Here is a 57,671-nt window from a genome sequence, read left to right on the forward strand (position 1 = left end):
CCTCTGTCAAGCACTCGAACACAGCGAATAACGGGACTAGCATCCGGTTTCGCGCCCCTAACTTAGGCGTCAGACGAGCTTCGGCCACCAAGCTTGCCTTTACGCTCCGAAGTACTGGAGTTCCTTGGAGGAACGGGGTCTATCCCGCCAGGGTGAAACGGATGACAGCGGGCAATCCGCTTGGCTGCGAGCCAAGACCCTTTTACCGCGCCGTGTACTTCAATCGCTTCCAAGGCGTATGCGGAGCAAGTCGGGTAAAACCTGCAGGTCGGCGGTTTCAACGGAGAGATATACTTCCGGTAGAAAATGATCGGGCCTTTGACTGTTTTGCGTACGATGCCCATCTTCAGGAAGTCCCGCTGTGCTGCGGCAGCCGCTTGCCGTCCAGCTCAGGCCGGCAGTCTTTGCAATAGCCGAAGACCTCGAATTTATGCTTCACGACCTGAAATTGCTCAGGCGCGTCCGTCAAAGGCATGGGGCAGAAATGGATCGGATACGTCCGCTCGCATTGCAGGCAAATCATGTGGTGATGATGATGTCCCTCGCTGCAGCTGGCCCGGAACTTCAGTCCGTCCTCGAACATAATCTGCTCCAGCACGCCCAGCTCCTCCATCACCCGCAAATTGCGGTACACAGTATCGAAGCTGAGGCCGCTGTATATTTTCTCCATATATTCATAAACGTCTTTCGGCGTTAAATATCCGTCACGCTCTGCGAACAGCTTGGCCAGCGTTCTGCGCTGATCCGTAATCCGCAGCCCTCGGGCGGACATGATCGCGATGATTTGTTCACTCGACAGCATGTGCATACCTCCCGTCTGAACTTGCGTTATGCATGCGTCTCTCATAATAATGCCCGAAAAAAACTGCAGCGTCAATGAAGGTGCTCCCAGCGCTTTCACTCCCTATCTCTCAACAGAGCAACAAAAAAGGCAGGCCCGACCTTGTTTGGTCTCGGCCTGCCCTGAACGGTCAGAATACAGAATGATTAACGTTTGATTTCAGGTAATGGCTGGAACAGCAGATTGACGGACAAGCTGCTGCCCGGCGCGGCAGTGAACAGCATTTCCACCGTCTCCTCGTGGTCGCCTGTCCGGTACAGCACGGCTGCCTCATGCGGAGCCTTCAAGCCGCTCGTATCGGGAAGCTGGACGTTCCGGCCGTTCACCATGATCACTCCGTCGTACTGTCCGCCCCGTGGGTTGAACGTAATCAGCGTACGCGGGGCAACCCGGTGCAGCTTGATCCGATACAGTACCCCGAAGTTGCCTGCGTTCATTTGGTACGTCCCCGTCGCGCCGTCTCTGCCGACAAGATAAGGGTCCTGAGAGTTGTCGCCGATCATCAGGCGGGCAGGCGTAAGGCCAAGAAGTTCGCCATACTGGATGTTTCTTGTCGCATCGTAGTAAGTTCCCCGATTGTGGTTATCCATAGGAAGTACCGACAAATTCTGCAGGGCGTTAATCGGATCTCTAGTAGTCGATAGCATGATGATGTGATATTGAATCGTTTGATCGCTGTATAAGTCCGCAAACAGGGATACAACATCCCCCTGTCTTATCACGCTGGAGCTGAGTTCTGTGAAAATAACTTTGCTTTGTCCGGGGGACAGCCAGACATCCTTATACTTATTGCCGTACTGCATCGATTCGAAATAGCGCTGAACCGACATTTTTCCGGAAGCCGTCGCGTATTTCGTAGGTCCCCCCATTCCCAGACTCGTCTGGGTCAGGCGCGCGGTTTCCGAGCCACGATTTGTGGCAACGACGTACATTTTGACGTTCTTCCTCGTTGAATTTACATGATGCAGCATGAATCTCGTATTTCCAATCGCCGATTCCCGATAGAGGATGCCTTCGGAATAGACAGTCTCCGGGCTGTTGCTGCGGATCAGCGTTACGGGCTCCGTATCGTATTGATAAGGAACCTTATTCCAACTGGGAACCTTTGTACCGTCAAACGAGTATTTGCTGCCGACCGGCGTATAAATCTTATAGAATTCGTCCCTCGTATACAATATCTCGTCCGTGATCGTGATCGTCTTCTCGACCGTCGAGGACAGACCGTACTTATTCTTTACGGTCAAGCGGATTGTCTTCGGCCCCGGCACGAAGAAGGCCATTTCATTGTTGAGCCATTCCCGCGACACGATCGCATTGTTCTCGTCCGTACTATAATCCGTGTATGAAACGAATTCCCCGATCTTATACGTATCCTTATTGGTAGTAAAATCGGCGACCGGAGGCGTATGCGGCTTGTTCACCGTCACGGTTAACCAGAAGGTATCGCTCCACTGGCCGCTGGAATCCTTGACACGGTAACTGACAACGAATCTGCCCGGATACATGAAAATGTCCTCGCGCCCCTCCCACTGCTCCTCCACGATGGGCAGCCCTTTTGGAGAATATGCGCTAGGGATATATTGCACTAAAGTCTCGCCTGCGAAAACTTCCGGATTGCCGATGCTGAAAGAGGCGACCGGCTTCGTCGACAGGTTGAGAATGACCTTCTTCTCCTGCTGATTGACCGTGTAGGGAATGCTAAGAGCTTGCGTAATGGAGGTTAACGGGACCATAAACACGTCGTTAGAGGAATATGAGGGCCCTTTCATTTGCTTGACGGCTCCGTTTACTTTGTAGGTCTTGCTGTTCAGCTTAAAGCGCAGCTCGTCTCCGCCCCGCCGGATGACCGTCTCTTTGGTTTTATTGTCGAAAGATAATTTCAATCCTGTCCGCTCCACGATGGCTCGGATAGAGATGTAGGAAACCCCGTCCTTCACAGTCATCGGATGCGGAGCTAAGTATTGCTTGCCGTTCTGATACATCTTGTTGCTGTTCATCATCAGAACCAGTTGGCTGGCATCGGAATCTGCTGCCGCATTCCCCGTCCCCGCCGCAACAAGCCCAGGCTGGCTGTCGGCCGCGGTCCTGGTTTCCGGCGGTTGTGCCGTACCGTTTATAGTGAATTCTTCCTTATCTGTTATGCTCGTCCGAGCATCTTGCAATTCGGTTGCGATGCTGTTTTGTTCTGCCGCGATATCTTCCGTGCTTAGGATACTTCCAGGTACGGTCTCTGCCGCACTAACAGGTAGAACCATGGTCACTAATGAAGCAATCGATACAGTGGTGAGGACCATTTTTTTCAAATTCATTGCTAGACTCCTTCTGCTCCCATTGATACGGTCACTTATATACTTATTATTTAACGCGATTTCAAATGAAAAGTTGCTGCTTATTACACGGACGCGCAAAAACCGGTAAAATCCGTCATGTAATACGGACTTATACCGGTTCAATAGGTAATTAGTGCCATATTAAAATGATGTCGCTCACCAGGGTCACAGGCCGTGTCCAATCGGAAATTGAGGATTGAGGCCTACCGGAAGCTTGCCCTGCGGGCGAAACTGCCCGAACAGCACTTTGGCAAGCGCGTCAAGCGAATACTGCCGGTTCTCGTAAAGGCACAAATAGGTTCCGATTTCAGGAAAAGAATTGATATCATATGGATTCCGCGTGGATACAACTATAATACTAGAACCATGAATTTCATTCAATCCCTGAATTAAGGAAACTTGGCCTTCAGATATCTCTTCTTCCGCAGTATAAGTAACTACGATAATTTGCTTAAAATTCCTGCTCTGTTCTATCGCATCGTGAATCTCGCCGCTGTCGGGAAACGTCCCTACGGTAACCAGCGTCACTTGTTCCGCGTAAGGAGCGATCGCATCGGCCAGCGTATAACGATGCACGGCTGGCTCATCCACCTCGGTCCGGCGGCGCAGCTCCGGCCAGACGACGAGCACAGGCTCCGCTCCGTCTAAAGGCAAATTGCTGCTTGCATCGCTTACGAGCGTCACGCTGTGCTCTGCAATCCGCCGCAGCAGCGGCTCGCTCTTCTCCTTGGGTGTCAGCGGGTTGCCGCAGGAATCCGGCTGTACAGTGCTGATACGCTTCTGTTTCAATGACAGAATACGGCTAACGGATTCATCTATCCGCTCCTCGGTCAACCGCCCGCTTTGCACGGCAGCGCGCACGGCTTGAATGGCTCCCACCTGCTCCTCCAGCGTGTGGCTGACCAGAACGATGTCCGCCCCTGCCTCGATGGCACGGATGGCGCCTTCGGCGATGCCGCAGCTTTTGGATATGGCATGCATCTCCAGACAGTCCGTGATAATGACGCCTTCAAAGCCAAGCTCGGTGCGCAGCAAGTCGGTTAGTACGCGCCGCGACAGTGTCGCTGGAATCGCCTCCGGCTCGAATGCCGGAAATATGACATGCGCCGTCATGATCATGTCGACTCCCGCCTCAATCGCTTTGCGAAACGGGGGCAGCTCCACGCGGTACAGCCGCTCTCGGCTATGCGGCACACTCGCCAGACTGTGGTGCGAATCGACAGTTGTATCGCCATGTCCCGGAAAATGCTTGGCCGTGGCGCTGACTCCCTGGTTCTGATATCCCCGGATCGCTGCCACGCCATGTTCGGCTACCCGCAGCGGATCCTCGCCGAACGAGCGAACGCCAATCACCGGATTAGCCGGATTGTTGTTGACATCCACGCATGGCGCAAAGTTTAGGTTGATGCCAAGGGCGGTCAATTCCTTAGCCGCCAGCATAGCGGCCTCTTCGGTCAGCGATAGATCGTTGGCGGCTCCCAGTGCCATATTGCCCTGAATTCGGCTTACACCATCATGGTCCAGCCTCGCTACCATCCCGCCTTCCTGATCCATGGAGATGAACAGGGGGATATCCGGCGTACTGCGAGGCAACTGCTGCAAGCCTCGGGACAGCATGGACAGCTGTTCCACGCTATCGATGTTCCGGCGAAAATAAATGACACCGCCCAGATGATGCTCCGCGATTAACGCTTTGATTCCTTCATCTGCCGCGGTTCCGGGAAAACCGCAAATAAACATTTGCCCGATTTTTTGCTCCAACGTTAAATTTGACAGTTCCAACCTTCAACACCTGCTTTCATATATTCAACTATCAAGTAAAACCGTATCTTGGAATGACGCATTGAATCATCGTACCTTGCCCGGGAGCCGAACAGATGAACAATCCGTATCTGCGGCCATACTTCAATCGCAACCGTTCATGAACGCTTCGCAGTCCCAGGCCCTGCCTCTCCGGACTCGGATATGGCTTCAGCGCATCGTACTGGACCTGCCCCAGCTCCGCATACTGGATGGAGGATAGCTGCTCTGAGGTCATGCCGATCCCGTTGTCCTGGATCCGCAGTATCATCCGGTCCTCCTCCAGGAATCCGGTAATCGCGATATGACCCGGATACTCAATGCCGTCGAACCCATGCTGGATGCTGTTCTCGACGAGCGGCTGAAGCGTTAATTTGAGCAGACGGCACGGCATCATTGCTTCCGGGATATCGATGGCGTACTCGAACAAATCGTCGAACCTTATCTTCTGGATCTCCAGATAGCTGTACAAATGCTCGATTTCGAGACTGAGCTTGATCTCCTCCTTCTCCTGGATGCTGATCCGCAAAATGCTGGCGAGACGCAGCACCATTTCGCTCACCTTCCGCCCTTCATTCTGAATCGCCAGAACGTTGATCGACTCCAGCGTATTAAAGAGAAAATGCGGCTTGATTTGCGCCTGCAATACCCGCAGCTCCGCGTTGGCCTTCTGCTCCTGCTCCGTCTTGACCTGCTCGAACAGCTCGTTGATTTTATTCATTTGATTGTTAAAGCCCTTTTGCAGCAAAAAGAGCTCGTCATCACCCTTTTCTTCCACTCTGGCCTGCAGATCTCCCGCCTCGACCTTGCGCATAAACCGGACGATCTTGCCGATATTGCCAGTGATCCGGTTCATGAACAGCACGTTGAACAGTGTGGCCGTGATCAAGCAAATGAGCAGAATGGCGATAAACCATTTGGCGAAGGTCGTAATTTCCTGCGACAAATAGCTCCAAGAGGTTACAGACACCAGGCTCCAAGGATAACCTTGCAAATTGTATATGGAAACGATGCTCTCCTGCCCATTGAACTTTCCTTTGAAGCTCTGATAGGTATCATTCGGGAGGAACGCCTTGTTGATATGCTCTTGGATACGCTGTCCGTCGAACTCAGACTGGTGATCGTATAAGATCAGGCCATCGTCATTGACGAGCATGAAGCGGGTATCCTTCATTTCGCTGCCGAGCTTCAAGTTCTGGAAAATCCGCTCAAACTCCCAGTTCTTGATCTGCACCGCCAAAATGCCAAGCGGCTTCATCGTATTCTTGTCCTTGATCAGCCGGATTTGTGTGAATACGTTTTCAGAACCCGTAAGCTCGGGATACTCATAAGGTGCAATCCACTTGGATTGACCCTTGAGCGCCTTCACTTCATCATACAAGGGATGCAGCTTAAACTTCTCGTACGGAAGAGTCTGAAAACTTTCCTTATTAAACAAAGTCACCACGTTCGTGGTTTCGCCATTTCCGCGCTCGCTATAGAGGAAGGCGTAATCGATGGCGGGGTGGTTATACAGCAGGGAGCGGAAATTTTTCTGGTTCTCGTTCAATTGGATTTGGCTGACCAGGTTCTGGGATTCGGGATCATCGGCCATGAGCGCCATTTTGAATATTTCGTTGGAGATCCCGTTATCCGTTACATTGTCCATCTCTTGAAACACTTTTTTGATGCTGTAGCTGATGGCCTTGAGCGAGTACTCGGCCTGCTGGCTGTGCTTCGTCTCGATCGATTGGAAGGTGACGAAGAACGTAACGATGCCTAGAATGAATAGGGGGACGATGACAAGGCCTAGAAAAGCCGTCAGCAATTTGATCCTCAAGTTCATTGGTTGTCTCCTAATGGATTTAGTCCTTACGGAAGCTCCGTGTTTGCTGCATCCTGCGTCCGCTGCAGTGCTTCGAGCATCGCTCTCGGCTCCGCCGCTCCGCTGAGCACTTGCTGGAATCCGAGCCCCAGGGCTTCATTTACCGGCGTCTGGACAAGCGCGTCATAAGCAGGATATGAAATATCAATTTGTTCTACGGCGTTAAAAATGTCCTGCAGCAAGGGATCGCTCACCTTATCCGCGAGGCGTCCGACATCGATGACCAGAGCGGGAAGCACCCCGTCCTCCTTCAGCCCTCGCAGCTGCATTTCTTCCGTCCAGAAATTTATTATGAACTGCTTCACCGTCTGCAGTTTCCGTGGATCGTCCGCCATCGAGCTCGAAAATCCGTACCCGTTGTTGAAATCGTTCATGACGATATAAGGTTCGCCGGCAGATTCGGGCGGCATGTTGAAATAACCGATTTTGCCAATTAAATCGCCAGCCTGATCGGGGTCTCTAAAGACGGAGTTCGCCCAAGATCCGTCCATCATCATAATCGCTTCACCGCTAATGATTTGATTCCTCATTTCGGTATATTCGGCGGCCAGCTCGCCAGGCCTGTAATACCCTTTATCGACCCATTCCTGATGCTTCTTGAAGGCCCTTACGACGTCCGGATCGGTCCACTTAGCGATGCCTGACCTGAAGCCGTACGTAATTTCGGGACCGGCGAAATACGACCATAAATTGTTCGTCGTCATTAACGGCACCCAAGCTTCCTTGGATGCCTGGGCAAAAGGAATTTTTCCGTCCGCCTTAATAAATTCCGCCAGCTGCTCTAGTTCACCAAGGGTCCGTGGTACGTGCAGCCCCTTCTCTTCGAAATATGCTTTATTATAAAAAAAGCCCTCGATCGACGCTCCGGCCGGCAAGCCGTAGATTTTCCCATCATGCGTATACGGCTCAAGGCCCCTGATTTTATCTTTGAGCCCCAGCTCATCCAAAATCGGGGTCAAGTCGAGCATCAGCCCTTCCCGCGCATAGATCCCGGAATCCGGGCTGCCAAATACGTCGAAGATATCCGGCGGCTTGCCCGCAGCCATCTCGCCGCGCAGCTTCTCCTTGCGGTTCACCTCGGAATCAACCGCGTCCAGCCGAATTTTCAAACCGGGAATATCCGCTTCGGTCTGCTGAACGACATCTTTAAGAATCGCTAGCCGGAATTTCTTCGATTCCCCGACCTGCGTATGCCGAATCGTCACTTCAAAAGGCTCGTCATTAATTTCTTCCTGCCCAGGGATGGAAGAACCATCCTCCCCTGCAGGGCCGCCGCCAGCGCCTTTGCCGCATCCGGACGCCAACATAGCCGCAGCGATGAAGAGCAGAAGCAGGCTAAACATGAAACGATTTCTCATTGAACGCAAAGCCCCCTAGTTTATATGAAGCTATCTCTATTATAGTCCGGACAGCTCTCTTTCGTAAGGGAATAAATCTATGGAACAGGGGGAGGATTAAACGAAAAAAGAGCCGTTCCGATTAGCCACCTGCCAATCGAAACGACCCGTCTCTATCAATATGATGTTATGAAATTGCGGATAGTGTCTGCTTTTTGCCTTCTTCAATCAGATCATATGCCCGCTGAACCTCTGCCTCCGTCGGCGAAGGCACGCCTTCCAATGGATAACTCCAGCCTAGCTCCTGCCATTTGTATATGCCCATCTGATGATAGGGAAGTATTTCGAACTTCTCTACGGCGCTCAGTTCACCGATAAATCGTCCGAGATTCAGCAAATCCTGCTCATCATCGGTAAGGCCTGGAACAAGCACGTATCTGATCCACATGCTGCGACCTTCAGCAGACAGCCATTTCGCCATGTTCAGCATGCGTTCATTCGGCTTCCCAGTCAGCTTGATATGCTTCTCGTTGTCGATATGCTTCAAGTCGAGCATGACCAGGTCGGTGACATCTAATAGCTCGATGATTTTCGGTCCTTCATTATAACCGTTCGTGTCGAGCGTCGTATGCAGATTCCAGCGCTTCTTCACTTCACGGAACAATTCCGTTACGAACGGCGCCTGCAGCGTTGCCTCTCCACCGGAGACCGTCAACCCGCCGCCTGACGAACGATAGTAGTTAAGGTACGGCTCGATTTCAGCAAGCACCTCTTCCAAGGACATTTCCTTCCCGTCCGTCAGGCTCCATGTATCGGGATTGTGGCAGTATTGACATTTCAGCAAGCAGCCCTGCATGAAGAGGACGAAGCGAATGCCCGGGCCATCGACCGTTCCGAATGTCTCCAATGAATGTATGCGACCTTTAAGCATGTTTCGTCACCCTTTCTGTAATTGGCTGCATGTATTGCACTTCATACCCTATATTAATTACATCGAACCATGGAATGTGCGGTTAATGACATCGAGCTGCTGCTCACGAGTCAGCTTGATGAAGTTAACGGCATAACCAGATACGCGAATCGTCAGCTGCGGATAATTCTCTGGATGCTCCATCGCATCCATCAATTGCTCGCGGTCAAAGACGTTGACGTTCAGGTGATGCGCGTTGCTGCCGAAATATCCGTCCATCATGGCGACCAGATTATTCTTGCGAATTTCTTCTTCCTTACCGAGTGCTTTCGGTACGATCGAGAATGTGTTCGAGATACCGTCCAGGCTGTGCTCGTAAGGCAGTTTAGCAACAGAGCTCAGGGATGCGAGCGCGCCCTTCTTGTCACGTCCGTGCATTGGGTTAGCCCCTGGCGCAAACGGCTCGCCTGCTTTACGTCCATCTGGCGTTGTACCTGTCTTCTGACCATATACCACGTTGGAAGTAATGGTCAATACGGATTGCGTAGGCATTGCGTTGCGGTACGTTTTGTGCTTGCGAATCATGCCCATGAAGCTTTCAACGAGTTCAACAGCAATTTGGTCGACCTTGTCGTCGTTGTTGCCGTAGCAAGGGAAGTCGCCTTCGATTTCAAAATCTACGGCAATGCCATTCTCGTTGCGGATCGGTTTAACTTTCGCATATTTAATGGCGCTAAGCGAGTCAGCAGCTACGGATAGACCGGCGATACCGCAAGCCATCGTACGGAGAATGTCACGGTCATGCAGGGCCATTTCAATCCGCTCGTAGCAGTATTTATCGTGCATATAGTGAATGACATTCAATGTATTTACATACAATTTAGCAAGCCATTCCATCATCGGTTTGAAGCGTTTCATCACTTCATCGTAATCGAGATACTCAGAGGTGATTACCGGATATTCAGGAGCAACCTGTGCTCCGGATTTCTCGTCCTTACCGCCGTTGATCGCGTACAGCAGCGCTTTGGCCAAGTTCGCACGAGCGCCGAAGAATTGCATTTGTTTCCCGATTTCCATCGCGGATACGCAGCAAGCGATACCGTAGTCGTCGCCATAGATCGGACGCATCAAATCATCGTTCTCATATTGGATCGAACTTGTCTCGATAGATACTTTGGCGCAATATTTCTTGAACGCTTCCGGCAATTGCTCAGACCAGAGCACGGTCAAGTTCGGCTCAGGCGCAGGCCCCAGATTATAAAGGGTGTGCAGGAATCGGAAGCTGTTCTTGGTGACGCGAGTAGTGCCTTGTACAGTCATCCCGCCGATTGATTCAGTTACCCAAGTAGGATCTCCGCTGAACAGATCGTTGTATTCTGGCGTACGCAGGAATTTTACAATGCGCAGCTTCATCACGAAATGGTCAACTAGTTCTTGCGCTTCTACTTCGGTAATCGCTCCTTCCGCTATATCACGTTCGATGTAGGCATCGAGGAAGGAAGATACGCGTCCAAGGGACATTGCCGCGCCGTCCTGCTCCTTAACAGCGGCCAGATAAGCGAAATAGAGCCATTGGAATGCTTCTTTTGCTGTCGTTGCAGGTCTGGAAATATCGAAGCCGTGCATTTCGCCAAGCTGTTTCAATTCGCCGAGTGCGCGGACTTGCTCGGACAGCTCTTCGCGCAGCCGGATCACATCCTCGTCGATCACATCGACTTCAAGACTGTTTAATTCACTGTGTTTTTGTTTGATCAAGAAGTCTACGCCATAAAGGGCAACCCGGCGATAGTCGCCGATGATCCGGCCGCGCCCGTAAGCATCTGGCAGACCTGTAATGATACCGGCCTTGCGAGCCGCTCTCATCTCTGAAGTATATGCATCAAAAACGCCTTGGTTATGCGTCTTGCGAATTGTCGTAAACATATCTACAATGCTTTCTGGCAAATCAAATCCATAAGCTTTGCAGGAATTGAACACCATGTTAATGCCGCCAAATGGATGGATCGTGCGTTGGAAAGGAGCGCTGCCTTGCACGCCAACGATTTGTTCCTTGCCCTTATCCAAGTAGCCTGGAGCATGAGATACAATCGTGGATGGGGTATTCACGTCAACATCAAGGACCCCTCCTGCTTCCCGTTCTTTCTTGGTTAGGTCGGAAACGATGTCCCACAGGGCAACTGTGTTGTCCGTAGGTCCTGCCAGGAATGCTTCGTTACCGTGATAAGGAGCAATGTTATTGTCGATAAAATCGCGTACATTGACTTCCTTCATCCATTTTCCTTTTTTAAAACCTCTCCATGCGGACTGAACTTCTTGTACTTCTCTTTCAATCACCGACATCTTTATTCCCTCCATTTATATAGTGTATGCGGGGTTGAAGGTTACATCCCGCTTGGATCCCTTAAATTTGTGATAATTTTCACAATTCCGACACTGATAAGCCCATTTTTACCATTTATACGAATCCACTAAACTCATCAATGTATGAGGGATCTTTATACTGTTATGATATACCAGATTGGACAAAGGGATTGTGACAAATATCACATTTCGAGTGATATTTGTCACTATTTATTGAACACCTTATATTTTTATTTCTAAAATTTTAAATGGTATGGTTTTCTACTCTTCGAAGCGGCCATAGAACGCGTCGCGATACACTTCTGCCAGCTCGCTTACGAGCGGCAGCTTCGGATTCGCCGTCGTACATTGGTCCTCAAATGCACGGTCAGCCAAGTAATCAACACGCGATTCGAAATCCTTCGCATCGAAGCCGAGTTCCTGGAAGCTCGCCGGAATGCCAAGCTTCTTGTTCAGCTCGCGGATCGCTTTAATGAGGCTCTTGACGCCTTCTTCCGTCGTACGGGCAGGCAATCCCAGAATGCGGGCGATTTCTGCATAACGCTCATCAGCTACGAAGCTAGTATATTTAGGCCAAGCTGCGAATTTCGTAGGCTTTTTCGCGTTGTAGCGGATAACGTGCGGCATCAGTATCGCGTTAGTACGACCATGCGCCGTATGGTACTGACCGCCCCATTTATGCGCTAAGCTATGGTTGATGCCCAGGAACGCATTGGCAAAAGCCATACCTGCCAGCGTCGAAGCGTTGTGCATTTTTTCGCGGGCCAGCTTGTCGCCGGTTAACGCCGATTGCTCCAAGTACTGGAATACTAGTTGAATCGCTTTGATTGCAAGACCATCCGTATAATCATTCGCCATGACCGATACATATGCTTCGATCGCATGTGTCAGAACGTCCATGCCCGTGTCGGCTACAGCTACTTTAGGCAAGCTGTATACAAATTCAGGATCGATGATCGCTACGTCCGGAGTCAGCTCATAATCCGCCAAAGGATATTTCGTGTTGCCGTTGATTTTATCCGTAATAACTGCGAACGAGGTTACTTCCGAGCCTGTACCCGAGGTTGTAGGAATCGCTACGAATTTTGCCTTTTGGCCGAGACGCGGGTATTTGTAAATCCGTTTACGGATATCCATGAATTTTTGCTTCAGGTTGTGGAAGTCGGTATCCGGATATTCGTAGAACAGCCACATTCCTTTTGCAGCATCCATTGGCGAACCGCCGCCGAGTGCGATAATGCAGTCCGGCTGGAATTTAGCCATCAGCTCGGCACCACGTTCTACCGTCGTTGTCGATGGATCCGGCTCAACATCCGAGAACACTTCGATCGCAACCGGAGTTTGGCGCTGACGCAGATAGTGCTCTACTCTTTCCACATATCCGAGTTTGACCATCATCGGGTCGGTTACGATCAGTACGCGGCTGATGTCCGGCATTTTGGCAAGATATTGCGTCGAGTTTTTCTCGAAATAGATTTTGCTTGGTACTTTGAACCACTGCATATTCACGGTACGACGATTCACCCTTTTCACGTTGATCAAATTGACAGCCGTTACATTCGACGAAGTCGAGTTGCGTCCGTAAGATCCACACCCCAGCGTAAGCGATGGCAGATTCGTATTATAGATGTCACCGATACCACCCTGCGAAGACGGTTGATTGACCAGGATCCGGCAGGTTGGCATGCGGTCCGAGAACTTTTGAATCATTTCTTCATTATTGGAATGGATGACTGACGAGTGTCCCATGCCTCCGAATTGAACGATTTCCAGCGCGCGGTCGATGCCTTGTTCAGCTGTTTTTACTTTATAGCAGGCCAGTACTGGGCTCAATTTTTCAGCGGATAGCGGGAATTTAGGGCCTACACCTTCGATTTCGGCTACCAGGATTTTCGTTCCAGCAGGTACCTCGATGCCGCACAGCTCAGCAATCTTCGTTGCCGGTTGACCTACGATCGTAGGGTTCACCGCACATTTATCCGCAATGATCGCGCCAGCCGTCAACTTAGCAGCTTCCTCTTTGTTGACAAAATAACAGCCGTTCGCAATCATTTTCTTCTTCACTTGATCGAAGATCGGTTCTTCGATGATGACCGCTTGCTCGGAAGCACAGATCATACCGTTGTCAAATGTCTTGGATAAAATGAGGTCGTTGACGGCTTGATCCAGATCGGCACTCTTCTCAATGAAGCAAGGAACGTTACCAGGGCCAACGCCGAGCGCCGGTTTGCCGCAGCTGTATGCCGCTTTAACCATTGCAGAGCCGCCAGTTGCCAAGATGCATGCCACATCAGGATGATTCATCAAGGCGTTCGTCCGATCCATGGAAGGATCTTCGATCCATTGGATGCAGTCCACTGGTGCGCCATGCTTGACCGCAGCTTCCAGCAAAATCTTCGCAGCCTCTGTGCTGCAGCGCTGTGCGGATGGGTGGAAACCAAAGATGATCGGATTGCGGGTCTTGATGGCAATCATCGCTTTGAAGATCGTCGTGGAAGTCGGGTTCGTCACAGGCGTAATCCCCATGATAATGCCGACTGGCTCGGCGATTTTCTGGAAGTTGTCGTAAGGGTTATCCTCAATGACGCCTACCGTCTTGTCGTACTTGATGCTGTTGTGGATGTACTCCGTCGCGAACATGTTTTTGATGATTTTGTCTTCATATACTCCGCGTCCAGTTTCCTCCACCGCCATTTTCGCCAAATACATGTGTTTGTCCAGGCCTGCCAGAGCCATCGCTTGCACGATCTTGTCGATTAGCGCTTGATCCATGCCCATGAAAGCTTCAGTTGCCTTCTTGGCCTTGTCGATCAAGGATTGGATGTAATCCTCTGCAGCAGGCTGTTGTTTCGTCGTCACATTGTTCTTTACGGCCATTTCTCTCATCCTCCTAAATTCATATGGACCAACCAGTGAAGTCTCTCTAGGGCGTAATGTGAATTTTTTCACTTTCTGGCTTATCCATCGGAAGCTTTTGCTTCTCTTTTGTTACCTCGATCATAGCACAGCATTTTTGATTTGTATAGTGAATATTTTCACAATCTTTAAAGAAGTGAAAACCTTTCATGTTTATGGTTTGTTTTTCATTTGCACTTTCAACCACATTCAATAAATGAATTTCATAGACCGCCCTATTCTGCAATGAGTTTTTTGACGCCAAGATAGTGAAAATAGTCACAATGTTAGAATTTAGACACTTTTGAAGCCTTGCAAGCCGCCCCAAAGCCTTAACTTCGGTATATAATTAATTTAAATTAATTTAAAATTTTCAGAAAAATTTGGAGCATGAGGGGGATTTAAAAATGACTGGATTCGCAACGGCAACCCCGCCCCGTGGGAATACGAGCTGCTTTACAGAACAAAACTTCAACCGTCTTCTCGTAACTATGAAAGATAAGACGTATCCGGAAGGAACGCATCTGTTCTGGGAAGGAGACTTCTCCGACAAGCTGTTCTTCGTTAAGCGAGGGCGCATTAAATTGACCAAATCTACAGACGAAGGCAAGGAGCTTATTCTATATATGTACGGACGTGGAGATATGGTTGGCCAGGCCGATCCCTTCTTCAGCTCGAAACACAGCTTTACCGCCGAAGTCATCGAGGACAGTGAAATCGGCATTATAGAACAAAAAGAGCTCGAGATCATGATCTGCCAGCATTGCGACTTTGCCATTGACTTCATGAAGTGGATGGGCATCCATCACCGCCTGACGCAGACCAAGTTCCGTGACTTGATGATGTACGGCAAGCCGGGGGCGCTCTGCTCGACCCTGATTCGACTAAGCAATACTTATGGCGAGAAGCAAGGCGACAACATTCTGATCAACAAAAAAATTACGCATACGGATCTCTCCAACATGATCGGCGCTACCCGTGAAAGCGTCAACCGGATGCTCAGCGACTTGCGCAAGAAGGACGCGCTGGAATATGTAAATGGCATGATCCTTATTAAAGACCTCGTCATGCTGCAGGACATCTGTCACTGTGAGCTATGCCCAAACGAAATATGCCGGATATAATGATCTTAAGACGTAAGGAAGCAACCTCATCTCGGACCCGGAGGAGGTTGCTTTTTATTTTGCTGCCAGGCTGCCCTGTGCCATTTATGTTTGCTGCTGTTTTGTTTCCACGCGCGCAATATCCGATTCATCACCGCCTCCTTGCGGTTCTTCCTGTTCCCGGTATTCCGTTGGCGTAACGCCGGTATAGCGCTGGAACACCTTGGAGAAATAGCGCCGGTCGCTATAGCCGACCAGGACGCCAATTTCGGTTACGCTGCGGGAAGTCAGGCGCAGCATCGTCTTGGCAAGCTCCATGCGCTGTTTCCGCAAATGCTCAACGAATGTCTCCCCGTAATGGTTCTTAAACAAATGGCTAAAGTAGCTTGAGCTTATATTCAGGTGATTCGCAATATCGTCGACCCCAATATCCGTACTCAAATTGCGTTGAATATATTCCCCGGCCGAAATCATCAGCAGTTCGCTGGACTTCTTATTGATCTCAAGCTCTCTGATATGGCTCTCCAGCTCCGAGATCACGTTCAGCAAATCCTTCACATTCTGGCTGTGCTGCAAATGCCGCCATATTTCCCCCTCTTCCCGGGAGTTCATGAAATCCAGCTCGCGCATTTCCCGCAGCAGATGAATGATACTGTATTGCAAAAACTTCTCGATTCCCAGTGCCGAATGCTCGGAAATATGCGGCAAACTCGCTTTCAGCTGCTCAAGCCCCTGCTCGACCTTCGATTTATCGTACATTTTTAGACCCGAGGTGATTTCCTCAACGAGCTGCCATTCCGACACCGCCGCATCACGCGCCAGCGCATCTTCCGTCAATGGGAGCAACTGCTCATGGCTTGCCTGCAGCATCAAGCCGCGCTGCAGTTTCGTATACGTCTGGGACAGTACCCCTATCTCAAGCGGCCCTTGTTCCCAAGCCAGGCTGACCGTCAGCTTGATATGATCTTTGACCGCGCGCTGGATTTCCCGGGCCCATTCCTGCATCTGCGATGAGCTAGCGGCGTAGTGCGTACGCTCGAACTGCAGCAGTACACACCATTCCCCTTGCCGCATTTGGACCGCAATATAATGAGGCTCCTGGCCCGGGATCGCTTCCTGCAGCACATTGCGAACCGCGAAGTTCCACAGTTTGCGCTCCTGCTCCGTCCAAGACACAGTACGCTGCGCATAATCGTCCAAGTCTACTAGAAACAGAGCGTAAAGAAGCTCGCTGCCCTGCTCCTCCTCCGCACCCCAATACCGCGGCACGTCAGCCGCAAATCCCATCAGCACGTCGAACATCATTTTCTCGTGCGCCAGCCCAATCATTCTTTGCAGCTGCCGCTCCGCACTGCGCCTCTCCGACCTGCGGGAACGGACCTCGTTCGCAAGCTTGCCGATCGCCGATTCCAGCTCCGTATAATTGATCGGCTTCAGAATATAGTCTTTCACCCCGTGCTGCAGCGCAAGCCGGGCATATTCGAATTCCTGATACCCGGTCAGCATGATGACCTCGGTCTTATAGCCGAGCCTGCGGATCTCCCGGAGGAATTCCAGGCCGTCCATCAGCGGCATTCGAATATCGCACAGAATGATGTCCGGCTCGAATTCCACGACCAGCTCCAGCCCCTTGACACCATTGCGGGCCGTCCCGACAAGCTCAATTTGCAGTTCGTTCCAAGGAAGCGCATTCTTCAAGTGATTGAGTATAAGAGGCTCGTCATCAATGAGCAGCGCCTTGATATCCACAGAGCATTCCCCATTTCGTCATTACCGTTCTACTGTTAATCTATCCTTTTACGCCTCCGGCCGTCAAACCTTCAATGATCTTCTCTTGCAGTATCGCATAGATCACCATGACCGGAACGACGCTGTAGACGATTCCCGCGGACATTTGCGCATAGTTGATGCTGAATGCGTCACGAAAGCCTACCATCCCCACAGGGAGCGTCTTGAGCGAGTCCTCGGACAGAAAGTAATTGGCAAGCAAAAATTCATTCCAGTTGCCAAGGAAATTAACGATAAAGACGGTCACGAGCGCCGGAACAGTAAGCGGCATCACCACTCTGGCAAAGATGCCGGGAGATCTCAGCCCGTCCACGACGGCCGCCTCCTCGATCTCGCTAGGCAGCGATTTCATGAACGCCGTTAAAATCACGACCGAAAAAGGGATAGAATTCGCTGCGTAAGGAATGAGCAATGCCCAGTGTGTATCCAGCAGGTTCGTCGAGCGCATCAGGTTGTATACCGGCAGCAGCAAGGCGTTGCCCGGGATGAGTATGCCAAGAATGATAATCTGAAGCAGCATCGGGCTAAGCTTCGTGAACCTCATCCGGGTAAGCGCGAAGGAGGCCATGGAAGCCATGATAATCGTCGCTACGGCAGCGATGACGGCAATGTACAAGCTGTTCAGGAAGTAAGTGCTGATTTTCGCATTGACCCAGGCTTCCACGTAATTCGACCACTGAAATTCCTTCGGAAATCCGAACGGATTTTTGGCGATCGCCAGATTGTCAGTCTTGACCGACGAGAACAACACGAACAAGAACGGATACAATATGACCAGCAAATAAATCATCAATAGGATATGAGCCAGGCTGCCCTTGAGTTTTTTTGTCATCAATATTCGATCCTTTCCGTTCTTCTCACTACAAGGACTTGATAAAGCGCAGTAATAATAAGTGTAAAAATAAAAATCAAGACCGCGATGCTGTTCCCGTATCCATATTTAAAGCTGGTGATGGAGTGCTTCAGCATATAAGTGGCCATCACCTCAGTGGAGCCAGCTGGTCCGCCCTTGGTCATGACAATAATGATATCCGCCGCCTTCATGGCGCCGGCGATCGACAACATAATGACGACCGACACGATTGGCATGATAAGCGGCATCGTGATCCGCATGGCCCGCTGGAAGCCTGTCGCTCCGTCAATCATCGCCGCTTCATCCAGCTCCTTCGGAATGGAAATAATCGCGGCAAGCACCATGACGATATAGAACCCTGTCCATTGCCAAGCATTCGTGATCAGGATAGAGATCATGGCCCAACTCCGATCAGACAGCCAATAAACTTTTTCGATGCCGAACAGTCCGAGCACATTGTTGAACAGCCCGATATCCGGTTCATAAATGAATCCCCACAAAATGCCGATCACCGCCGTCGACATGACGGAAGGCATAAACACGGCCGTTTTATACAACCCCTTCAGCTTCTTGACGTTCGCGATTAAGAGCGAGAAGAGGATAATCAGCGGAACTTGGATGAAAACAGAAAACAGAATAAAGAAACCGTTATTTCGAACCGATACCCAAAACGCGCTTTGGCTCATGGCCTTCGTATAGTTTACGAACCCGGTGAAGTTGTACGTCTTGGCAATCCCGTTCCAGTCGGTAAAGCTGTAAAATGCGGCATTGATGACGGGATAAATGAAAAATAATAGGATACCGATAAAGGTAGGAATCAGAAACAACGCATACATCAGCGGATTTCTCATCGCCTTATTCATAAAAACCCTCCAGCTTCTTACTTAGTTGCAATGCGGCTATGCTGTGAAAAGGAGCACCACCTGGATTAGCCTGGGGTGCTCCACATGTCAATTTACGCCGTTATTCTCCGGCTGCATTCGCTTCGTCTTGTACTTTTTGCAAGGCGTCAAGCATGGCCTGCGGATCCTGCACGCCTTCGATGACGCGATGGATACCGCTGCTAAGCTCGGTATTAACCTCTGCCTGCACCAAGGCGTCGAACGCTGGCCATTTGTACTCTAGTTCATTCATGCGCAGAATGATTTCCTTAACCAGGTCATTAGCCGCATTGGCCGATAGATCTTCCTCGCTCAAAATCATGGAAGGCAGTAATCCGTCCTCTTTCAGACTTTGCAATTGAATTTCATCGCTGAAAAAGACCTTAATGAACGCTTTGACTGCTTCCAGCTTCTGTGGATCCTCCGCCACCTTCGCGGAGAAGCCATAGCCGTTGTTCGAGTCAACCATCGAGCTGAAGCCGTCTCCTTCATTCAGCGGAGGCATGACGAAGAAGCCAAACTTGCTCTTGCCGTCAGCGCCTACCTCATCGTTGAACACCGAGGAAGCCCAGGAACCGTCGTACATCATGACAGCTTCATCCGTTAGCAGCTGGTTGCGCTGGCTGTTGTAGTCGATGCCGAGCTCACCCTTCTTGAAATAACCCTTCTTCACCCATTCCTGATGCTTGCTCACGGCCTCAACCATTTTCGGATCGTTCCATTTCGATTCCCCGGTCTTGAATCCTGCCGTGAAATCAGCTCCCGCATAGTACGACCACAGATTATTCGTTGTCATGAGTGGTACCCATGCATCCTTAGAGCCTTGGGCGAAAGGAACCTTGCCGTCAGCCTTCACTTTATCGGCAAGCGCTTCCAATTCTGCTAGCGTTTTCGGGACTTCCAGCCCTTTCGCAGCAAAGTACTCTTTATTATAGAAATATCCTTCGATCGATCCGCCCTTTGGCAGGCCGTATATTTTACCATCGTATGTCCAAGGATCCAAGTTGATGAAGCGTTCCTTCAAATTCAACTCTTCCAGAATAGGACCGATGTCGAGAACCAAGCCTTCTTTGGCGTATACGCCGATATCCGGGCTGCCGAAGGCATCAAAAATATCCGGAGGATTGCCAGCGGCCATTTCACTTCTAAGCTTGTCTTTCCGGTTAACCTCGCTGTCCACGCCGTCCAGCTTGAGCGTCAAACCAGGAACCTGCTCTTCGGTCTTCTTCTTAACGGCCTCCAAGCGAGCCAAGCGTTTTTTGTTCGGCTCCCCGATTTCGATGTGGCGCATTTTCAGCTCAAATGGCTCCGTTTTGCTGTTTTGCGGCGCATTCCCGCCATTGGCGCCCGTATTTACCGGCTCCACGGCGTTGTTGCTTTTTCCACAGCCCGCCACCAGAGCACCGGCCACGAAAATCAGACTTAACATCATAATCAGACTTTTTCTCACTGTTTGACCTCCCTAATAAATGAGTAGCATTTCTTTGCACCCTCATTATAAAATAAGGCTTCCGGCCTGTAAGGATGACAAATCCACTATTAGAGGGGATATTTCTATGGACTTCATCACAAGCGCCCGCCGCCCTGCTCAAAGCAAAAAAAAGACGCCCCCAGCCGCGATCAGCCGGTGGAGCGCCTTATTCTTATAACGACTTCATCATTTCGAAACGCCGCTGTTCTTGCGCACGGGGGAGATGAACCAGTAAGCCATGCCCACAAATACAATACCGCCTACCATATTTCCTAATGTCACAGGAATCATGTTATGCAGCCAGCCGGCAATCGAAATGGTTTCCGGATGGTTCGGCAGCAGGACCGAGAGGCTAAGCAATGTCATATTCGCGACGCTATGCTCGTAACCGCTGGCAATGAAGGCAAAGAGGCACCACCAAATCAGCACCAGCTTGGAAATGTCATCCTTGGCCCGGTTCGCCATCCACAGCGCCAGACAGACCAGCCAGTTGCACAATATTCCGCGAAAAAACAGCTCTGATATCGGAGCAGCCATCTTCTTCGCGGAGGCGGCGAAGATCAAATGCTCTGGTCCGGCAGCCTTGAACAAACCTGAACCGACGATGAGCAGGCATAACGCCACCGCTCCCGCCAAGTTGCCAAGGAACACGATCGCCCAGTTCTTCAACGTGTCGCCCGGGGTCGTCCGCTTAGCCAGCGTGCTGATCGTAAAAAACATGTTGTTGCCCGTAAATAGCTCCGAGCCGGCAAATACGACCAAGGTGAGGGCAATCCCGAAGGACGCTCCCATAACGAGCGATTGAATAGGGGATTCCGCTTTGGCCAGCGGAGCTCCGAGACTAAAGATGAGAATGATTCCGAGCCCCACGTAGGCACCGGCGAGCAAGGCGGATACGATGTACCTCGGTAGGCTCTCCCGCATCGCGTCTCTTTTCTTGACTGCCGCTTCAATGATCGCCTCTATATTTTGCGTATACATAACAGTTCTCTCCCCTTTGCTCCCATCTTTCTTATAAAACGCGTGTAGGGTCCTATGCGCTGATCCAGACGCTGCCGTCCTCTATTGTCACCGTATGCACCTTTACCTGTCCAGTGTCCGGGGCTTGAACCAGCCCCGTAGTCAGGTCGATCTTCCAATCGTACAGCGGGTCGTATAAATAATGCCCCGACACGATGCCCTCGGCCAGCGGCCCGCCTTTCGGATGCGGGTTCTTATTCTCCACGGCGTATAAGCGGTCGCCGGAGTCGCGGAATACGGCGATTTGCTCGCCGTTTAATTCCACCACCCGCCCGATCTGCTTCATAAACAGTTCCAGCGTGCCTACATGGTGCATGGTCTCCTGCTTTGCTCCCATATCCATTCTCCTCTCCGATCGTTATCCCTTCATTTCTACGCTGTGGAACATTTTGCTGCGGCTGTCATGATCGTTCAGTATTTTGCTCCATGGCTCTTCCGCCTGCTTCAAGGCAAACTCGACGCGCTCCATCAACGCCTGGCGATTGCCCAAATCGTCGACGACTACAGCCTTGATTTGCGCTAGGCCGATTCGCTCGACCCATTCCGAGGTTCTCTCCAAATAATTGCCCGTCTCCCGATAATATTGAATGACGGCACCGCATACCTCGATCAGCTCCTCATCCGTCTTCACCTTGCAGAGCGAATCTGCCAGGCGGGCCTTGATGCCGCCGTTGCCGCCAATGAAGATTTCCCAGCCTCCGTCGTTGCCGACGATGCCGATATCCTTCGTGCAAGCTTCCGCGCAGTTGCGCGGGCAGCCGTTGACGGCCAATTTGAATTTGGCCGGGTAGTCGATCCGCTCGAACTTGCGTTCCAGCAGCGCTCCCATGCTCATCGAATCCTGGGTGCCGAAGCGGCAGAACTGCGAGCCTACGCAAGTCTTAACGGTACGCAGCGATTTCGCGTAAGCATATCCCGACGGCATGCCGAGTTCTTCCCACACTTTCGGCAGGTCCTCTTTTTTCACGCCAATCAAATCCAAACGCTGCCCGCCGGTCACTTTAACCACCTTAACATCGTATTTCAAAGAGACATCGGCGATTTTCTTCAGATCCTCCGGCGTCGTTACGCCTCCATACATCCGCGGCACAACCGTATACGTTCCGTCCTTCTGAATGTTGGCGTTCATCCGCTCATTCACGAAGCGCGACTCCTTCTCGTCTTCATGGGTGTCCGGGTAGATCATACCCAGGTAGTAATTCAGCGCTGGACGGCACTTCGAGCAGCCTTCCGGCTGATTCCAGCCAAGGACATTCATGACCTCTTTGGTCGTCTGCAGCCCCTTCACTTTGATTTCGGCGACGATTTCGTCGCGGCTCAGCGTGGTGCAGCCGCAGATGCCTTGTTTCGCTGCGGTTTTAAACCCGTCTCCCAGCACATATTGCAGAATTTGTTCGACGACCGGCTTGCAGCCTCCGCACGAACGGGTCGCACCGGTGCAGGCCTTGATCTCATCCACGGTCGTTAAGCCTTGGTTCGTAACCGCATCGACAATATTCCCTTTCGTTACCCCGTTGCAGCCGCATACGATTTCATCGTCGGCCATCGTTTCGACCGAGGCCGATTTTTTTGCTCCCCCACCGCCGCAGCAGCCCGAGCCCATCAACGTATTGTACAGCTCGTCGGTCATAGCGGTTTTTTGCTTGATCAGCTTTTGCAGCTCCGCGGAATCGGTGATATCCCCGTATAGTACGGCGCCAACCATGACGCCCTCTTTGAGCAATATCTTCTTGTACGTGCGCTTCCAGTCATCCTTGCTCGCGATAACCGTATGCTCGGGTCCGTCGATAAACTCGCCGGTCGAGAAAACGTCCACGCCGGAGATTTTCAATTTCGTGGATACGATCGAACCTTCATAGGCGGCGGTTTCTACGGCGCAAATATGCTTGGCCAGCACCATTCCCTGCTCGAAGAGCGGAGCCACGAGGCCGTAACATACACCGCGATGCTCATTGCACTCGCCTACCGAATATACATCCTCCAATGATGTCTGCATGTAATCGTTGACGACGATCCCGCGGTTCACTTCAATACCGCTGTTCTTGGCCACCTCGACGTTCGGCTTGATGCCTACGGCCATCACGACGAAATCCGCGTCCAGCACAGTATCGTCGGTAAAGCGAAGGCCGCTCACTCTCTCGCCGCCAAGCAATTCAACCGTCTGCGCCTGCATTTTGAACTTGATGCCCTGACGTTCCAGCTCTGTGCGCAGCATAAGCGCCGCCTGATGATCGAGCTGCCGCTCCATCAGGTCCTCCATCAAGTGGACGACCGTCACGTCCATGCCCAATTGCACAAGCCCTTTGGCCGCCTCAAGTCCAAGCAGTCCCCCGCCGATGACGGCCGCATTCTTATACGTCTTGGCCGCCTCCAGCATTTGATTGCAGTCCGCAATATCGCGGAAGCCGATGACGCCCTGCTTGTCGCTGCCGGGAATAGGCAAAATAAACGAGTTTGATCCTGTTGCGATAATAACCTTGTCATAAGGAACCCGCATTCCCTCTTCCGTCACTACTTCCTTGTGGGATTCGTCGATTTGTACGACTTTGGTTCCCGTGTGCAGCGTAATACCGTTATCGGCATACCATTGCCAGTCATTAAGCACGATATCGTCGATCGTCTTGCTTCCCTCAAGTACATAGGAGAGCATGATGCGATTGTAGTTCGGATGCGGCTCGCTGCCAAATACCGTAATTTCGAATTGTGTTGTCAGCTTTAGAATTTGTTCGACTGTACTGATTCCGGCCATCCCGTTACCGATAACGACCAGTTTGGGTTTATGAGTATTCATATCGAGGAATGCCTCCTTCTTAACTAGAGCCTTCGGTTTCCCATTCATGATGTAATTATATAATTAAAATTTAAATGACATTGTGATTACATTCACATTAATTGTGAATATTATCACAAAAACTGTCACATTTTTCTTGCGTCCCCGCTTGCATCTTGCATTTCGCGAAGATTGCCTCTGCTGAAACTTTTGGCGGTATCTTCGCGAAATGGGACACCTCAATGAAGAACAAGATATCCAGATTAAATTCTGATCAGCTCCAACTGCACATGATCATGCGGGTTAAGGCGCATTTCCAAACCGTTCTCTTTAAGCTCTTTACTATTTACCTTTAAAATCCACACCTCATGCATGCCTGGCTGTTGTCCATTAACTGCGATAATCTGCTTGTTGTTCAAATTGAATGTGACGATTCCGCTCATTCTCAGCAAGTCCCTTACCGTAATGTTATCTTCATACCGTTTCACGTAATGCAGCCGTTCCCCGCCGCCGGCGACGCCGTGATTCACCGTTAAAATAAGCGCTCCCTGTTCTGTCAGATCCGCTTCGCTGCTCACCGTCTTGACATAGATGAGAATAACGTCGCCCTTCTTCAGCTTTGTGTTCCAGTCCTCCGGCTTCAGATCCTTCTTGTTTAATTGGACGCCCCATTCCAATGTCGTATCCAGCGCTACGTCCCCGACGGACAAAATCCCCTTGCCTTCATTCATAAGCTGGATCGACTGGCTGCTCTCCAGCGCTTGCCGTACGGTAAGTCCCTCCATATAGTCGAAATGGATACTGCTCGTTACATCCGGGATCAAAGTACTTCCATCTATTTTTAAAGTAATGTCATCATGCTCTTGTTTTTGTTCCACCGGAGCCGGAGGCTCCTCTATAGTCTGCACCGTACAGCCCGTGCCAAGCAGAGTGAGGATTATGGTCATAATCGTAATAATACCCGTTTTGTAGTTCATGTCTGCACCTGCTTTCCGTAAATGCCTAATTGAGTATTCTCTTTCTAGCATAACGGACTCGACTGCAGTTCTCAAACATGAATGTCGGATCAATCCGCTTTACAACGCATATGATAGAACCATAACTAACAGCTTCCTAAACAAAAAAAGGCCCCCCTTATCAGGGCAGCCCGTTCTTAAACAATAGCATGATAACTTTGTTATTCGTTTTTTAGCACATCGTGGTCAACATAGCGTTCGCCATTGAGCTCACTGATTAATTCGATGGCCACTTTAGCTCCGTCGCCTGCGGTAATGATCGTATGGACGCTGACCCCGGCAGCCGTGCCCGCTGCCCATACCCGCGGTTTGCTCGTTCTTCCTGCACCATCCGTCTGGATCACCGTCTTGATCCGCGGCTCTGTGCCATCCTTCAGTTCGAGCCCGATGGAGCTGGCCAAATCGGTCAGGACGCCCGTAGCCAGAATAATATGGGATGCTTCAAAGCTGCGGCCTGACTCCGTCTTTACGGTCACTTTCGAACCGCCATTGGTATCAATGACCGTTACCTTCTCTTCGATGAATTTGGCCCCGAACTTCTCCGCCTGTTCACGTCCAATTTTCAGTAACTCCGGACCGGATATTCCTCCAGCTCCATAATGATTCTCGATCCATGCCCGTTTCGTCATGCTCGTATTGCTGTCAAGCACGAGGGTCTCCTTCCCTGCCTTTGCCAGGAACAAAGCTGCGCTGGCTCCCGCTGGCCCTGCTCCGATCACAATGACCTCAGCCACAAGTACACCCACTTTCGTTATTATTCGTGCCGATCCGTCACAGGTAACGGCACGAAGCTTATTCGATCCACTGCTCGGCCCAGCATTGAACCTCGCCCATGACCGGACCCAATGCCAGCCCTTTTTCCGTCAGCTCGTACTCGATTCTCACCGGCGTCTCCGGATATACATGGCGTACGAGAATACCTTCATTCTCCAGATCCTTCATGCGTTCGGACAGCATTTTATCGCTCATCGACGGGATCAAGTTGGAAATGTCCTTGAACCGCTTCGGCCCGCTCATCAACGAATGGATAATCAGTCCGTTCCAGCGCTTGCCCAAGATCGAGAATGCCGACTCGAACCGCGGACACAACGTATGATGCGCATCTTCCATTGTTCTTCACCTCTCTACCCGAGTGGACTCGGAAAGCCAAAAACTTACGTTTAGTTAGTATATATCAACCTTAACATATTTTCTACACCGTGAACACTGGGATAATATTCGATTATACCGTAAAAAGAGCGCGGAGTGAATCCGCTTTAAGTTCCATTTCTTCATACCTTCCGACTTGTTACAGACCACCTAATAAAAAGCGGCTACCAAGGCGGTAGCCGCTATTTCTAGTATACTGCTTCCTTAACCAATTATACCCACCACATATCGGCGGCGGAATCCTCGATAATGATTCCCTGCAAGTTGCGTGCCGCCTTCGTGAAACCTTCCTCAATTGACATTAACCCGTCTTCATGCTCGATGCTGATTACGTAGTCGTATCCTACCAAGCGAAGAGCGCTGACAATGTCGCTCCATGTCTTAAGATCATGGCCGTATCCGACTGTACGGAACTGCCATGCCCGGTCCATCATTGCCGTGTACGACTGCATATCCGTAATGCCGTGCATATTGACGTTGATCGGATCTACAGAAGTATCCTTGGCATGGAAATGGTGAATCGCTCCGGCCCGGCCCAGAATGGAAATCGCCTGTACCGGGTCAATGCCCTGCCACCACATATGGCTCGGGTCCAGGTTAGCCCCAATTACTTCGCCTGCGGCCTCGCGCAGCCGCAGCAAAGTGCCCGGCGTGTGAACGGAAAATCCGCCATGAAGCTCCAGACCGATTTTTACATTCCGGTCAGCGGCGTATTTTCCCCATTCTGTCCAATAAGGGATCACCTTGTTCTTCCACTGCCAGTCCAGTATTTCCTGATAGTCGTTCGGCCAAGGGGCTACCGGCCAGTTCGGATACTTGGCATCCTCATGGTCGCCCGGACAACCCGAGAATGTGTTTACAACCGGAACTTCCAGCCGCTCTGCCAGCTGTACCGTCTTGACAAACACATCATGAAATTCCTTGGCGATCGCCTTCTGCGGATGCAGCGGATTACCGTGGCAGCTCAGGGCGCTGATGATCATGCCCCGCGATTCCACTGCTTTCTTGAAGCGTTCCAAAGCCGCCTTATCCTCAAGCAGCACGTCCGGATTGCAGTGGGAATTGCCGGGATACCCGCCGGTCCCGATTTCCACAGCTTTCAGCCCTTGCGCTGCGGCCATATCCAGCGCCTCTTCCAATGAACGTCCGCCAAACAGAACGAGAAATACTCCTAGTTTCATGGATGAACCTCCTTAGCCCATTAAATTAGTCAAAATATACCGTTTTGCCAGTTCTCGCGGAGGTGTAGATCGCCTCCAGAATTTCGGTGACCACAAGCGCTTGCTCCGGCTTAACGAGCGGCTCCTTATCCTCAAGAATCGCCTCAACCCAAGCTCTTGCCTCGCGGATGGAATCGGTCTCTACCTCGCCGTCGAAGAAAGCTACGCCGCCGGCGCCCAAGTCAACCTTCGTCTCGTACAAGCGGCTCAGCTTCTCTCCGTTGATCCGCAGGCCGTCCTTCATGTCGGCTCCGCCTTCCGTACCGCAGAGCAGCGTTTTCGCTTCGCCCGTCTCCACCACGTTCAGCGCCCAGCTGGACTCCAGCATGATAGTAGCCCCGTTCTTCATCGTAATGAAGCCAAACGCCGAATCCTCAACCTTGAACTCCTCCGGATTCCAAGGACCGAATGCGTTCGCAGCATTTTCGCGGCTGCCGAGCTTATGGAATACTGAGCCCGTGACGCTTTTCGGCTCATAGTTATCCATCAGCCATAACGTCAGGTCAAGCGCATGCGTGCCGATATCAATGAGTGGACCTCCGCCTTGCTTCTCTTCGTCCAGGAACACGCCCCACGTCGGTACGGCGCGGCGGCGAATGGCCAGCGCTTTCCCCAAGTAGATGTCGCCAAGCTCCCCAGCCTCGCATAGCTGCTTCAAATACAGGCTGTCGCTGCGGAAGCGGTTCTGGTATGCAATACTCAGCTTCTTCCCGGTACGCTTAGCTGTATCGAGCATTTGGCGCGCCTGCTCTGTGGTCTTGGCCATCGGCTTCTCGCACATGACGTGCTTGCCGGATTCCAGCGATGAAACCGTAATCTCAGCATGCGAATCGTTCGGCGTACATACGTGAACGACATCCACGTCTTCCTTCAGCAGCTCGCGGAAGTCCGTAAATACTTTGGCGCCTTCCACGCCGTATTCTGCCGCGGCTTTTTGAGCCCGCTCTTCTATAATATCGCAAAAAGCGACCATTTGAACCTCAGGCAGCTTAGCCAAGCTTGGCAAATGCTTGCCGTTAGCGATTCCTCCACAGCCGACGATGGCTACTTTTAACGTTTTAGACATTGATTTTTCCTCCCTCTTGAACATAACCTTTAATCCATTCCATGCTGACAGCAATGCTGTCCAGCGAATCTCCGGCGCAGTAATCCTGCTCTACGATGATCCATTCCACTCCGTCTGCGGCAGCTGCGTCCGCGATCGCCTTGATATCTACAATTCCCCGGCCCAGTTCCACCGTTTCGGCAGATCCGTCCTCTTTCTTAACGATATCCTTCAAATGCAATAACGGAATTCTGCCGCTGTACTTCGCTATGTACGCCAGCGGATCGAAGCCTGCATAGGTTACCCAGCAGGAGTCCAGTTCAACCTGAAGCAGCTCTGGAGCGACGCGCTCATAGATCGCGTCAAGCACCGGCTGGCCGTCCAGCGTCTCTGTCAACTCGAACTCGTGATTATGATAAAGAAGCACCAGCCCTGCATCAGCACAGCGTTTGCCGATCACTTTCAAATCCTCAATGACCTCAGGCCAACGGTCCCGCGCATCCTCAGCCAGGAAAGGAAAAATAAGATAACGGTTGCCGATCGCTTTGTTGAACGCAATCTCTTCTTCCAGCGCGTTGAGCAGGCGGTCGTACGAGGTATGAGCCCCGATGACGGTTAGCCCCGTCTCCTTCAATAATTCGGATACCTGCCCGGGTGTACGCCCGTAATAACCGGCAAATTCAACGCCTTTATAGCCGAGTTCGGCTACTTTGCGCAGCGTGCCTTCAAAATCCTTCTCCAAATGATCTCTAACCGTGTACAACTGCAATCCTAATTTCGCCATGTTGTCACCTCATATAATAATTGGATTGAATAAAACCATTACCAAGAAGCTGCCTCTTGCCAGGCCTATACAAGTACTGCCTTGTCGGCTGGGCGATAAGCCCCGATCGACTGCAAAGATGAAGCGCTTTCCAGATGAATATGCCTTTCTTCTTTAGATGAGGCGAGGAAAGCATGCATCGCTTCAAGCACATGGTATGCAAGCTTGCCGCTGGCCCGGTGCTCCCGGTTCTCGAGAATCGCTCTGGCCATGTCTTCAATCCCTTTGCCTCTCTCGTTAGCGCCTCCGGCAAAAGCAGGCTCAACAATGCTCCATTCCTCGGAGTCATATCTGCGGATCTTCACCTCGCCGTCAAAGCAGTTCGGATCAGGAACAAGCAATGACCCTTCCGTTCCATATATTTCAATGCGAGGTAGCGTGCTGCCTCCAGGAACGTCGAAGCTCGTGATCATGGTGCCGATAGCCCCGTCCGCAAAATCAAGCGTTCCGCTATAATGCGTCGGAACATGCACGGGAATCCGCGTGCCTGCCCGCGGTCCGGATTTCACAATACGCTCTGGGATCAAGCTTTGCGCCGAGCTGCTGATGCGAGTGATCGGCCCGAGCAAATTGACCAGCGCCGTCAAATAGTAAGGCCCCATGTCAAACATCGGCCCGCCGCCCTCCTGGTAGAAGAAATCCGGGTTTGGATGCCATCCTTCCGGTCCTGCTCCCATCATGAATGCCGAGGCCGCGACCGGACGGCCAATCCGCCCTTCCTGAATCGCCATCCGGCTAGTCTCCAGTCCAGTTCCCAGAAACGTATCGGGAGCACAGCCTACCCTCAGCTGCTTTGCCTCCGCAAGTTCCAGCGTCTGTTTGGCGTCTTCAAGCGATATCGACAGCGGTTTCTCCACATATACATGCTTGCCATGCTCCAGAGCGGCAATGTTGATCGCCGCGTGGGAAGCGGGAATCGTAAGGTTGAGGATCATGTCGATGTCCGGGGACTGCAGCATCTCTTCCACGGAGTATACTTGCTCAATGCCGTATTCCTTGGCACGCTCCTCCGCCTTCTCCAGCAGCAAATCGGCCAATGCCGTCACTTTTACTACATTGCTGTCCTTCAAGTAATTCAAATAGGCTGGGCTGATGTTCCCACATCCGATGATTCCAATTCTCATGGCTGTCATTAGAGTTACCCCCAGAAGCGTTATTGTTGTTTTGCCGTCACTCTATTAACATAGTAATTAAATCGGTTGCAATTTAAAATGAATAATATGATTGAGACATGAACAATCTGCTTATTATTTTTAACGAAGCAATGGAGGACAACGTATGCGACTTCATGATGACTTGCAAATACTGACAGCAGGCTACTCGGTTCACCGCAAGCCGTTCCATATGTCTAATGATGACGGATTAGGCCATTTTCTGATTCGCCTGCAGACGGCCGGCCGGTGCCGAAGCCGTATCAACGGCCAGCTGGAGCTGCTGGAGCCAGGCGATCTGCTGCTGTTCGCTCCTGAGGAACCATATGAGCTAAAAATCGAAGCCGAGCAAAATCAATCCGGTGAATTTACGGTGGATAGCGCAGATTACCATATTTTCCTGTCCGGCGCTTGGGTTGAACGATGGTGGCAGCAAACCAAGCGGCCGCAAAAATTCAAGGTCACCTTGTCCGAGGGCCTCGTCGGCGCCTTCCGGCAGATCATGATGGAGCAGCGCAGAATTTCTAACCCTTCGCCGGAGATCGCGAATTATTACCTGAAAATATTATGCCTGGATATCGACCGCAACCTGCAAGAGCATCAGGTTCTGTCGCCTCAGTCATATCTTGCCCATCGCATCAAGAACTATATCGAGGAGAACGCTTCCTCCCCGTTCAAGCTGGAGGACGTTGCTTCCCACGTCGGCATCAGCGTCTCCCGGGCGGTATTCCTGTTTAAACAGGCATTCGGCACGAGCATCATTCAATACACGCTGGAAATCCGCATTAACATGGCGCGCGAGCGCATCATCTATAGCCCTTTATCTTTAGAGCATGTCGCGGAAAGTTCCGGCTTTCCGAACTACAATTACTTCCACCGCATCTTTCGCAAGCGCTATGGCATGTCGCCCAAAGAGTTTCGCCAGAGCGCCCGGAGCGATGGCTGAATGCATAAACAACGAAACGCCGCCCTGTCCTTCGACAAAGCGGCGTTTTTTCATGTTAGACCGGAGAATTTCCTTGATTCAAGGCTTGTTCGATTTGGCGCTTCTTCTCCTGGTTTTTCTTCACGTAAGATCCAAGCGCTACGATGATGATGATGCAAATAATTTCAAATCCGTATTTGACCCAGCCTGCTGCGAACCAGCCTTCAATGAGCGGCTCTTGGACAAGCATTTTGGCTGCGGTCCATGCCAGCACGGCAGCACCGATCGTAATGACGAACGGGAAACGATCCGTAAGCTTCAGTATCAGCGTGCTTCCCCAGACCATGATAGGAATGGAAATCGCCAGCCCGATAATAACTAGGACGAAATCCCCGTGAGCTGCACCAGCCACGGCCAACACGTTGTCCAGACCCATCATCGTATCGGCGATGATGATCGTCCGGATCGCCGCCCACATTTGGCTGCCTGCATCGATATCATGATCTTTTTCATCCACGAGCAATTTGTACGCAATGTACAGCAGCATCAGACCGCCGGCGAGCCGAAGCCCAGGAATATTGAGCAATTGCAGCACAAGCAGCGTCATGATGACGCGGACGAGAATTGCTCCAACCGTTCCCCAAAGGATTACTTTCTTCTGGTCTTCCTTCTGCACGTTGCGAGCCGCAAGCCCGATCACGATGGCATTGTCGCCTGCAAGAACAAGATCAATCAGCACGATCGACATAAGCGCGGTCCAAAAGTCCAACGAAGTAAAGTCCATTTTTTCTCTCCTTTCTTTTTCTCCCGATGAACTTGTCCCAACAAAAAACGCCGTGCCGGTATTGGGCACGACGCTTAAGCATCAAAAGAGACCTTCACCCAATACACGTGCGGGCAAAGGTCTCGCCAACAACATACAATGTTGTCAATAAAGCCGGGGACAATTCATCCCGTAATGACGACTTTACTGTTACAGCTACTCCCCTTTGGGAACCATACATCCTTATAATGTGATCATTATAGCACGGTCCTGACTCTAGCGCTAGATATCTTGAAAAAAATATGTTTGGTATGATACTTAATGAAAGAGAGGGCCTTGTTCAATGAAAAAATGGTCTGTAGCAATACTGTATGCCGCGTTATTTCTGCTAACTTACATATATCGTCATGAGCTTACAGGATGGATTCAGGGATCGCCCCCAGTCTGGCTGCTGCTGGCGCTCTCCACGCTGCTGGCGCTTTTTCCGGTCATGCCCTATAAGGTCGTGGTCGCCGCGGCGGGTTACGTGATGGGCACCTGGAGCGGCGGAACCATTATTTTAATCGGCTCAACGCTGGCTGGCGCAATCGTCTATGGGGCAGCGGCGCTGTTCCGGGAGTCCGCGGCAAACTGGCTGGCCCGTTACAACAAATTAGAACGGCTGACACAGTTCTCGTCCAGCCGGCCTTTTCGCACGATCGCGATTTGCCGTTTGATCCCGGTTCTGCCCCAGACGGCCGTTAATATTTATGCAGGCGCCACTGGGATGTCCTTCCTCCACTTTATCCTTGGCTCGCTTGTCGGCAAATTACCTGCCGTCTACGTTTATGCTTATGTGGGCTCGACCCTGGAGGAGCGGCCGCTTACTGCGGCGATCATAGCGGTATCCTATTTCGTGATCCTACTGCTTCTGCTGTGGGTTTGGGGATTTCGGCAAAAAAAGATATAATAAAATTTAAAATGAAACGGAGGAGTGCATAATGAGTACTACGCCAACGTCAAACAAAGAGCTGGCTACTTTTGCCGGCGGCTGCTTCTGGTGCATGGTTTCGCCCTTTGAGGAGCTGCCCGGCATTTACGGCATCGTCTCCGGCTATACGGGCGGCCATACGGCAAATCCTACCTATGAAGAAGTATGCTCTAATCGTACCGGGCATTATGAGGCGGTGCAAATTACTTTTGATCCCTCTGTGTTTCCATACCGGAAGCTGCTGGAGCTGTTCTGGCAGCAGATCGACCCGACCGATGAAGGCGGTCAGTTCCATGACCGGGGAGATTCGTATCGGACCGCGATTTTCTATCATACGGAGGAGCAGCGCGAGGAAGCCGAGGCGTCCAAGCTGGCGCTGGAGCAAAGCGGGAGATTCACAAGCCCAATCGTGACGGCTGTTCTGCCGACTGCGCCGTTCTATCCTGCAGAAGACTACCATCAGCAATACCATAAGAAAAACCCTGCCCATTACCGAAGATACCGCAAAGGCTCGGGACGAGAGGACTTCATCGAGCACCATTGGTCCGGCCCGGCCGACAAGGAGGAGCTGCAGCGGCGCCTGACCCCGGTTCAATATGAGGTTACGCAAAACAACGGCACAGAAAGACCGTTTACCGGCGAATATTGGGATAACGAAGCTGATGGCATCTATGTCGACATCGTGTCCGGCGAGCCGCTGTTCAGCTCCAAGGATAAATATGATGCCGGCTGCGGCTGGCCGAGCTTCACGCGCCCTTTGCGATCATACAGCATCAAGGAAAAGCTGGATAGCACCCACTTCATGATTCGCACTGAAGTCCGCAGTCGCGAAGGCGACTCGCACCTGGGCCACGTATTCGACGACGGGCCGGAACCGACCGGGCTGCGCTACTGCATCAACTCAGCGGCGCTGCGCTTCATCCCTAAGGGGGAGCTGGAGCAGGAGGGCTATGGAGAGTACCTCTATCTGTTCGAGGAGCCCCAGCACGATGAATAATTTGCCGCGTTAGCGTACACCTGGATCAGGGTAATGATTATATGAATACTACCTTTTACAAGGAGGAATTCATCCATGCCTTGGAACAAACAGGATTACCCGGTATCTATGAAAAAACTGGACACTCGCGTACGCAACAAAGCGATTGAAATTGCTAATGCCCTGCTTGAGGAAGGCTATGAGGAAGGCAGAGCCATCGCGATCGGCACGGCCAAAGCGCATGAGTGGGACGAAAACCACCCAAAGCATCATAACGAATAAACAATGCAGCCGTAAACGGCAAAAAACAGCTCAGGCCATTAGGCCCGGGCTGTTTTCTCTTTGATTGCATATGGCACACGGAGAACCGCGGTATCTTGCTTCCCGCAACTTACGGTCCAGGTGATCGTCTTGCCGGCGATCAGCACGGCCATGATTGTGAATACCGTTTCCGTAATTGGTAAATATATCAAAGAAATGCCTAGAACCAAGGCATCCATCAGAATGAAGACCGTACCGATCTTCAGGCCGGATCGTTCACTGATCATGAGGGACAGTATATCGTCCCCGCCAGTGGCTCCGCCTACCCGCAGCACGACGCCCGCGCCGATTCCCGTGAATACGCCCGACAACAGCGCAGCGATCGGCAAGTTGTCCTGCAAATTCAAAATAAACGGCGAGAACCGCTCGCACAGCTCATAAAATGCCGAGAATGCCAGTGATGCAAATAACGTATTCGCAATAAACTTGCGTCCTTTTAAAAACACGGCAGCGATCAATACCGGAATATCCAGCATGATCATGCTCAAAGCCGGCGGTAAATCGAACAAATACTTGCCCAGCAGCGCCAGGCCCACGAATCCGCCCTCGGCTAAACCGTTCTGAAAATTAATATGATAATACGTGAAAGCCAACAAAAACGTACCCAGCAACAGCATTGTTACCTGCAAGCTCAGGGCTTGCCAGTCTACTCTTTTCCCCATTTCCAATCCCTCTTATCGTAGTTTGGTCAACCTTGCGGCCACACCCTACGAAGAAGGTTGGTGAGGAGTTCATCCTTCGCATCATTCCACGCTTCCTTCGTAGGGTGCTTAAATCACCGACGACACTACGAAAAGAAGCTAAGTGTAAGAGAGATCACAACGTTTCCAAATCGTCCTTAGGGATTTCGTCCTTCGGGAACCCATGGTATCCTGATCCTTTCTTTTTTTGGTTTGTATCTATCTTTATTATAACACAGCGGCAATGATGACTAAACAGCTTGCCTCAGAAATAATTATTTCGTCCCTCCTTTGTGTGACCAATTTCATTGCAATTTCCGCCTTGTTCACATTTTAGGAATTTTTCCTGTGACGACAATCACCTTTTTGGCATGAAGGCGGTTTTATACTGGTTAAGAAATGCGAAATCACAATTCAATTGGAAAGAAGGTACTGTTATGCTTGATTCACGAACAATTGAAATCATTAAATCCACGGTTCCCGTGCTAGAGGTGCACGGAGAAACGATAACCCGTACATTTTACGAAACGATGTTCAAAAACCACCCCGAGCTGCTGAATGTATTCAACCACGCCAACCAACGCCAGGGCAAACAGCCGACAGCGCTGGCCAATGCGGTCTACGCCGCCGCCGCAAATATCGACGCTCTAGAGCGAATTCTGCCGGTCGTCCACGGCATCGCCCAGAAGCATCGTGCGCTGGGCATTCTTCCCGAGCATTATCCGATCGTAGGGGAAAACCTGCTAGCTGCGATCAAAACCGTGTTGGGCGAAGCGGCTACCGATGAAATTATCGAGGCGTGGGGCAAAGCTTACGGGGTCATTGCGGATGTCTTTATTAGCGTGGAGGCGGGCATGTACGAGCAAACCGAGCAGCAGCCCGGAGGATGGAGAGGCTTTCGCCGTTTCATCGTCGACCGCAAGGTGCAGGAAACCGCGGAAGTAGCTTCCTTCTATCTCCTGCCAGAGGACGGCAACGCAATTGCTTCATATGAACCGGGTCAGTACATTACGGTAAGAGTTAAGCCGGAAGGCCAGGAGTTCACGCATCTTCGCCATTACAGCTTGTCCACAGCCCCGGGAGCCAGCTACTACCGGATTACGGTCAAACGGGAAGACGCAGGCGGCAATCGGCCGGCAGGCATCGTGTCCACCTATCTGCATGAGCGCGTTCAGGAAGGCGACATTATCGCGCTCAGCGCGCCTGCAGGCGATTTCACGCTGAATCAGAACCTCAATACGCCCGTCACACTAATCGGCGGGGGCGTAGGTTTGACGCCGCTGGTTAGTATGCTGGAGACGCTGCTGCAGCATTCCGAACGCGACATCGTCTATATTCATGCCGCTCGCAGCAAAGAGCACCATATCATGAAGGAACATGTGGCCAAGCTTGCCGCCAATTCTTCCCGTTTAAAATGCTACACGGTTTATGAATCGGCTGCGGACAGTGAAAGATGCGATAAAAGCGGCTATATCGATGCTTCGTGGCTCTCGCAGGTTGCACCCCTGGAATCCGACTTCTATTTCTGCGGGCCGGTGCCGTTCATGCGAGCGATCAATCAAGCTTTGCACGGCTTGAACGTGCCTGAAGCGAATATTCATTACGAATTTTTCGGCCCTGCCGGCAGCCTGTAAGCGCAAGGAAGCTCTAACCCTGAGGTGCCCGGGCTAAGTCCGCCCGGCGGCAGCCTATGCGTGCTGCCCGCGCAGCAGACGGTTGACCGTTTCTCGCCTGATCCCGATCAACTGGCCGATCTCTTCCTGGGTCAAATAGTCGGTAAGGGGAACACCGTTTGCATGGTGGCTAAGCCACTTCTGCAGCAGCTCCAACCGTTCGCCGGGGGTGCCTACTGTAAGATGGTCGAGACGCTCCTGCATAAAGCGGACCTTCTCCTGAAGCAGCCGGGCGACTTCCAGCGGCTTCTGCGGGTTCTCTTCGAGCTCGCGGTACCATTCCTGGGCCGAAATGATCTCTATTTCGCTGCGTATGAGAGCTATTGCCGTGCCATGCGTCTCCTTAGGGGAGATCAGGGAGTGGTGCGGCACCGTCTCGCCGGGATATAAGATGTTGAACAGAACCATATTGCCGTTCTCGTGCAGCCGCGTTACCTTGAACAGGCCGCTCTTAATATGGTAGAGATATTTTCCTTCATCGCCCTGGCGAAATAAAATCTCCCCTTTATGCAGAATCATCGATATCGCTCCATTCGTTGGTTTAGACTCTCGTAGCAAATATTATAGCAAAAAACACGTCCAAGCGTGTCGTTCCTGTTCCTGACCCCATACAACAAGCCCAGCGCCTATACAGGCACTGGGCTTGTTGTACTTCCATCATGATGATTATGGGGAGGCATCGTCTACGGACGCACCGTCCGCTTTTTGCGCAACCTTTGTCTCCTGTTTATCCCGCCAGGATTCGTAACTGTGCATGGCGACGCCTTTAAACGAAGAATGCTTGCCGACCAGCGACACCAATTTGTCCAGCTCCTGCGTCACCGTTGCTAATGGCCGTTCGTAGAAGGATACGCCTGGCCCCTCCTCGCTCTTCGTAAGCTCGACGCCTACCCAGACCTGCTTGTTCCGCTCATCCGCTTCCTCCAGCGTCGTCCGCGACACCTCATAAATGGCTTCCGCTTCATCCCGGTAGGCCATGATCGCCACATAATCGAACTTATCAACCATCCACTGCCGCAAATCGCGGCCTTCTCCGAGCTCTTCGTGCTCGATGCCATCGAGCCAGAAGGGAACCGCAGCCCCGATTTTGAGCTGATCGCGCTGCGCGCGTTCCACCCATATTCGTGCGCTCTCCATCCATTGTTCGACCATGAAATCCTGCTTGGTTCCCCAGCTCTTCAGCAAGTAAGGCTCAACGTCGAATTGCACCCCTGCAAAGCGCTCTTCAGGCTTGGATTGGTCATTGTATTGCTTGACCCAATCGAGAAAGCGTGCCGCTTCCTTGCGCTGCTCGCGCAAAGCCCATTCCGGATGCCCACTTAAGGCATGAACCTCCAGCTCGGCCTTGGTCGCAGCCGCCACAAACCGCCGGTACGAAGCTTCCCTTACCTCGTTTCCGATTTGTAAAAATACAGTCGTTACGCCATTCTCCTTGGCGAATTCAATAATATCCTGCGTATGGTTCTCCACAAGCTGGGCGTCCCAAAGCCAAGTCGCCTTCGCTTCCGGGACGGAAGGACGGAGTAGAACAACAAACAAGCCAGCAAGTAGGACGACTGATCCTGATGCCAATACCATGATGAGCCCTCTATACCGTTTAAATAACGATTTGATATTCATCTCCGCCTCCACTCCTGTTTTATTCAGGCTAAACCCGTTTTTCTATTTTTTCTGTTATAAGGCAATCTCTTCTCTTACCCTACGATCAGCGCTTCCGCCTGCTCATCCACATGCTGGACGGAATGACCGATCTTATACACGTGAGGCAGCTTGAACTCCTTGAATGCATTGCGCGTATCCACAATCGGAACGCCAAGCGAGGCGATGGCGTTGTAATCGAGATCCGAGTGATTCGTCACTAGGACCATGCAGTCATAGGATTTGAACTTTTCAAGGTCATACTCTACGCTATGAACGGTGACACCGGCTTTGTCCTTGAAGCTCGTGGCGAACGGATCATAGTACTCCACGGCTGCGCCGCTGTCCTTATACAACTCATATACTTCAAGACCCGGCGACTCCCGGAGATCGGCGATATCCGGTTTATAAGCCATGCCGAGAATAAGGATGTTCGACTTTTTAATAGATTTCGCATACTCATTCAAAATTTTCGAGGTTTTGTTCACTACGTAATAAGGCATATTATCGTTCGTCGATTGAGCTAGTTCAATGAACTGGCTGTAGAAACGGAATCCTTTCGCCTTCCATGACAGGTACATCGGATCAAGCGGAATGCAATGTCCGCCGATCCCCGGCCCCGGGTAGAACGGCATGAAGCCGAATGGCTTCGTCTTCGCAGCATCGATAACTTCCCAGACATCGATGCCCATCCGGTCGCACATCATTGCCATTTCGTTAACGAAGGCAATATTCACACTGCGGAATGTATTTTCGAGCAGCTTGGACATTTCAGCTACCTTTGGCGACGATACGGGAACGACCGTCTCGACATACCGGCTGTATACGGCTACGCCAAGCGCAAGGCATGCCTCTGTCGTTCCACCGATGACTTTCGGCGTATTGAATGTATTGAATTTCGCATTGGACGGGTCTACTCGTTCCGGTGAGAAGCAGAGGAAGAAATCCTCTCCGACCACATACCCGAGGCTCTCGAGCTCGCGTTGGATCAGTTCCTCCGTCGTGCCTGGGTATGTCGTGCTTTCCAGTGTAATCAGAATGCCTTTTTTCATATAACGTTTAATGTTTTCCACTACAGTCACGATGTAGGAAGTGTCTGGATCTTGATTTTCGCTAAGCGGAGTCGGCACGCAAATGCTGATCGCATCGACGTCCCGCAGGGCTGCATAATCGGAAGTTGGCTGGAACCTTCCCGTCTGCACGACTTCGCTGAGCATCGTGGAGGAGATATCGTGAATATAAGATTCCCCGCGGTAAATCTTGTCGATCTTTCTGGAATCCAGATCAATACCCACGACCTTGAATCCTTGCTTGACCATTTCCACGGCCAGCGGAAGGCCGACATATCCAAGGCCCACGACGCACAGCACGGCATCTTTTGACTCAATAGCTTCCAATAAATCACGGTATTGTTTATTCACAGGTTTCAACCTCCATATTATCTAGTGAGTTGTTTTTTTCTATATTTAGTGAATGCAGCGCCGAATCCGCGCATCCAATTCGACTGGCGAGAAGGGCTTGGTGATGTAATCATCTACGCCGCTTTGGAAGCATAGACTGATCGTTTGCTCTACGCGCTGTTCGGTCAGAACGACAATTTTCGGCGTATTTTTAACGTTGAGCTGCTGGATATGGTGAATATAAGGCAGACCGTCGATCCCATACAGATTCAGCTCAGTCAGGATCAGGTCCGGATTCCAGCTCTCGATAAGCTCCAGTGCAGAAATCCCGTTGTCCGTCACGGTTGTGTCATAGCCCTGCATCTGCAGCCTGATTTGCAAAAACTCGCGAACCGCAGGATCGCCTTCGACGATCAGGATACGGCTTTGCGATGAGCGAAACTCTTGTCTAGTAAAAATGTGGATGTCTCCGGAAGGGCTCAGCTTCGCGGACTCCTCCATTTGCTTCAGTACCTGCTCGCTCAGCTCGCCTTGCTCGGGAAAGCTCGACAAGGTCATATGCAGATCCAAGTCCCCGACTATTTCCTGAATCCGCTGCTTCAACAGCAAACCTTGAAAATGTACGGCATCAAGCGGCTGCCCAGGCAGCAGAACAGCATAACTTCCAGGCTCGTTTCCGCTCCAGAGCTCAAAGGCTACGCCGGGCTGGGTTTCTAAAATTCCGCGGATTTGCGTTTCCAAATAGGATGGGGCATTGGCGGAATAGATGAACAGAACCCCGTTGGCCTCTTGGACAGATTCCATGACATGCTGCTCGATCGTTGAATATAAACTGGATTGCTTGACTACGGTTTGCAATGCTGCCGTATTCGGCATCTGAATTCCCGCCTTTCTTTGGATTAGGATAGTTTAGCCCTTTCCGGGCTGCTGCTGTTGGCTATCAACTCCCTTCCCGGACTACTCGTCTAAACAAGCCTTGAAACCTTAAGCGCTCTTGGCCGCTTTGCTTTCTTCCTTCCAGCTTGTCCGGGTCATCGTTCCCCATGAATTGTTATTGCGCATAAATTGAATATGGCCTTGAATCCGCCATAGTCCGCCAAGCTGGGCATAACCAAAGAACTTCAAAGCGGAGAATAGCAGCAAGCGGGCCAGATCGGACAGCTTTGTAAATCGCTTGAAGGCGAGTTCCTCCAGGAACAAGGCACCGATGCTAAGCAAATAACCGCTCAAAATATTGATGAGCCCGAACACGACGAGAATTTTCCAGTTCGTCATATCCATGATCGTATAACCGACCAGCGCAAGCAGCCCCGTAATTTTGAAATACGGATTGAGCGCTTCGAAAATAATGTTGTAGGGCATCGTCAGCAGCCCCATCACCTTGTATTTCGGGTTAAAGGCCATATCGTAATTCTCGATCATATTCTTCAGGTTACCGCGTCCCCAGCGCTTCCGTTGATTGGACAAAATGCGGTAAGTATCCGGCGCTTGCGTCCAGCACACCGCTTCCGGACAAAAGGCAACACGGTATTTCAGTTTGTTCTCCAGCATGTAGCGATGCAGCTTGATGATGATATTCATGTCCTCGCCGGGATAGCCTCCACGGTATCCCCCTACGGCGATGACATAATCCTTGCGGAACATCCCGAACGCCCCGGACACGATAATCAGCCCGTTGATGGAACTCCAGCCGATGCGTCCACCCAGGAACGCCTTCAAATATTCGACGGCCTGGAACATCGGCCACATTTTTCGCGGCAGCGATACGTGCTTGACCGCCCCGTTCTCGATCACACAGCCGTTGGCAATCCGAACGTCCCCGCCGATCGCTACCGTCTCTTCCGGGTTCTCCATGTACATCCGGGCCATACGGATCAAGGCGTCCTTCTCCAGCAGAGAGTCGGCGTCGATGGACGAGATGAGCGGATAGTGGGACAGATTGATGCCCGCATTCAGAGAATCCGCCTTCCCGCCGTTCGGCTTATCGATTACATACAGATGCGGATACTGAGGATTGTAATAAACAGCTTTAATCGGCTGGCAATCGATCGAGTTCCGCATTTCCGGATTTGGCAGCGGCTCGAGGCCGAATTCCTCCCGCAATACTCCCAGCGTGTTATCGCTGGAGCCGTCGTTGATGACGATCACTTCATAGGTCGGATAATTCAAGGTCAGCAAGCAGTTCACATTCTCAATGACCGTAAGCTCCTCGTTGAAGGCTGGTACGAGCAAGGATACGGAAGGCACCAGCTCCGAGCCGGAAAGCGTGTTGTATTTCGAATAAGCCGACCTGCGGAATATCGTCATGATGTTTCGGAATGAAAAAGCCATAATCGTAAAATAAATCGTATTTACCGTCATTACATAGTAAATAGCAAACAGCCCGTAAATCAGCAAAATGTCTCTAAGCAGTGTAATCGCCTCCGACCGCCGCGACTTGACGAATCGGTCTTCGCTCGGCAACGCCGAAATACCGTTCGTACAGCAGCTTTTTTTTGTTATAGGCGACCATTTGGTCGAGTTTTTGATGCTCATTATCCTGCAGCATCGCTCTTTCGATGTGGTATAGCGCCGTCTCCCGCTCTACGCCGGAGCCGTTCATCGCGATTTGACAGAGAACCTCGAAGCCCGTTTCTCCCAGCTTGGCCAGGCTTTCGGCACTGTTGTTCCGCACCCACCAGTTCGCATCCTTTAGCGCATTACGCAGAAGCGGTATGCTGCCGGCAGCGTGCAGGGAACCGAGGGATTTCGCCACGGCCGCGCGTACCTCCCAGTCCTTGTCGGCCATCAGCTTTTTGATGGTGTCATCCTTAAGCACCGGGTTGGAGCTTAAATAGAGCTTGACGGCCTCGGCGCGGACATCCGTCTGCTCGGCGCCAACCAAGCGATCCAGGGAAGGAACGACCTCCGGAATCGCCTGCCCCCACATCGCGACGAGAGCCACCTTCACGAGATCCGGGTTCTCATCGTCCAGCAACTTCAGCAGCAAGCGGCTGGCATCAAGCCGGGTCTCCATCACGATATCGGCTGCCATATTGTGGATCGGCTTGCCGTGGCGAAGCAGGTGCTGCAGCATTTCCTTCAGCTGCTCCTCGTTCTCCGCGCTTTTGGCCACGGCCCGGGCAACGACGATCGTAAGCGGAGTATAGCGCTCGCTCTTCATCATCGTCAGCAGCCGGGGGACGGCCTCGGCTGCGCGCATTCCACCAAGCCGGTAAGCCGAGGCAATCCGCCGACCGTAGAACAAGCTGTCCAGCAGCTTGATATCCTTGCGAACAAAGCCAGCGTCATGGCAGAACTTAACGAGCTTCTCCCGATACTCGCCCTTGAACTGCTCGATCCAGCCGATGAATTTCTCCTGGATGACCCGGCCTTCGAGCTCCTTAAGCTTGCCCGGAGGCAACGGGAGCTCCGCAGGGCTGTTCAAATGGGATTGAATGAATTTGAAGTAATCCTGATGTTTCTGCAAGTACTGCTGACTTTTTTTCACTTTATGCAAATGATTGAATTTCAAGGCGAATAATGTCACGATTCCAATCCCGATCAGTCCCAGGCAGAAGTAAATAAAATAGATAGCCAAGGTAAGATGCGTATACATAAAGAACATTCCTCCTTCTATATACCAAGCACCGGACTATTCAGGTTGATGTTCCGGCAAGCTTTCGTAAAACTTTTTCAGCGCATAGTAGCCGGATTTTAAATTCTCGGTGTAATTCACGGTTTCCCAAGGCGACCAAGTGTATTTCGGCTGCTCCGCAAGATTGACAGGCCCGTCTTTGCCCGGCCCGAATACTTCCTGGCTCTTGCGATCTTTGACCCAAGGCACGAAAGTGATTCCGTCAGTCTGCGCCGTCGTAAACGAACGGTCCTTCTTGAGCGGTCCATAATCAATGACCTGAAGGGAGCTAGGATCTGCGAAGCCAAGCAGCATCCATGGGATGCGGAGCTCTACTTCGCGGCCGCTGTATTGCCATGAAGTCAGTGAATTGAAATTCTCATCCTTTCGATCCGAAGTTCCCCGCATGAGACTGCCGACCGTCATATCCTGAAACGGCTGGCTGAACCTCGTATCCGGCGGAGACATCGTTAAGCTGACGGCCAGCCTCCATGGCTGGAACTCTACCTTTTCCTTCTCCGTCGGATCGTCGAGCATCCAATGGCCGTACCGTCCATAAAGGCGGCGATGGAAATCATAGCTCGGCGCCGTCCTTACCTCGGTCTCGTCATCCTGTCCGATGATAACCATATTTTCCAGCCCGTCGCTCAGCTTAATGCCGGGCAGCTCGGTAACCGGCTCGTCCCCTCCGGGCTGCGTACTTGTCCCCAGATAGATTTGCCGGGCTTTTGGATCAAAATTCTCGCTTAACGTAAGCCCTACGTACACGTATGCCTCGTCATGCGTCACGCGGAATCGTTCAATGCCGGGAGCAGGCTTGTCCCACGACTTTACCTCTCCTTCCGGCAATGCGTCCCAGTCGCTCAGCTTGCCGTCGATGATGATGTCCTCCTCTTTGCCCGGACCCATGGCGACGATGCCGAACAGCTTCTCGTTCGTCAGGACATTCAGCCAATAAGAGCGCCGATCCTCGGGAACTTCGAAGCGCATCGTATTCCACGTCTTCTTGAACCACTCATCCTGCCACATGAACAATATGGCGCCGGAATAGCCTTCGTCATAAATGTCTTTGGTCAGGGACACGTCGATTTCGCCCTTTTCGTCATCGCTATGCCCGCCTTGATTCCGTCCGCCGGGACCGATATGCGATACGCCCACAGACGCAGGTACGCCGTACTCCGTAACCATGATCGGAATATCCTTGTAATGTGCCTTTAACTGCCGCAAGTAAGCCTTATACGTATTGAACCCGCCGTTACCGTCCGGGATTGTCTCCAGCGTCTTGTCGAGATGGAAAAAATCCGGATAGTACGGATAAACGTGATAGGCTGCGAAGTACCCGGCCTCCCAATCGACCGGCTCTACGTGCGTCGCATCCACGCTGGCCAAGTCCTCTTCAAACAAGGGCTCTCCGGGATGCTCAAGCACGTCCGTCGTGACCCAGTTCGTGAAGGTCATCGGATGCTGCCAGCCGTAAGCGGACTCCAGCTCAGCCGTTTGATCGACCAGCTCGGCGAGCCAGCTCTCGAACGGGCTGGCCTCATCCAGCGCCGAGAAACGTTTGCCCCGGTAACGCTCCATAGAAGCATATTGCGTATTCGTGTTGTCGACCATTTCGGGGTCCCATTCCGTACCGATATGCCAGGCCATCAAATAACGCCCTGCGTTCGCTTTGTACTTTCCTCCCGAAGCTCCCGGCTGCACGGATATTTTTAAATCTCCGTACACCGCTTTTACCGCTTTTTCAATTTCTTTATGGAATGCTTCTTTGATTCCGGGGTTGTATGCATCCTTAAGCTCGATCAATTGTTCCTCAGGCGACCAAATGCCTTGAATGAAGTACAGCGGATCGTCTCCTTTTTCTCTGTTGTATTTAACTAAGGACGTATAAAACACCGGATTGTGTACGGTATAGATACGAATTACGTTGGCGCCCATATCGTCAATTTGTTTGAACCAGCGCAGGTAATCCTCTTCAGTGATCGGGAATTCTCCTGGAAAATGACCAGGAACCGTAGCTCCCAAGTTGACGCCTTTCACGAAAATCTCCTGCCACTTTCCCTCACCCTTGTACTCCATGAATCGGTCTCCGGAAGTTTGGAATTTGATTTTTGCACCGTCAGAGGTTTTGAACGTCGCAAGAGATGGAGGCAGATTCAGAATGATGAGGTAAATCCCACCGGCGATCAAAATACCGCCGAGTACGAGTAATATAATTAATCTCTTTCGCGCTAACGTTGTCATCGGGTTGCTCTTGTCACCTCGCTATTTTTTTGTATGCAGGCGATTTTACCAGTACGGTCCCCTCGCACCTCCACTCCTCACGTATTACCTCTATCATTAACCAAGTACTCTAATAAAGTAACTAGGCTAATAGAAGTGTTTTCCATTTGGGCCCTTTCCTGCATAATAGAAGCCTTTTAGCTCATGCTTCCCGGTTTTTTACATTGTCGCCTTTAAACAACTGCACCTCTCGTCCTTATGAAAAGGACTTGAAAAACGAAGCATTCCTATGCTGCATTTCCAAGTCGCTGTTTTCAGAGAAGCACAGTGCTCCTGCTGTTCGCTCATATTAGACGCGCAACTTTTTTCGAAGTTTCGATCTATTTTTACACCCGTTTCCATAAAGGTTACAAAATTGATACCAAAGTCTCGTGCAAAAATCGCTTAATAACGCGGCTTTTTGGCATTTTGTTAATTTCTGCTGTCCTCTAAAAAAACGTGCGCTAGTCCTATACTAGTCTTATTGGTTTTGTTCCGTTTTTTTCCATAGGATGGCATGGTCCCATAGATGACTTCTTGCCCATCCCCTCTCCCTAATTATTTACCACAAAATTACAAATATTATAATATAAAGGAACTACAACGAAGTATCCATTTTCCATAAAATTCACTTGCATAACGAACTTACGTTCGGTGTATAATATATAAAACGAATATATGTTCGCATTTATGGTGGTGTAATATCATGATTAACTCAACAATCGAGACAGAAGAGGATATTCAAATCATCAAAGAGTACACCTTGCTGCCTATTTTGCTGGATATGCTGGCAAGGGATATCGAGGAGCTCAGCTTGCATCAGAATAAATTGATTTACAATCTCGTGATCTTTTACCTCAAGGGGATTGAAAGCAGCATTCATCTCGAGCTGAAAAACCTCAGAAGCAAAATGCGGCAGCGGCGCATTCAAGTGCTTGACACGACGATGAATGCGCTGGGCGTCGAGGTGGAATACAAGGTGCGGGGCTACATTCACCGCTTCAAAATGCTGAGAAGCTTGGTGAAGGCGGAGCTAATGATTCTTCTTATGAGACTGTGGGAGGCCCCCAAATGAAAAGCGCACGCGAAAGGACGATTTTTTTAGCGGATTGCCAAAGTTTCTATGCCAGCATCGAGAAAGCGGATCATCCGGGATGCAAGAATAAGCCGGTAGCCGTAGCCGGGGACCCTGCCCGCCGTTCGGGAATTATTCTGGCGGCCTGCCCGATCGCTAAGAGCTTTGGGGTGACTACGGCGGAGCGCTTGGGGGAAGCGGTCCAAAAATGCCCGGGGCTTGTCGTCATGCGCCCGCGGATGCAGCATTACATTGATGTATCTCTAATGATTACCGATATCTACCGGGAGTACACCGACCTGGTCGAAATTTTTTCGATCGACGAGCAGTTTCTCGACGTATCGGGAAGCCTGCATCTGTTCCAGGGCGATCCGCTTGCTATGGCGAGGTCGATTCAGCAGAAAGTGCTGAAGCAGACTGGGATATGGGTGCGCATCGGCATCAGCTCCAACAAAATGCTTGCCAAGCTGGCTACCGACATTTGGGCAAAGAAGAACGAGAGCGGGCTGTACGTCCTGCCCAGTGCTAACGTGCCTACCGCACTCTGGCCGCAGCCGATTCCCAAGATGTTCGGGGTTGGCTCTCGTATGGCTGCCCACTTCACCCGGCTCGGAATGTACCAAATCGGCGATATTGCCCAGACGCCGCTGCCGGTGCTGAAGGACAAATTCCGCGCCCGCTTCGGCAAGCAAAGCGATATCCAGGCGGAAGTGATGTGGAGGACGGCAAACGGGCTCGATGATTCTCCAGTGACGCCGCGCACCTTCGACGCCGCACCGAAATCGGTCAGCCATATGATGACGCTGCCGCGGGACTATGCCGAGCCAGATGAGATCGACACCATATTGCTGGAGCTCGTAGAGGAAGTCTGCCGGGACTGCCGGCGCAAAGGTTATATGGGGCAGGTGGTTACCGTCAGCTGCCTGTGCAGTCCCTATGATGCGCGCATCGGCTTCTCCCGGCAAATGAAAATGGCCGATCCGACCCATCATACGAATACCGTATACGAAGCGGCCAAGAGGCTGTTCTATCGTCACTGGAACACCCTGCCGGTACGCCGCTTAGGCATTGCGCTTAGCAGCCTGGCCTCCGATCAGGGTTACCAGTTGACCCTTTTCGAGGATCAAGTGAAACTTCGGGCCTTAGACAAAGCGACCGATCAGATTAAAGACCGCTACGGCAGCGCGGCGATCATGAGAGCCTCCTCTTTGACGACATCAGGTCAGGCCAGAGAACGGGCAAGAAAGATTGGAGGGCACTATAAATGAGCAAAAAGCTATCAGGCAACGGCCTTTGGGAATCAAGCCGGATGATGCTTCCCCAGCATAAGGAGCAGTCCGTATCAGTCAGCCGGCAGGCGGCAGATGAAGCCGCGGCAAGCGGCGCTGCACACCGTGTCGTTTCTCCCCTAACGGCCAAGGATATCGAAACGATCAAGAAATACATCATTCTGCCGGTAGCCCTCGAAATCGTCGAGAAGAAGAACAGGGAAGTGGAATTGTCGTCCCAGACCTTCAAAGCGCTATATGCCGCAGCGACGAAAGTGTTGGCCCAGCATATCCGCAGAGATATCCAGCTATGCCGCAAGTCCCTTCTAGAGCAAAGCATTCGCATTTCCGAGCCAGCGATGGACGGTTCCGACATTCGTTACCGCTTCGTATGCCGCGGCATGGAAGACGAGTTTATAATGACCAGGGATTACCTGAAGGCCCAAGTCAGCCTGACGATCGGCCATTACACGAACCATTTAGTCGAAATTTTGCGCGGAACGGGCAAGCACGGCTAATCTCATCGCCGGGTACTCCCTACGCTACCCCTTATTATCTAGCGCAAAGCGCGCGGCCCGGACCTACTACCATGCTCATTGCGAGGATACATGGAAATAAGACCGGCGGTATCCAAGCGGCCCGCAGGCTCGTCCACATACTGAGCATTAATTAGCTGCAGCTTCATAAAGGGCGTCTAAACGAAGCGGGATTAACGAAGGCCTAGCTGTTTTTGCCCAAACAGCAGCAATACAGGCACAAAAACCGTTCGCCTGAAGGGAACGGTTTTTGTGCTTTTCCTCCTGGATTTCCGGGCCTTTTCTACCTAAACATGCTCCATAGTTTAAGGAGATGGAACGTATTCCGAGGGTCGACTTTTTGAGCGATGACAAACTGGACGATTTGCTCCTCCTGCACGCTTGTCAGGCGTTCATTCAAAATCGAAGTTGCCGACTTAACCAGCCGTCTGACCTTGACTCTGTCCTGCAGATCCGCTTTGGTCAAGCCATCGGCGAGGGACTTGATCCGCTCTTTTACGGCTGGGTTTTTCATTTTCAGCTTAATGCGTTCCACCAGCTGCGGACTGATGCCATATTGCTGATAACTCAAAACTGTGTTACACCTCCCGTCACACGCTAATCCTCATTAATATATGACGGATAGGATGTACATGTTGCCATACAAAAAAATGCCCTCGGCAAGCTAAAGCTTGCCAAGGGCATTCTCTTTGGCTATGGAAACGGACATGAGATCCGCTATTTGTCCTAAAATCGCCAAATTAGATACGGAACGGACACAGGAACCTTTATTTGCAGCAAATCACGACAGAAATGCGTGAATTTACTCCAATAGCGGAACCTGGGTCCGTTAAACAATAAAGCAGGACGATTTTCACATTATAACGGAACCACGGTCCGTCAGAACCCCGCCGGTGTTTACTCGTGCATCGATCATGCCCCTCTAAAGCGATTGCGATTGCGATTGTGATTGTGATTGTGATTGTGATTGCGATTTCAAGGCCGATCGCAGTTTCACATCAATCGATCAGTTCGCCTTGAAACACCTGCTCCCGCTGCAAGTACCCGCGCAGCGGCTCATACTGCGGCGACGTCCAGAAGGACTCGTCGCCGACCAGCCTGGCGGCATCGTCCCGCGCCGCCTCCAGCACCGCGAAATCGCTGACCATGTCCGCGATTCGGAATTCCGGCACCCCGCTCTGCTTGGTGCCGAAAAAATCCCCGGGACCGCGCAGCTCCAGGTCCCGGCGGGCCACTTCGAAGCCGTCGTCCGTCTCGGTCATGACCTTCATCCGTTCCTGACCGACCTCCGACTTCGGCTCGGCGATGAGCACGCAATACGAGGCGTGCTCCCCCCGGCCAACCCGGCCGCGCAGCTGATGCAGCTGCGACAAGCCGAAGCGGTCCGCATCCATCACGATCATCAGCGTTGCGTTCGGCACGTCCACGCCGACCTCCACGACGGTCGTCGAAACGAGCAGCTGCACTTCATTCTCGTAGAACGACCGCATGACCTCGTCCTTCTCGGCCGCGGTCATTCGCCCGTGCAGCAGCCCGACCTTGAAGTGCGGGAACGCCTGCTGCATCGAGACGTGCAGATCAATGGCATTCTGCACATCCAGCTTATCGGACTCCTCGATCAGCGGGCAGATCAGATAAGCCTGCCTTCCGGCGGACACCTCGCGCTGGATGAACCCAAGCACGCGATCCATCATGTCATGCCTCACCCAATAGGTCGAAATCGGCTTGCGTCCCTTCGGCCGCTCGGACAGCGTAGACACGTCCATATCGCCAAACGCCGTAATCGCCAGCGTGCGCGGAATCGGCGTCGCTGTCATCGTCAGCACGTCCGGGTTAAAGCCTTTGCGCCGCAAAACACTGCGCTGATTAACGCCGAATCGATGCTGCTCGTCGGTCACAACCAAACTGAGCGAGCGAAAAAACACGTCCTCCTGAATAAGCGCATGGGTCCCGACAACGATATCCACCAGCCCCATTTGCAGCGAAGCGGTCAAATCCTTCCGCTTGCGCCCGGTCACGCTGCCCGTAAGCAGGCCTACGGTAATGCCAAACGGCTCGAACAACCGGGACAATGAGCGCATATGCTGCTCCGCCAATATTTCCGTCGGTACCATAAATGCGCCCTGATGTCCCGATTTGACCGCCGCATACAGCGCGATGGCCGCCACAACCGTTTTACCGGATCCCACGTCCCCCTGCAGCAGACGGTTCATGCAATACGGGGAGCGCATATCCTGTAGGATCTCCAGTTCCACTTTCTTCTGGGCATCTGTCAGCTCAAAGGGAAGACTGCGTACGAAGTCACGGATCGTCGCATTATCCACCTCATGCTTGACTCCGTCCATCCGCTCGTGATTCATCGCCCGGTAGGCCTGCAGCTTCAATTGAAATAAGAACAGCTCCTCATAGACCATCCGGCGGCGCGCCTGCTGCCCTTCTTCACTGTCCTGCGGCTGATGGATCCGCCAAATAGCCTGCCGTCTCGGCATCAACCCATACTTGCTCAGAAGCTCCGCCGGCAAAATTTCCGGAATCATCTCCCCGTATTGCTGCAGAGCCTGTCCGATCGTCTTGCGGATCCAGGTCTGCGTAATTTTCCCGCCTACCGAATATACCGGCTGCAGGCTCCCGCTGCGCAGCGTGCCGCGGTCGGGAAACTCCGAATCCGAGACCGTCAATTGACTGCGCCGCTGATCCCATTTGCCCGTCAGCACGATTTCCCGCCCTGCTGTCAACTGATCTTTCAAGAAGTGACGGTTAAACCAGGTTGCCGTGAACATCCAGTCCTCGGCGACCATTTTGCACGTTAACCTCGACTTCCGGCCATAACGCTGCAATACAGGCAAGCCCATAATTTTAGCTTGCACGGTAATCCGATCTCCGTCCTTCACCTCCGTCAAGGAACGCAGCCGGTAATCCTCATATCGAAACGGATAATATTCCATTAAATCATTTACCGTAAAGATGCCAAAGGCGTGAAGCTCTCCTTCTTTGAGAGCACTCACGCCGTTAACCTGCTTTACCGGAATTTCGTTCAAATCCAAACTCATTCAAATCCCTCGCTTCAAGCCGGCCACACAAATATAGCTACCACTCCTGGGCCGGTATGTGAACCTACGACTGCGCCGATGTCCGTGCGAACCACCTCATGCAGCGTGAAGTGCTGGGACAGCAATTCCACAAACTCCTGAGCAAGCTCTGGATTCACACCGTCGCAAACCGCAACATTTAAATCCTTATGATTACCGAAATCGTTCACAAACAGCTCGATGACCCGCGATACCGCTTTTTTGCGGCCTCTCGCTTTATCCACCGCGTAGATAATGCCCTCCTGGTCCACCGACAGAATCGGCTTGATGTTCAGCAGCGTACCAAGGATGGCGGCTGCTTTGCCGATTCGTCCGCCCTTCTGGAGATACTCCAGCGTGTCGACCAGGAAGTACAGCCTGCGGCTGCGCCCAAGGCGCTCAACCTCGGCCTTGATCTTGTCTACGGATGCTCCCTTGCCGGCCAGCCTTGCCGCTTCGACCACCTGAAGACCAAAGCCGTAAGAAGCGCACAAGGAATCGATGACCGTAATATCGAGCTCCTTGCCCGTCTCTTCCTCCAGCATCGTCTTCGCGAGCAGAGCCGATTGATACGTTCCGCTCATGCCGGAGGAGATATGGATCGATACGATCGGCGAGCCCGGATTCGCTTCCAGCAGATTGCGATATACCTCGGCATACTGGGACGGGGATGTCTGGGAGCTCTTCGGCAGTTCACGCGACTTCGTTAGCTTATCGTAGAACTCTACCGCAGTGATGTCGACACCCTCCAAAAACGATTCTTCGCCGAATGCAAGACGCATCGGCACGATATGAATGCCGTATTCCTCCGCCGTAGATTTCGGCACGTCAGCCGTACTGTCTGCAACGATGACAACCTTGGTCATGAGATTCTCATCCTTTCAACTCTCCCGTTATTTCTAGGCGCCGCCTAGGATTCTACGGAAAATAAATAATAATATATCGGCTGTCCGCCGTTGTGGGCCTCCACTTCGACGTCCGGATAAGTCTCATTAATCCATGACACTAGTTCATTCGTCATCTCGGGCGAAGCTTCCTCGCCAACAAGAATCGTTACGATTTCGTCGCCGCCCTCCAGCATTTTGGAGAGCAGGCCCTGACAGGTTTCCAGCAGTCCTTCTTCCGTTGCTACGATTTTGGATTCTGCAATGCCGATATAGTGACCGGCCGTAATTTCCAGATCATCGAATACCGTATCGCGAACCGCATAAGTCACCTGTCCCGTCTTGACATGGTGCACGGCGTTCATCATGCTGTCGGTGTTCGATTCTACGCTCTCTTCCTCTTGGAACGCAAATGCAGCGGCGATTCCCTGCGGAATGCTCTTGCTTGGAATAACGGTAACCTCGCGTTCGCCTTCCAAAAGATCGCGCGCTTGCTGCGCAGCAAGCACAATATTCGAATTGTTCGGCAGAATGAACACATGCTGGGCGGAAATCGAGTGAATCGCCTTTACGAAATCCTCCGTGCTCGGGTTCATGGTCTGGCCTCCGGCTAGCACGACATCGACGCCAAGGCTGGTGAAGATATCGGAAATGCCTTGCCCTGAAGCAACCGCGATGAAGCCGTAAGGCGCCAGCTCATCCGCCGGCATCTCCGCACGCTCAGTCTGGCGCGGGCCCTCTGCTGGAATATCGGCAAACAATTCCGGCATGGAAGCCGCATCCATTCCCGCGGATAACAGGTCGCGATGCTGCTCGCGCATATTCAATATATGAATTTGCGTAATCTCGCCGTAACGCAGGGCCAAATTCAACACCTCGCCCGGCGCTTTAGAGTGCACGTGTACTTTGATGACCTCGTCATCAGCGATGACGATGATGGAGTCTCCATTTTTTGACAGCGCTTCCCGGAACTGATCTTCGTTAAATAGCGTATTTCTACCCTCACCGAGCGTACGATTAATGAAAAACTCCATGTCGTACAAAAACTCGATATCTTCCGTCTCCAATTTTGCTTGGGCGGAAATCGGGGCGTCCGGCGTAATCCGCGGAGCCGCATAGACCGGTTTCACGACGGGGGCAGCTTGTCCCGTTACAGGCTCTTCCATCGGTATCGTTCCGTTCGTCAATACTTGCAAATATCCTTCATAAATATATACGAGTCCTTGTCCACCGGAATCAACGACACCAACCTGCTTCAAAACAGGCAGCAGCTCAGGCGTATGGGCTAGCGCCTCCTTCGCCTTGGCCAGCACCTCCGTCATCAGCTCTGTCATATCCGTCGTCCGTCTGGCATAGAATACGGCATGCTTGGCCGCTTCTTTGGCCACGGTAAGTATCGTGCCTTCCACCGGTTTTACAACGGCCTTGTAGGCGGTATCCACCCCGCTCTGCAGCGCAGCGGCAAAATGAATCGTATTGAGTTCTTCGTAAGCAGCAGCATATCGGGCAAACCCGCGGAATAACTGGGACAAAATAACGCCAGAGTTGCCGCGCGCGCCCATCAGGAGGCCTTTGGACAACACGCCCGCCCGGCTGCCTACGCCTCCAGTACCGCTGTTCTTCAGCTCAGACACGCCTGCAGTCATCGTCAAATTCATGTTTGTCCCGGTGTCTCCATCCGGAACCGGAAACACGTTTAGGGAGTTGACATGCTCAGCATGCTGGTGAAGCCTCTCCGCCCCGGCCAATACCATGGCGGTAAAATCTGTTCCATTCAGAGAACGCTTACTCAATGAAAATTCCCCTTCCTAGCTTGATACACGTACGCCTTGAACCGAGATGTTGACATACGCTACTTGGAGTCCAACGACTTCGGTTAGTACATATTTCACTTTTTGTTGTATGTTGTGTGCGACCTCGGAAATTTTCGTGCCATAACTAACTATAATATAAAGATGAATCGACAATTGATTATTCTCCAGGTTCACTTCCACACCACGGGCCAGATTCTCTCGCCCAATCAATTCGGCGAAGCCGTCTTTGAACTGCTTGCGGCTTGCCATTCCTACCAATCCATAACACTCCATGGCGGCCGATCCGGCGATTACCGCTATGGCTTCATCGGAAATATGGACCGCCCCATGCTCCGTATGTAGTTCGATAGCCACGCCCGCATCAACTCCTCCCCAAAATTATTATGGACTAATCAACATTGTACTATAAGAAGAAAGAGAAATAAATAAAAGAAGAGCAACGAAGCCAGAAATAAAGTTAAGTCACTGGTTGACGGCTCTTTTTTTACTGTGATATTATAGATAAGTGTTGTTTTTAAGAGGTTGGAATTAGGAGGTGTAATGAATGTCTCGCAAATGTTATGTGACAGGCAAGAGCCCAAGCACAGGGAACAATGTATCCCACGCTAACAATCACACGAAGCGTACTTGGGGCGTGAACGTACAAAAAGTCCGTATTCTTGTAGACGGTAAACCGAAACGCGTATACGTTAGCACTCGGGCTTTGAAATCCGGTAAAGTAACCCGCGCGTAGGGTTGTAATAAGCATATAGACAAAAAGCACCTTGTCATTCGAGGTGCTTTTTTAATGCCCGCCGCCTGCTCCGCCCGGCCTGGAACGCTGTTGGAACGGGCTTTGCGTCTTCCCTCTGAAGCTTAGACGCAAGATCCCCTCCCCTAATTTTTCTGAAACGTGTTCAATACCGCTTTGACGAATCCGCCCAAAAACTTAGGCAGCTTGAATGTGTAAAATTTCATCCTTCACCCTCCCCATCATTCTCATGCCTTCACCTATAGTCTATGTTCCAAGTCTGCTTCCCGTGTATTGAGGACACAAAAAAAAGGCTACATGAGAACCCTGCTCATGTAACCCATTGTATGCGGAACAGCCCATCCCTATACCAACGGACAAAACGGTTTCACTAGAAACGCTCCACGCTGCCGCGAATTTCGGAAATCGCTGCGGCCCGATCCTCGCGCCCGAACACCGCGCTGCCGGCAACTAGCACATCCGCCCCGGCTTCTACCACGGTTGGCGCCGTATCGGCGGTAATCCCGCCATCGACTTCGATGTGCAGACCCGTTAAGCCCAACTGCTCCCTCCACTCAGCAATTTGCGAAATCTTGCGGACCATCCCCGGGATGAAGGCTTGTCCGCCGAATCCCGGATTCACCGTCATGACGAGCACCAAATCCAGATCCTCGATGACCTCGCGGACCGCCAGCGCTGGCGTAGCCGGATTAATCGCAACCCCTGCCTTTACGCCCAGGCTCTTGATTTGCTGGATGACGCTGTGCAGATGCACGCAAGCCTCGGCATGAACCGTAATCAAGCTTGCTCCTGCTTTAGCAAACGCTGCGATATAGCGCTCCGGATGCTCGATCATTAGATGCACATCCAGGAACAGCTTCGTATGAGGAGCCACAGCTTCCAGTACCAGCGGCCCGAACGTCATGTTGGGCACGAAATGCCCGTCCATGACATCGACATGAAGCCAGTCGGCGCCGCTGCGCTCAACCTCGGCAACTTCTTGAGCCAGCTTTCCAAAATCCGCAGACAAAATAGACGGTGCTATGTTGATCTTTCTCATGAAGTTAGTACCTCCGTTTCTTATCTTTCATTTCCCCATGGAACTGCACGTAATGCTTGTAACGGCTGGAGATAATTTCGCCTTCCTCCACTGCCTCCCTGACCCGGCATCCCGGCTCGTGCAGGTGACTGCAGCCCCGGAATTTGCATTGCTCCGCATATTCGCTGAATTCGATAAAACAGGATGACAGCTCTTCCACGCCCAGCTCCAGGAAGTCGAGCTGACTGAACCCGGGAGTATCCGCAACATAGCCGCCATTGGCCAGCTCGATCAGTTCAACATGGCGCGTCGTATGACGGCCGCGGCCCAGCTTCAGGCTGATTTCGCTCGTCTCCAGTGCTAATCCCGGCAGCATGGCATTCAGCAGAGATGATTTACCCACGCCCGATTGCCCGGCAAACACGCTGATGTGGTCCGCCAGCCGCGACTTCACTTCATCCGTCCCTGCTCCTGTCAATGAGCTTGTCACGATTACCTCGTAGCCGACCTTTTCGTAAAGCTCGCCCACCTGCCTCGTTAAATCGCGATCCTGTTCAGTACCCTTCTCATTCAGCAAATCTTCCTTCGTCAAGCAAATGAGTGGACGGAGTCCCGCATGCTCAATATGTACGAGGAACTTGTCCAGCAGCTGCAAGTTCAAATCCGGCTCCTTCACCGAGAACAGCAGAACCGCATGGCTCGCATTGGCAATTGGCGGACGGATCAGCTCCGTATCGCGCGGCAATATTTCGTCCACCGTGCCTTCCCCGTTCTCCGTAGGGGAATATAGAACCCGGTCCCCTACCAACGGAGTGACGCCCTTCTTCTTGAAAATTCCGCGGCCCCGGCATTGGAGAACATTCTCCTCTGCCGAGGCTAACGGCTTCACATAGTAATATCCGCTTAATGCCTTAACAATCAAACCTTCAGGCATGCTGCCGGCCTCACTTTCATTTTCTGTCTCTCTAATTGCTGCCTTGTCCTTTACTTACCTTTACTTACCTTTACTTACCTTTATCTTTATCTTTATCTTTGTCTTTGTCTTTGTCTTTATTTTTACCTTTTCCTTTGCCGTTGTTGTTTTTATCGGCTTTTACGGCCTGGGCTATGGCTCCTTGGTCGATCCGCCCCGTTTCCGGGTTCACGATCTCGCCCTCGTCCCAATCATTATATGAGTTCTCATCGTATTGAGTGCCCGGCAGCTGAGGAACAGGAACCGTTCCCTGCTTGGCATCGATGTACGAGACCAAATAAGTGTCAAACAGCTCGCCGTCACGGATGACGGAGACTGCCGCGTTCTTGTTTGGCGCGAGTACGAGTTCAACGGAGAACGATTGGGTCTTATTAATCGTTTTCGTACCCCATTCTTTATTGTCGCCGCGAGCATCTCCATAGACGATGCGAA

The 57,671-nt window shown here is 51.7% G+C and carries 52 protein-coding genes (1 of these 52 running past the window's edge); 10 read left to right on the forward strand and 42 right to left on the reverse strand.

The window, feature by feature from the left end; all coding sequences use genetic code 11:
* Nucleotides 1-62: 62 nt before the first annotated feature.
* From yidD to ACYUJT_RS12715, 10 genes are all read right to left on the reverse strand, one after another.
* Entirely contained in the window at nt 63-344 is a 282-nt protein-coding gene (gene yidD, locus ACYUJT_RS12670; RefSeq protein WP_460322479.1) for a membrane protein insertion efficiency factor YidD, read from the reverse strand.
* A gap of 2 nt (nt 345-346) precedes the next feature.
* Entirely contained in the window at nt 347-802 is a 456-nt protein-coding gene (locus ACYUJT_RS12675; protein WP_460322481.1) for a Fur family transcriptional regulator, read from the reverse strand.
* Nucleotides 803-987: 185 nt separating this feature from the next.
* The gene (locus ACYUJT_RS12680) at nt 988-3,150 is read right to left on the reverse strand and encodes a copper amine oxidase N-terminal domain-containing protein (protein ID WP_460322484.1); all 2,163 of its coding nucleotides are present in this window, start codon (nt 3,148-3,150) and stop codon (nt 988-990) included.
* Nucleotides 3,151-3,336: 186 nt separating this feature from the next.
* Nucleotides 3,337-4,953: a beta-N-acetylhexosaminidase gene (gene nagZ, locus ACYUJT_RS12685; RefSeq protein WP_460322486.1), complete on the reverse strand. Its 1,617-nt coding sequence runs from the start codon at nt 4,951-4,953 to the stop codon at nt 3,337-3,339.
* Between the two features lie 31 nt (nt 4,954-4,984).
* Entirely contained in the window at nt 4,985-6,796 is a 1,812-nt protein-coding gene (locus ACYUJT_RS12690; protein ID WP_460322489.1) for a cache domain-containing sensor histidine kinase, read from the reverse strand.
* Nucleotides 6,797-6,822: 26 nt separating this feature from the next.
* Nucleotides 6,823-8,193 carry an extracellular solute-binding protein gene (locus ACYUJT_RS12695; RefSeq protein ID WP_460322492.1) on the reverse strand — a complete coding sequence of 457 codons (1,371 nt, stop codon included), beginning with the start codon at nt 8,191-8,193 and terminating at the stop codon, nt 6,823-6,825.
* Nucleotides 8,194-8,359: 166 nt separating this feature from the next.
* Nucleotides 8,360-9,103, reverse strand: coding sequence for a pyruvate formate-lyase-activating protein (gene pflA / locus ACYUJT_RS12700; protein WP_460322495.1), 744 nt, complete (start codon nt 9,101-9,103; stop codon nt 8,360-8,362).
* A gap of 57 nt (nt 9,104-9,160) precedes the next feature.
* Complete coding sequence (gene pflB / locus ACYUJT_RS12705; RefSeq protein ID WP_460322498.1) at nt 9,161-11,422, reverse strand: formate C-acetyltransferase; 2,262 nt, start codon at nt 11,420-11,422, stop codon at nt 9,161-9,163.
* A 282-nt stretch (nt 11,423-11,704) separates the two neighbouring features.
* Nucleotides 11,705-14,320, reverse strand: coding sequence for a bifunctional acetaldehyde-CoA/alcohol dehydrogenase (adhE, locus tag ACYUJT_RS12710; protein WP_460322500.1), 2,616 nt, complete (start codon nt 14,318-14,320; stop codon nt 11,705-11,707).
* Between the two features lie 46 nt (nt 14,321-14,366).
* Nucleotides 14,367-14,552: a hypothetical protein gene (locus tag ACYUJT_RS12715; protein WP_460322503.1), complete on the reverse strand. Its 186-nt coding sequence runs from the start codon at nt 14,550-14,552 to the stop codon at nt 14,367-14,369.
* 193 nt (nt 14,553-14,745) lie between these two features.
* On the opposite strand from ACYUJT_RS12715, the gene ACYUJT_RS12720 reads away from it, so the two are divergent.
* On the forward strand, nt 14,746-15,462 hold the full coding sequence (locus ACYUJT_RS12720; RefSeq protein ID WP_460322506.1) for a Crp/Fnr family transcriptional regulator: 717 nt from the start codon (nt 14,746-14,748) through the stop codon (nt 15,460-15,462).
* An 84-nt stretch (nt 15,463-15,546) separates the two neighbouring features.
* Here the strand turns inward: ACYUJT_RS12720 and ACYUJT_RS12725 are convergent, their stop codons facing one another.
* The 14 genes from ACYUJT_RS12725 to ACYUJT_RS12790 all read right to left on the reverse strand — a co-directional run bounded on the left by ACYUJT_RS12725 (nt 15,547) and on the right by ACYUJT_RS12790 (nt 30,610).
* On the reverse strand, nt 15,547-17,190 hold the full coding sequence (locus ACYUJT_RS12725) for a response regulator (RefSeq protein WP_460322509.1): 1,644 nt from the start codon (nt 17,188-17,190) through the stop codon (nt 15,547-15,549).
* A gap of 40 nt (nt 17,191-17,230) precedes the next feature.
* A complete protein-coding gene (locus ACYUJT_RS12730; protein WP_460322511.1) occupies nt 17,231-18,061 on the reverse strand; it encodes a carbohydrate ABC transporter permease in 831 nt (276 codons plus the stop codon).
* On the reverse strand, nt 18,061-18,945 hold the full coding sequence (locus ACYUJT_RS12735; RefSeq protein WP_460322513.1) for a carbohydrate ABC transporter permease: 885 nt from the start codon (nt 18,943-18,945) through the stop codon (nt 18,061-18,063). Before ACYUJT_RS12735 ends, ACYUJT_RS12730 begins: the two co-directional genes overlap by 1 nt.
* A 100-nt stretch (nt 18,946-19,045) precedes the next feature.
* Nucleotides 19,046-20,413 (reverse strand): ABC transporter substrate-binding protein, encoded by a 1,368-nt coding sequence (locus tag ACYUJT_RS12740; protein WP_460322516.1) that lies wholly within the window; start codon nt 20,411-20,413, stop codon nt 19,046-19,048.
* Between the two features lie 207 nt (nt 20,414-20,620).
* Nucleotides 20,621-21,415 (reverse strand): formate/nitrite transporter family protein, encoded by a 795-nt coding sequence (locus tag ACYUJT_RS12745; RefSeq protein ID WP_460322518.1) that lies wholly within the window; start codon nt 21,413-21,415, stop codon nt 20,621-20,623.
* A 52-nt stretch (nt 21,416-21,467) separates the two neighbouring features.
* A complete protein-coding gene (gene nirD, locus ACYUJT_RS12750) occupies nt 21,468-21,791 on the reverse strand; it encodes a nitrite reductase small subunit NirD (protein WP_460322520.1) in 324 nt (107 codons plus the stop codon).
* A 21-nt stretch (nt 21,792-21,812) separates the two neighbouring features.
* Nucleotides 21,813-24,245, reverse strand: a complete 2,433-nt coding sequence (gene nirB, locus ACYUJT_RS12755) for a nitrite reductase large subunit NirB (RefSeq protein ID WP_460322522.1) — start codon at nt 24,243-24,245, stop codon at nt 21,813-21,815.
* Between the two features lie 242 nt (nt 24,246-24,487).
* Nucleotides 24,488-25,201, reverse strand: coding sequence for a hypothetical protein (locus ACYUJT_RS12760; protein ID WP_460322524.1), 714 nt, complete (start codon nt 25,199-25,201; stop codon nt 24,488-24,490).
* Nucleotides 25,202-25,401: 200 nt separating this feature from the next.
* Nucleotides 25,402-25,974, reverse strand: a complete 573-nt coding sequence (locus ACYUJT_RS12765) for an FAD-dependent oxidoreductase (RefSeq protein WP_460322526.1) — start codon at nt 25,972-25,974, stop codon at nt 25,402-25,404.
* Nucleotides 25,975-26,032: 58 nt separating this feature from the next.
* On the reverse strand, nt 26,033-26,350 hold the full coding sequence (locus tag ACYUJT_RS12770) for a winged helix-turn-helix transcriptional regulator (RefSeq protein WP_460322529.1): 318 nt from the start codon (nt 26,348-26,350) through the stop codon (nt 26,033-26,035).
* A 251-nt stretch (nt 26,351-26,601) separates the two neighbouring features.
* Nucleotides 26,602-27,570 (reverse strand): sugar phosphate isomerase/epimerase family protein, encoded by a 969-nt coding sequence (locus ACYUJT_RS12775; RefSeq protein WP_460322532.1) that lies wholly within the window; start codon nt 27,568-27,570, stop codon nt 26,602-26,604.
* A 25-nt stretch (nt 27,571-27,595) separates the two neighbouring features.
* On the reverse strand, nt 27,596-28,675 hold the full coding sequence (locus tag ACYUJT_RS12780) for a Gfo/Idh/MocA family protein (RefSeq protein WP_460322535.1): 1,080 nt from the start codon (nt 28,673-28,675) through the stop codon (nt 27,596-27,598).
* A complete protein-coding gene (locus ACYUJT_RS12785) occupies nt 28,668-29,438 on the reverse strand; it encodes a sugar phosphate isomerase/epimerase family protein (RefSeq protein WP_460322538.1) in 771 nt (256 codons plus the stop codon). The genes ACYUJT_RS12780 and ACYUJT_RS12785 overlap by 8 nt, the downstream gene beginning before the upstream one ends.
* A 65-nt stretch (nt 29,439-29,503) precedes the next feature.
* Nucleotides 29,504-30,610 (reverse strand): Gfo/Idh/MocA family protein, encoded by a 1,107-nt coding sequence (locus tag ACYUJT_RS12790; RefSeq protein ID WP_460322541.1) that lies wholly within the window; start codon nt 30,608-30,610, stop codon nt 29,504-29,506.
* Between the two features lie 145 nt (nt 30,611-30,755).
* On the opposite strand from ACYUJT_RS12790, the gene ACYUJT_RS12795 reads away from it, so the two are divergent.
* Nucleotides 30,756-31,574 (forward strand): AraC family transcriptional regulator, encoded by an 819-nt coding sequence (locus ACYUJT_RS12795; RefSeq protein ID WP_460322543.1) that lies wholly within the window; start codon nt 30,756-30,758, stop codon nt 31,572-31,574.
* A 55-nt stretch (nt 31,575-31,629) separates the two neighbouring features.
* On the opposite strand, the gene ACYUJT_RS12800 is transcribed toward ACYUJT_RS12795, so the two are convergent.
* Nucleotides 31,630-32,337 carry a TerC family protein gene (locus ACYUJT_RS12800; RefSeq protein ID WP_460322546.1) on the reverse strand — a complete coding sequence of 236 codons (708 nt, stop codon included), beginning with the start codon at nt 32,335-32,337 and terminating at the stop codon, nt 31,630-31,632.
* Between the two features lie 322 nt (nt 32,338-32,659).
* On the opposite strand from ACYUJT_RS12800, the gene ACYUJT_RS12805 reads away from it, so the two are divergent.
* The 3 genes from ACYUJT_RS12805 (at nt 32,660) to ACYUJT_RS12815 (ending at nt 34,544) form a co-directional block, all read left to right on the forward strand.
* Nucleotides 32,660-33,265 carry a TVP38/TMEM64 family protein gene (locus tag ACYUJT_RS12805; protein WP_460322548.1) on the forward strand — a complete coding sequence of 202 codons (606 nt, stop codon included), beginning with the start codon at nt 32,660-32,662 and terminating at the stop codon, nt 33,263-33,265.
* A gap of 31 nt (nt 33,266-33,296) precedes the next feature.
* A complete protein-coding gene (gene msrB / locus ACYUJT_RS12810; RefSeq protein ID WP_460322550.1) occupies nt 33,297-34,283 on the forward strand; it encodes a peptide-methionine (R)-S-oxide reductase MsrB in 987 nt (328 codons plus the stop codon).
* Nucleotides 34,284-34,358: 75 nt separating this feature from the next.
* Nucleotides 34,359-34,544 carry a DUF2188 domain-containing protein gene (locus ACYUJT_RS12815; protein WP_460322552.1) on the forward strand — a complete coding sequence of 62 codons (186 nt, stop codon included), beginning with the start codon at nt 34,359-34,361 and terminating at the stop codon, nt 34,542-34,544.
* A gap of 38 nt (nt 34,545-34,582) precedes the next feature.
* On the opposite strand, the gene ACYUJT_RS12820 is transcribed toward ACYUJT_RS12815, so the two are convergent.
* A complete protein-coding gene (locus ACYUJT_RS12820) occupies nt 34,583-35,245 on the reverse strand; it encodes a YitT family protein (protein ID WP_460322555.1) in 663 nt (220 codons plus the stop codon).
* Between the two features lie 455 nt (nt 35,246-35,700).
* Between ACYUJT_RS12820 and hmpA the strand changes: the two genes are divergently transcribed.
* Nucleotides 35,701-36,897: an NO-inducible flavohemoprotein gene (gene hmpA / locus ACYUJT_RS12825; RefSeq protein ID WP_460322557.1), complete on the forward strand. Its 1,197-nt coding sequence runs from the start codon at nt 35,701-35,703 to the stop codon at nt 36,895-36,897.
* Nucleotides 36,898-36,951: 54 nt separating this feature from the next.
* Here hmpA and ACYUJT_RS12830 read toward each other — a convergent pair whose 3' ends face one another.
* The 7 genes from ACYUJT_RS12830 to ACYUJT_RS12860 all read right to left on the reverse strand — a co-directional run bounded on the left by ACYUJT_RS12830 (nt 36,952) and on the right by ACYUJT_RS12860 (nt 45,834).
* Nucleotides 36,952-37,455, reverse strand: coding sequence for a Crp/Fnr family transcriptional regulator (locus tag ACYUJT_RS12830; protein ID WP_460322560.1), 504 nt, complete (start codon nt 37,453-37,455; stop codon nt 36,952-36,954).
* A gap of 147 nt (nt 37,456-37,602) precedes the next feature.
* Nucleotides 37,603-38,556, reverse strand: coding sequence for a hypothetical protein (locus tag ACYUJT_RS12835; RefSeq protein WP_460322562.1), 954 nt, complete (start codon nt 38,554-38,556; stop codon nt 37,603-37,605).
* A 74-nt stretch (nt 38,557-38,630) separates the two neighbouring features.
* Nucleotides 38,631-39,995: a nucleotide sugar dehydrogenase gene (locus ACYUJT_RS12840; RefSeq protein WP_460322564.1), complete on the reverse strand. Its 1,365-nt coding sequence runs from the start codon at nt 39,993-39,995 to the stop codon at nt 38,631-38,633.
* A gap of 45 nt (nt 39,996-40,040) precedes the next feature.
* The gene (locus tag ACYUJT_RS12845; protein WP_460322567.1) at nt 40,041-40,850 is read right to left on the reverse strand and encodes a response regulator transcription factor; all 810 of its coding nucleotides are present in this window, start codon (nt 40,848-40,850) and stop codon (nt 40,041-40,043) included.
* Between the two features lie 108 nt (nt 40,851-40,958).
* Nucleotides 40,959-42,335, reverse strand: coding sequence for a glycosyltransferase family 2 protein (locus ACYUJT_RS12850; RefSeq protein ID WP_460323307.1), 1,377 nt, complete (start codon nt 42,333-42,335; stop codon nt 40,959-40,961).
* A 43-nt stretch (nt 42,336-42,378) separates the two neighbouring features.
* The gene (locus tag ACYUJT_RS12855) at nt 42,379-43,572 is read right to left on the reverse strand and encodes a HEAT repeat domain-containing protein (RefSeq protein WP_460322569.1); all 1,194 of its coding nucleotides are present in this window, start codon (nt 43,570-43,572) and stop codon (nt 42,379-42,381) included.
* Between the two features lie 36 nt (nt 43,573-43,608).
* Nucleotides 43,609-45,834: a hypothetical protein gene (locus ACYUJT_RS12860; RefSeq protein WP_460322571.1), complete on the reverse strand. Its 2,226-nt coding sequence runs from the start codon at nt 45,832-45,834 to the stop codon at nt 43,609-43,611.
* Nucleotides 45,835-46,558: 724 nt separating this feature from the next.
* Between ACYUJT_RS12860 and ACYUJT_RS12865 the strand changes: the two genes are divergently transcribed.
* From ACYUJT_RS12865 to ACYUJT_RS12875, 3 genes are read left to right on the forward strand one after another with little or no spacing between them, the layout of a single operon-like run.
* The gene (locus tag ACYUJT_RS12865; protein ID WP_460322573.1) at nt 46,559-46,927 is read left to right on the forward strand and encodes a hypothetical protein; all 369 of its coding nucleotides are present in this window, start codon (nt 46,559-46,561) and stop codon (nt 46,925-46,927) included.
* Entirely contained in the window at nt 46,924-48,195 is a 1,272-nt protein-coding gene (locus ACYUJT_RS12870) for a DNA polymerase IV (RefSeq protein ID WP_460322576.1), read from the forward strand. The genes ACYUJT_RS12865 and ACYUJT_RS12870 overlap by 4 nt, the downstream gene beginning before the upstream one ends.
* A complete protein-coding gene (locus ACYUJT_RS12875) occupies nt 48,192-48,713 on the forward strand; it encodes a hypothetical protein (RefSeq protein ID WP_460322579.1) in 522 nt (173 codons plus the stop codon). Before ACYUJT_RS12870 ends, ACYUJT_RS12875 begins: the two co-directional genes overlap by 4 nt.
* Before the next feature lie 301 nt (nt 48,714-49,014).
* Here the strand turns inward: ACYUJT_RS12875 and ACYUJT_RS12880 are convergent, their stop codons facing one another.
* From ACYUJT_RS12880 to ACYUJT_RS12900, 5 genes are all read right to left on the reverse strand, one after another.
* Nucleotides 49,015-49,302 carry a stage VI sporulation protein F gene (locus ACYUJT_RS12880; protein WP_460322581.1) on the reverse strand — a complete coding sequence of 96 codons (288 nt, stop codon included), beginning with the start codon at nt 49,300-49,302 and terminating at the stop codon, nt 49,015-49,017.
* Nucleotides 49,303-49,729: 427 nt separating this feature from the next.
* Nucleotides 49,730-51,781: an ATP-dependent DNA helicase RecG gene (gene recG, locus ACYUJT_RS12885; RefSeq protein ID WP_460322584.1), complete on the reverse strand. Its 2,052-nt coding sequence runs from the start codon at nt 51,779-51,781 to the stop codon at nt 49,730-49,732.
* 14 nt (nt 51,782-51,795) lie between these two features.
* Nucleotides 51,796-52,665 carry a DegV family protein gene (locus tag ACYUJT_RS12890; protein WP_460322586.1) on the reverse strand — a complete coding sequence of 290 codons (870 nt, stop codon included), beginning with the start codon at nt 52,663-52,665 and terminating at the stop codon, nt 51,796-51,798.
* A gap of 44 nt (nt 52,666-52,709) precedes the next feature.
* On the reverse strand, nt 52,710-54,476 hold the full coding sequence (locus ACYUJT_RS12895; RefSeq protein ID WP_460322589.1) for a DAK2 domain-containing protein: 1,767 nt from the start codon (nt 54,474-54,476) through the stop codon (nt 52,710-52,712).
* 15 nt (nt 54,477-54,491) lie between these two features.
* Nucleotides 54,492-54,851 carry an Asp23/Gls24 family envelope stress response protein gene (locus ACYUJT_RS12900; protein ID WP_460322591.1) on the reverse strand — a complete coding sequence of 120 codons (360 nt, stop codon included), beginning with the start codon at nt 54,849-54,851 and terminating at the stop codon, nt 54,492-54,494.
* Between the two features lie 190 nt (nt 54,852-55,041).
* Between ACYUJT_RS12900 and rpmB the strand changes: the two genes are divergently transcribed.
* Complete coding sequence (gene rpmB, locus ACYUJT_RS12905) at nt 55,042-55,230, forward strand: 50S ribosomal protein L28 (protein WP_019639081.1); 189 nt, start codon at nt 55,042-55,044, stop codon at nt 55,228-55,230.
* Between the two features lie 143 nt (nt 55,231-55,373).
* Here rpmB and spoVM read toward each other — a convergent pair whose 3' ends face one another.
* From spoVM to pknB, 4 genes are all read right to left on the reverse strand, one after another.
* Nucleotides 55,374-55,454, reverse strand: a complete 81-nt coding sequence (spoVM, locus tag ACYUJT_RS12910; RefSeq protein ID WP_055107596.1) for a stage V sporulation protein SpoVM — start codon at nt 55,452-55,454, stop codon at nt 55,374-55,376.
* A 164-nt stretch (nt 55,455-55,618) separates the two neighbouring features.
* On the reverse strand, nt 55,619-56,287 hold the full coding sequence (rpe, locus tag ACYUJT_RS12915; protein ID WP_460322593.1) for a ribulose-phosphate 3-epimerase: 669 nt from the start codon (nt 56,285-56,287) through the stop codon (nt 55,619-55,621).
* A gap of 4 nt (nt 56,288-56,291) precedes the next feature.
* On the reverse strand, nt 56,292-57,200 hold the full coding sequence (gene rsgA / locus ACYUJT_RS12920) for a ribosome small subunit-dependent GTPase A (protein ID WP_460322596.1): 909 nt from the start codon (nt 57,198-57,200) through the stop codon (nt 56,292-56,294).
* A gap of 70 nt (nt 57,201-57,270) precedes the next feature.
* A protein-coding gene (pknB, locus tag ACYUJT_RS12925; RefSeq protein ID WP_460322598.1) for a Stk1 family PASTA domain-containing Ser/Thr kinase crosses the window boundary here: on the reverse strand, nt 57,271-57,671 show its end. Its footprint extends 1,786 nt past the window's final position; 401 of the gene's 2,187 nt are visible here — the last part of the coding sequence; the start codon falls outside the window, past its right edge — the gene reads right to left on this strand; its stop codon occupies nt 57,271-57,273.

The organism is Paenibacillus sp. YSY-4.3 (assembly GCF_054767475.1).

Coding starts and splice junctions, on each gene's coding strand:
- yidD (WP_460322479.1), bottom strand. CDS start 344: ATGGGCATCGTACGCAAAACAGTCAAAGGCCCGATCATTTTCTACCGG.
- ACYUJT_RS12675 (WP_460322481.1), bottom strand. CDS start 802: ATGCTGTCGAGTGAACAAATCATCGCGATCATGTCCGCCCGAGGGCTG.
- ACYUJT_RS12680 (WP_460322484.1), bottom strand. CDS start 3,150: ATGAATTTGAAAAAAATGGTCCTCACCACTGTATCGATTGCTTCATTA.
- ACYUJT_RS12690 (WP_460322489.1), bottom strand. CDS start 6,796: ATGAACTTGAGGATCAAATTGCTGACGGCTTTTCTAGGCCTTGTCATC.
- ACYUJT_RS12695 (WP_460322492.1), bottom strand. CDS start 8,193: ATGAGAAATCGTTTCATGTTTAGCCTGCTTCTGCTCTTCATCGCTGCG.
- pflA (WP_460322495.1), bottom strand. CDS start 9,103: ATGCTTAAAGGTCGCATACATTCATTGGAGACATTCGGAACGGTCGAT.
- pflB (WP_460322498.1), bottom strand. CDS start 11,422: ATGTCGGTGATTGAAAGAGAAGTACAAGAAGTTCAGTCCGCATGGAGA.
- adhE (WP_460322500.1), bottom strand. CDS start 14,320: ATGGCCGTAAAGAACAATGTGACGACGAAACAACAGCCTGCTGCAGAG.
- ACYUJT_RS12720 (WP_460322506.1), top strand. CDS start 14,746: ATGACTGGATTCGCAACGGCAACCCCGCCCCGTGGGAATACGAGCTGC.
- ACYUJT_RS12730 (WP_460322511.1), bottom strand. CDS start 18,061: ATGACAAAAAAACTCAAGGGCAGCCTGGCTCATATCCTATTGATGATT.
- ACYUJT_RS12735 (WP_460322513.1), bottom strand. CDS start 18,945: ATGAATAAGGCGATGAGAAATCCGCTGATGTATGCGTTGTTTCTGATT.
- ACYUJT_RS12745 (WP_460322518.1), bottom strand. CDS start 21,415: ATGTATACGCAAAATATAGAGGCGATCATTGAAGCGGCAGTCAAGAAA.
- nirD (WP_460322520.1), bottom strand. CDS start 21,791: ATGGGAGCAAAGCAGGAGACCATGCACCATGTAGGCACGCTGGAACTG.
- nirB (WP_460322522.1), bottom strand. CDS start 24,245: ATGAATACTCATAAACCCAAACTGGTCGTTATCGGTAACGGGATGGCC.
- ACYUJT_RS12760 (WP_460322524.1), bottom strand. CDS start 25,201: ATGAACTACAAAACGGGTATTATTACGATTATGACCATAATCCTCACT.
- ACYUJT_RS12770 (WP_460322529.1), bottom strand. CDS start 26,350: ATGGAAGATGCGCATCATACGTTGTGTCCGCGGTTCGAGTCGGCATTC.
- ACYUJT_RS12775 (WP_460322532.1), bottom strand. CDS start 27,570: ATGAAACTAGGAGTATTTCTCGTTCTGTTTGGCGGACGTTCATTGGAA.
- ACYUJT_RS12780 (WP_460322535.1), bottom strand. CDS start 28,675: ATGTCTAAAACGTTAAAAGTAGCCATCGTCGGCTGTGGAGGAATCGCT.
- ACYUJT_RS12785 (WP_460322538.1), bottom strand. CDS start 29,438: ATGGCGAAATTAGGATTGCAGTTGTACACGGTTAGAGATCATTTGGAG.
- ACYUJT_RS12790 (WP_460322541.1), bottom strand. CDS start 30,610: ATGACAGCCATGAGAATTGGAATCATCGGATGTGGGAACATCAGCCCA.
- ACYUJT_RS12795 (WP_460322543.1), top strand. CDS start 30,756: ATGCGACTTCATGATGACTTGCAAATACTGACAGCAGGCTACTCGGTT.
- ACYUJT_RS12800 (WP_460322546.1), bottom strand. CDS start 32,337: ATGGACTTTACTTCGTTGGACTTTTGGACCGCGCTTATGTCGATCGTG.
- ACYUJT_RS12805 (WP_460322548.1), top strand. CDS start 32,660: ATGAAAAAATGGTCTGTAGCAATACTGTATGCCGCGTTATTTCTGCTA.
- msrB (WP_460322550.1), top strand. CDS start 33,297: ATGAGTACTACGCCAACGTCAAACAAAGAGCTGGCTACTTTTGCCGGC.
- ACYUJT_RS12815 (WP_460322552.1), top strand. CDS start 34,359: ATGCCTTGGAACAAACAGGATTACCCGGTATCTATGAAAAAACTGGAC.
- ACYUJT_RS12820 (WP_460322555.1), bottom strand. CDS start 35,245: ATGGGGAAAAGAGTAGACTGGCAAGCCCTGAGCTTGCAGGTAACAATG.
- hmpA (WP_460322557.1), top strand. CDS start 35,701: ATGCTTGATTCACGAACAATTGAAATCATTAAATCCACGGTTCCCGTG.
- ACYUJT_RS12830 (WP_460322560.1), bottom strand. CDS start 37,455: ATGATTCTGCATAAAGGGGAGATTTTATTTCGCCAGGGCGATGAAGGA.
- ACYUJT_RS12835 (WP_460322562.1), bottom strand. CDS start 38,556: ATGAATATCAAATCGTTATTTAAACGGTATAGAGGGCTCATCATGGTA.
- ACYUJT_RS12845 (WP_460322567.1), bottom strand. CDS start 40,850: ATGCCGAATACGGCAGCATTGCAAACCGTAGTCAAGCAATCCAGTTTA.
- ACYUJT_RS12850 (WP_460323307.1), bottom strand. CDS start 42,335: ATGACGGTAAATACGATTTATTTTACGATTATGGCTTTTTCATTCCGA.
- ACYUJT_RS12855 (WP_460322569.1), bottom strand. CDS start 43,572: ATGTATACGCATCTTACCTTGGCTATCTATTTTATTTACTTCTGCCTG.
- ACYUJT_RS12860 (WP_460322571.1), bottom strand. CDS start 45,834: ATGACAACGTTAGCGCGAAAGAGATTAATTATATTACTCGTACTCGGC.
- ACYUJT_RS12865 (WP_460322573.1), top strand. CDS start 46,559: ATGATTAACTCAACAATCGAGACAGAAGAGGATATTCAAATCATCAAA.
- ACYUJT_RS12870 (WP_460322576.1), top strand. CDS start 46,924: ATGAAAAGCGCACGCGAAAGGACGATTTTTTTAGCGGATTGCCAAAGT.
- ACYUJT_RS12875 (WP_460322579.1), top strand. CDS start 48,192: ATGAGCAAAAAGCTATCAGGCAACGGCCTTTGGGAATCAAGCCGGATG.
- recG (WP_460322584.1), bottom strand. CDS start 51,781: ATGAGTTTGGATTTGAACGAAATTCCGGTAAAGCAGGTTAACGGCGTG.
- ACYUJT_RS12890 (WP_460322586.1), bottom strand. CDS start 52,665: ATGACCAAGGTTGTCATCGTTGCAGACAGTACGGCTGACGTGCCGAAA.
- rpmB (WP_019639081.1), top strand. CDS start 55,042: ATGTCTCGCAAATGTTATGTGACAGGCAAGAGCCCAAGCACAGGGAAC.
- spoVM (WP_055107596.1), bottom strand. CDS start 55,454: ATGAAATTTTACACATTCAAGCTGCCTAAGTTTTTGGGCGGATTCGTC.
- rpe (WP_460322593.1), bottom strand. CDS start 56,287: ATGAGAAAGATCAACATAGCACCGTCTATTTTGTCTGCGGATTTTGGA.
- rsgA (WP_460322596.1), bottom strand. CDS start 57,200: ATGCCTGAAGGTTTGATTGTTAAGGCATTAAGCGGATATTACTATGTG.